The organism is Microcoleus sp. CZ3-B2 (assembly GCF_036705055.1).
Lineage (GTDB): Bacteria > Cyanobacteriota > Cyanobacteriia > Cyanobacteriales > Microcoleaceae > Microcoleus.
The window spans coordinates 1-57671 of the sequence record NZ_JAUBTN010000018.1 but is presented as its reverse complement, the minus strand read 5'-3'; the positions used below and the strand labels follow the sequence as shown (position 1 = coordinate 57671).

Genomic DNA, 57671 nt, shown 5'->3' with positions numbered 1-57671 from the left:
GTTTTGGAGTCATATTTAAAGAGAAAGAGTTGAACGGCTGCAACGAAACAACGGCCAGAACAGCGTTCTCAACCGCTTTCGACGCAAACCACCTAGCATCATACAGTCAACTCTTGCCCGCAACCGTAAAGTTTATTATTTTGTTTGAGAATATTCCCTTGCCCGCACTGAAGAGACATTTTGACAAAAATCGACAACAATCGAGAAATTATCTGCGTTAAGAAAGCGTCGATCTGCGTCGATTTGCGGTTTCGGCAATTACCAAATCTAAAATCGATTGGTTTCTAGCATCTTCGATCGAGTCGATCGCAGCTTTGAGAAAAACTTTGCCTTTAGCAACCTTGCGGCGATCGCTCAAATGATCGTAAGCTTCCCAATTACCGCTAACTTCGCGGTCGTGCCACAGAAACCAGCCGCGATAGATTTCCCCGCTATCTATATCATCGCACAGAACCAGCCAATCATCCCCGGTGAGAGTGCTGTCATCTAACGCTATCAATTCAATCCACGCTAAAGCAGTGCAGGCATCGATCGCCTCAGCATCAACCAAGTTAGATTGTGTAGCGGTAGGTTGCGGCGAACAAAGTGTAGACTTCATAATTTCTCCTTAATTAAATTAATGAATGTTTTTATTTGTGGAACAGAGGGGGAACAGCAAGTGGAAAAACGTTGTTTTGATGAGTTTCGGGTTGGTCGAATTTACCAGCGGCGGATACTTCTGTTAAATTATTAAGTGTATTAATTGTGAAAATTGCAGCGGTTCCTAAAGCGGCCATTGCCAGTCTGTGTAAGATTTTAGTCATTTTGATGCTCCTTTTTGGCCTGACGGATCGATTCTGCTAGTGTAGGGTGTGTCACAGAAGATATTTGACGCGAATCAGACAGTTTGTTTCTGCGGCACCCTTGGGTTTTGATGTATCTACTCTAAAAAATTCAGTGATTCCGGGCGGGGGAGATTGGGGAGTTAAGAAAAGTTTCTGGTTTTCAAATACATTCAAAGGTTGAAGCCGTTATCAGGATGGAGTTTGAAGAATCGATCGCCCAAAAAACCTCCCGCAGTAAAATTCCTTAAATTCCGGCTAGCTGACTATCTGGCTCAAAATCGGCTAAAATAGGAACTTAAGACCTTAAACTTTTTAAATTTGTTCCCTTTTCAGTGCAAGCGAAGTGCTCAAGTCAAAACGATCTCGCGGTCGCATTCTCACAGCGTCAGGCTTAAAGAAACTTAACGAAACGCTCCAAGAATGGTCTGACCGATATAACATTAGAGGTACTCTGACGGAAATCGAGGCTGAATCTGGCGTCGGTATCGATACAGTCAGCAAAATTAAGCAGGGTAGAGAAGGTGCAGATTTAAGTAAAATTCGTCAGTTGTTCGCGGCTTTCGATCTAACTCTGACGAATGACGACCACCGATCGGCTAAACTAGACGATGCCGAAGGTCTCGGCGAGTCGGACAATTTAGCTGCGGCGGGGGAAACCGCCAGCAGTGTTAAAGTATTTGTCAGCTATCGCAGCGCCGAACCCGATCGCGAGTTGGGAAAACAGTTGGAAACGGCATTAAGTGCGATCGGTCATACAGTTTTCACAGCCGAAAATAACATTAGATTGGGAGATAATTGGTTCGATCGCATTAACTTCTTCCTCAAAGAATGCGATTACTTGGTGTTGCTACTGCCACCAACAGTCAGCCAAAGCGAAATACTAACATATCAAGTTCAGCAAGCAAAAGAACTGCAAGATGCCCGCCCTGACAAAAAACCGATAATTCTCCCCATCCGCGTCGGTTTCCCGCTAAACGCGCCTTTAAACCACGACTTGCGGGGCTATCTGTACCGCATCAAACAAAGGGAATGGAAAACCACCGCCGACACACCAATTATTATCGAAGAAGTGCTAAATTTGCTAGCAGAAACTCCCGCACCAGTCCCAGAAGAAGCGGAAGATTTAACGCAAAACCAAGTATTAGAAATTAGCAGCGACGAAATACCCCAACCAGTCGCCGAACCGGAATTACCGGGAGGACAAGTAGATGTCGCCTCTCAATTTTATGTAGAACGCCAGCCCATCGAAGAACGCTGCTATCAAACTATTGTACAGCCCAGCGCGTTAATTAGAATCAAAGCACCCAGACAAATGGGAAAAACTTCCTTGATGGCAAAAATTTTGCATCACGGAAGCCTTCAAGGTTATTGCACAGTGCCGCTAACTTTTCAGTTAGTAGATAAAGCCGTATTCGCCGATTTAGATCAATTCTTAAAATGGTTTTGCGCCTACGTTGGGCGCGAGTTGCACTTAGCCAATCAATTAGACGATTATTGGGACGAGATTTTTGGCAGCAAAGTCAACTGCAAAGATTACTTTGAAAAATATATTTTGCCGCAAATCGACAGTCCTTTAATTTTAGGATTAGACGAGATCGATCGCGTTTTCCAATATCCAGATATTGCCGAAGACTTTTTAGGACTGTTGCGGGCGTGGCACGAAGAATCAAAACGGCGCGACATCTGGAAAAAACTGCGATTAATTGTAGTTCATTCTACCGAAGTTTACATTCCGATGAACATCAATCAATCGCCTTTTAACGTGGGACTGCCCGTAGATTTACCGGAATTTAACCACCTGCAAATCCAAGATTTAGCCGCGCGTCACAATTTAAATTGGTCGGATGCAGAAGTTGAGGAATTGATGGCAATTGTCGGCGGACATCCGTATTTAGTGCGAGTTGCATTATATCACATTTCGCGATCGGATTTGACGCTTGATGAATTAAAAGAAACTGCTACCAGCGATGCGGGAATTTATAGCGACCACCTGCGCCGCCAATTGTGGAATTTAGAAGAATATCCAGAGTTAGCGGAAGGAATGAGAGAGATTGCAGCGGCGGACATTCCCGTTCAATTAAAGTCGATGCAGGCGTTTAAATTGGATAGTTTGGGGTTGGTGAAGTTGCAGGGTAACGAGTGCGTGCCGAGGAATGAACTGTACAGGCAATATTTTCGATCGCACTTAAGCGCGATCGGGTAAAATATAGAGCGATCTATGGTTGAAATCGCTACTCTACAAACTCTCGTTCCACCAGAGAGGAACTAATTAATAATCAGGTGAACACTGCCCGTGAACGATATTTTTTTGATAAATTCCGATAATTGGCTGGATTGGATAACTGTGTTTGGTTATTTAGCTTTTACAGCTTTCATTGCATGGCGCGTAATCACCACAAAGTAGATGTAAGTAGAAAGGCGTAAATATTTGTAGTTGGGATGAGGCAGGAGTCAGGAGACAGAATGCAGGAGGGATTGGGGTTTGAGCCTCATTTATCTTTCTTAACACAGTTGTGTTTTTCCCCACCGACTTACTTATTATGAAATTATCTTCTTCTTCTTCTTTCTTACTTCGCGTCCTAGCGCTGACGCGCGGCGAAAGCCTAAAGCGCCTTCGCGGTTCGTTGAAAAAACGGTAAAATAAGACAATAATCAACTCGCCCATACAGTTATGCCGCCCGTCGAAAGTGTTGCAGCAATTCCGAACGATCTGATTTTGCGCTTGAGCATCGAGCAGTATCATGCGATAATTCAAGCTGGCATTCTCACGGATGATGACTCTGTAGAATTGCTGGAAGGTTGGCTGGTTTTCAAAATGCCCAAAAATCCACCGCATCGAGTCACAACTCGTCTTGTCAGAACAGCTTTAGAGAATATTTTACCCCCTGGTTGGTATGTCGATTCCCAAGAACCGATAACCCTATCCAACAGCGAACCCGAACCTGATATAGTGGTTGTCCGAGGGGATACGCGACAATATCTCGATCGGCATCCGGGGGCTGAAGATATTGCCCTGATTATTGAAGTATCAGATACGACACTTCAGCGCGATCGAACTGTAAAAAAACGGATTTATGCCCGCGCTGGAATTGCAATTTATTGGATTGTGAATCTTGTGGAAGGACTGGTTGAGGTGTACTCTCAACCTCTTGTTGAAGTTGAGCAGCCAGATTACAGTCAAAGGTTTGATTTCGGGCGATCGGCTGTTATACCGATTATTATTGAAGGAATAGAAATTGGGGCGATCGCTGTGAATTCTCTTTTACCTTAAGATAAAATGAGTAATATTGTTTACGGTTGTTTTTGAATGATTGAACCGCAGAGGCCGCAGAGGCCGCAGAGTCAGAGAAGAGAGAGAGATGAATAATTCCGATAGCAACGGATTTGAGATCAATCCTAAACTTGTAGGGTGCGTTAGATGAAGTTTTAGAGAGGTTTTTTAGGGTTGTATTTAGATAGAATCCTCTCATAGATTTCATAATTTTCTCGATCGAAACAGCAAAAAATTACTTGTTGAGAACCACCATTATTTTGTATATATTCCGAGCATACCTTCACTGCAATCTCACCTGCTAGAGCTTTAGGAAAGCTGTAAATGCCGGTGCTAATGCAAGGAAATGCCAAACTCTCAAACTCTCGTTCTGCGGCAATTTGCATACACTTACGGTAACACTCGGCTAAGAGTTCCGGTTCTCCATCATTACCCTTCCGCCATACTGGCCCTACTGCGTGGATGACGAAGCGTGCAGGCAATTTATATCCCTTAGTTAGTTTAGCATCTCCAGTCTTACATCCTCCAAGTAATCGGCATTCATCAAAAAGTTCCGATCCTGCTGCTCTGTGTATTGCTCCATCTACTCCACCACCACCCAGTAAGCTGCTATTTGCAGCATTCACGATCGCATCAACTTCGAGTTTTGTGATGTCGCCCAAAATAACTTTCATATTCTACAATAGTAAAATTTAGACAATTTTAGCACAGGAACTCGTTATCTAGTCTTGCTCTCTCAACTTTCGCAAAATTGGAATTTGTGCCAACTGTTCCGGCCGTATACTATCCCAGTTTAACCCTGTCGGACGCGGATAACTTGTATTAGTCTCAATTACCTCACCAGCAGTAACAATCCAATTCAGCGGCCAATCGTGAGGCTGCATTGGCAAGCGCGAATCTGCGACTACTTGCAAAGGATGCACTGTTGTTACAATTGGCGTATCGATTTGTACTAACCCGAATTCCTTCAACATAGCCAATTCCAAATCGGCAAATCCTGCACCTTTTCCGGTTCTTCCACCGCTGCGCCCCGCCGCTACACAGCCGACTATTACTAAATCAATTGGTTCCATTTCTGCAAAACTTACCAATTTGCCACAATCCAGTGCTTTGCGGGCGATCCTCTTCGTTGGCGCAGCCCCCGCAGGGGCGGGCTTTCCTTCGGATCGCTTCGCTAACGCTAACGCACTTTCGGCAATAGATACATTTTGTCTCTGCAAATCCGCAGCAGTCAACTCAACAAAACAGCGATCGTCTGTCAAGCGCGGTACAGCCACATACAAGCGTTTTCCATCTTGCAAAGCGCGCATTCGCACCGGAATTTGTGCCGCATCTGGATTGCACTTAATCGTTTTTGCTTGTTGCCAAATTGGTAAGGTTGCTAATTTTTCTGCCGCCATGTCAGCATTAACAAAGTTGGGAATATGACCAAAGCAATCGCCAATAGATGCGGCTTGCTGTTTCAGCAAAGACCAAACTTCATTTCTTAATAAATCTTTGTTCTGGTGATATCCAATCCAATCAGTTTTCATGCTGTTTTGTGGTACAATATGTTATACAAAATTAAACTTTAATACCGCCTCATTTCTTCAGTCCGCGCAGGCGGACTTCGTTTGACAAGCAGCGGTTTCAACCGCCGAATAATCTTTATTGTGGTACAATATGTTATACAAAATTAAACTTTAATACCGCCTCATTTCTTCAGTCCGCGCAGGCGGACTTCGTTTGACAAGCAGCGGTTTCAACCGCCGAATAATCGAAGCCGTAATCTTGTTATTTTATGGATTTTACCACAAAGCCCAGTTACTATCAAGTCGGCGGCAGTCTCGGCACTAACGCTCCCAATTACGTCAAGCGCCAAGCAGATGACGACTTCTATAATGGATTGAAAGCTGGGGAATTTTGCTATGTTTTGAATTCGCGACAAATGGGAAAATCTAGCTTGCAAGTGCGGACAATTCAACGGCTGAGAGATGAAGGAATTGCTTGTGCTGCGATCGACATTTCGGAAATTGGCAACCGCAGCGTGACTCCCGAACAGTGGTATGCTGGGTTACTCCGCATTCTGGAAAATAACTTTAATCTGTCGGATGTTGTCAACGTGCGGACTTGGTGGCGCGATCGCAATTTTTTAAGTCCGGTTCAAAGATTGAGCGAATTCATCGAAACTGTACTTTTAGCCAATATTTCCAGCAATATTGTCATTTTTATTGACGAAATCGACAGCATTCTCGCCTTGGATTTTCCCGCCGATGATTTTTTGGCGTTAATTCGATCGTGCTACAACAAGCGCGCCAACAATCCAGAATTCGATCGCCTGACGTGGGCACTGTTGGGCGTAGCATCGCCAGCGGATTTGTGCCGCGACAAAAATCTCAGCAGCAGCACCCCTTTTAATATCGGTAGGGCGATCGAACTAACGGGTTTTGACGAAACAGAAGCGCAACCGCTAGCAGCGGGGTTGGCCGAGCTTACAGACCAATCTGGGGAAGTTTTGAAAGAAGTATTGTATTGGACTGGCGGGCAACCCTTCCTCACTCAAAAGCTGTGCAAACTTCTGTTTGAAAATGCACCTCCCGCTTGTCAAGGGGGAGAGCAAGATCGCATTCAAAATCCTCAAGCTTGGGTTGAGGAAGTGGTGCGCTTGAAAATCGTGGATAATTGGGAATCTCAGGATGTGCCCGAACATTTGTCCACAATTCGCGATCGGCTTTTCAAAGAAAACCAACGCATTATCAGAAGACTCGGATTGTACCAGCAAATTTTGCAGCAAGTTGACATTGTTCCCGATCGCAGTGCCGAACAAATGGAATTGCGCTTAACCGGATTAATCGTCAAGCGCCGGGAAAAATTAACAATTTCCAATCCTATTTATCAAGCTGTATTTAACAAAAACTTAATCGCCAAAAAGTTAGAAAAACTATCGCCTTATTCCGAAGCTATCAAAGTCTGGCTGAATTCAAACTGCGAGGATAATTCCCAACTGTTGCGCGGGGATAATTTGCAGTCAGCATTAGTTTGGGCCGCCGATAAAAGCTTGAGAAACGAAGATTTCCAGTTTTTGACAGCCAGCCAAAAAATGATTTTGAGCGACCAAAATCAACTGCTGCTTGCAGCTACACTAGAAACCAAAAAAGCTGCGCGCGATGCCGAAACAGCTTTGATAGAAGCTGATGCAGCCAAGCACAAAGCGCAACAGTGGATCGGCATCGGTTCCGCGGTACTCGCAGCCTCGTTAATTGGGGCGATCGGCTTTTCAACTCTCGCTTACCAGCGTTTTAAACTCGCACAAGCAAGTATTGAAATCGAACAAAATGGCAGCGATGCTTTGCTATTAGCGGTATCTCAAAAGACAGATAACAGCCAAGCTTTATCAGAAGCGTTACTCAGGGCGATCGCCTCGGGAGAAAAATTAAAAACCCTGGTTAATAATAAACCAAATTTAGAACAATATCCAGCCACAAGGCCGCTGCTAGCATTACAAATAATTCTCGATAAAATCAGCAAAAAACAGCAGATAAAAGCATCATCACTTCCGCACTTGATGAAGTGGCAAGCTCATGCAGGTGCAGTTACCAGCGTCAGTTTTAGCCCTGACAGACAAATTTTAGCAACCGCAGGTATAGACGATAAAGTTCGGATTTGGAACTTTTCCGGGTCTAAAATTGCTGAATGGAAAGCTTTGCAGCAGTCAGTTAATATGATAAGCTTTAGCCCGGATGGCAAGTTTTTAGCAACGGCAGGAAAGGACGGCACAGTTAAATTTTGGAACTTATCAGGTAAAAATATTTCGAGTTTTCAAGCAATTAAAGGCTCAGTTACCAGCATCAGTTTTAGTCCCGATGCAAAGTTTTTATCTGCGGCAGGAATCGACAGTAGTGCGGCAATTTTGCTGTTATCAAAACAGCCTAAAGTAATATCATCCATTGTCAAACTTCCCGGTCATAACGGCTTAGTCAGAAGCGTTAATTTTAGCCCTAAAGGAGATTTTGTCACGACTTTAGACGGTAAATCTACAGTGCGAATTTGGAATTTGTCAGGACAACTGGAAAAAATACTGCCGGTGCAGGCAATCGGTATCAGCTTCAGTCCGGCTCAACAGCAGTATCGCTTTGCTACAGTAACATTTAACGGCAAAGTCGGGCTGTGGAATTTGTCAGAAAAAGAATTAATGAATGAATTTCAAACCTTGCATTTTGATGCTAAATCAATCAGTTTTAGTCCAGACGGAGAAAAGCTGGCTACTGTGGGAATTGACAAGACGGTGCGGCTGTGGAATTTAGCGGGGCGACAGGTTGCTCAATTTGAGTTTGAGGAGAATGTTGTTAGTGTTGGTTGGAGTCGAGACGGCAAGCAAATTGCTGTAGCTGGAAGCAACGGCACTGTCTGGCTGAGACAGGTTGAAGGGTTGGCAGAATTGCTGAAGCAAAGTTGCAATTTTCTTGGTAGTAAACCGGAGTATTTCAGAAGGGTTTCAACTATCTGCAAGCAATCAAATTATTGAGAATACACACACGGCAATGTCGATATATAGCCGAGTCTCAGAAAGATGAGGTACTATGCGGCATAGGGCAAACAGGGCATAGGGCATAGGGCATTGGGCCCAGCGAAGCGGAGGGATTGGCCCGCGCAGGGCGAGCGCGAAGCGGAGGGATTGGGCATTGGGCATATCTCACTTTTTTGATAACCGCTATATCGTAATAAGTAAGGTTCGTAGTGCGGACTAAAGTGCACTCTTAATTTTCGGACTGAAGTCCGCATTACGAACCCATATTCTTAAGGAGGCAGAGCCAAAGCATCTGCATTACCAGGCAGAGCTTGGTAACGAGCAAATGACTAATGACTAATGACTGTTGACTGTTAGCTGTTAGCTGTTAGTTGTTAGTTGTTAGTTTTTATTTGTTAGTTGTTATTGGGAATTGAGAATTGGGCGGAGCGAAGCGGAGGGATTGGAAATTCGTAGCCAATAACCAATAACCAATAACCAATAACAACTAACAACTAACCAATAACCAATAACCAATAACCAATAACTAATGACTAATGACTAATGACTATCAATTTACCTTAACAGGCGAAACACTTACATTCGGATTTTTAACTCTTCTTAAAAGTTCTTGTCGGGCTTGTTCGGAATTTTGCCCTTTTGGCACTTGATATAATAATCTACAGGAACCGTCTTGAGGATTAGCTGCACAAATAATTAGTTGACCGCTAGGAGATGCACCTGCTGTGACAAGATTGTCCCAGTTTCCTTGGGGTTGCGAATTGTTGAGAATTCCCGAGACTCTGGTGCAGCGAGTAATTGCGTCTTCTCCTGATTCATTGAAATAGTTATCGGCAACCCACAGAATAACGGGAATATTTTTGCCTTGTTGCACAGCAATTGTGGCCGGGCGCCCGCCCGCAGCGCCGCAGAAAAATGAGGGGGTTTGGGCAAAGGCTGGACAGTTTCCTAACATCGGAACTGCCAGGGCAATAATTGACGCGCTAAAAGCTGACTTTAAAAGCCGAAATTTCATGGGCGGTAATAAGCTTTTTCATTTATGGTTACTAATACTCTAAAAAATTAGACTGCTTCTTGCCGGGAAGATTAGGCATTTAGGGAAAAAATAAAAATTATTCTGTAAAGTTTGCCCGTTAGCGAAGCCCTCGGAGAGGATCGCCCATACTTGTCTCATCAGGGTCAAAATTTACCGAAAAATGCTCGCCGACAGACATCGAGGGCAGAAAATAAGTGCAGCCACAAAGGGCGCAGGTGCGAAGCTATAGGGTAAAGGTGCGGTTTTTCACCGTTTTTTGTTAAGCCTTGCCCAGATCGCTCTCGCCCCCCTAATCTGCAACCTGTGTTAGCATCAGTAAAAATATTCTCTTTAATAATCAACAATGGGCAATGTTCTAGTGCTCAACGCATCCTACGAACCGCTCAACATCACCAATTGGCGAAGGGCGGTAATTTTGTTGTTGAAAGGAAAAGCAGAACAGGTAGAACATAACGGGAAATTTATTGCGCCAAACTTCCCGCTACCAACTGTGATCCGACTGAGGCATTACGTCCGAGTTCCCTATAAGGAAATTCCGCTTACCCGCCGGAACATCTTGCACCGGGACGCGCACTCTTGTCAATACTGCGGTTATACCGGAGACGGTTTGACGCTGGATCACGTGATTCCTCGATCGCGCGGAGGAGGCGACAGTTGGGAAAACCTCGTCACGGCTTGTATGCGCTGCAACGTGAATAAAGGCAGTCGCACCCCGAAAGAATCGGGAATGCTGCTGCGCTATCCACCGAGGAAACCTCACAGCGGTCTTTATTTTGAAGTGACGAAACAAGTTAAGAGCGGTATGCACAAAGAATGGCAAAAATATGTAATTGGCCTTTAACACCCCTGTCAGCGAAAGCGCGGGGGTTTTTTGCAGAAGTTTTGAGTTGTAGGGATGCGCCGGTCAGCGCGCGCGCGCGATCGTTTAAAGTTAAAAGTTAAATAATAGAGAACTTACGCTTTTAAATCGGGTTTTTCATCAGAAATATTGGCTTTGATAACGAAGCACCTACAAAAAAACCGGGTTTAAGGGCTTTTGGCGCGCAAGTTCTGAGAGAATTACAGTCCGGGACGCACGCGGTGTCAAAAACCTGGTTTTTGCATCAAGTATCTCTCGGCTCGATCGACAATTTTTCTGAGAAACCGGTTTTTTGGGTCTAGGACTATTAAAGAAACCGGGTTTTTGCCTAATCTATAGACTGTAGGGCATAATTTTCTCCAAAAACCCGGTTTTTGGCCGCTCCTCCGTAAGTCCTAAATTAATTAAATGGTTAAACTTTAACAATGAAAGACCGCCCGCCTACTAATTCAGATGAAACATCTAGCAACCGCGAAGGTGAGGTTGACCCCATCGGCGAGGCTGTACCCGCAGCGAGTGAGCCCCAGAAACGGCGCAGCAAAGCTGAAGTTGCTTCCGAAGAAAATCGCGCCAGTCTCCGCGAGGAATTGCACGCTCGTAAAGTCGAGCAATTGCGCCAAATGTTCGATCGCAACAAAGGCAGTCGCCAGTTAATTTTGCTGCAAGATTTTCCAGACCCCGACGCGCTTTCAAGTGCTTGGACTTACAAATTAATCGCCGAAAAATACGATATCCAATGCGAGATTCTCTACGCCGGCACTCTCAGCCACCAAGAAAATATTGCCTTAGTCAAATTAACAGGGTTGCCGTTGCAGCGCTGGACGTTGGAAACGGCAAAAAGTAAGAATTTATCGGCTTATAAGGGGTGCGTTTTTATCGATAACCAAGGCACTACTTGTAACTTAACTGAGTTTATTTTAGGGGCGGGAATTCCGATCGCAGCAGTGATCGACCACCACAGTTTGCAGGGGGAAATGAACGCAGAGTTTACGGATTTGCGCCCGGAAATCCGCGCTACAGCCACGATTTTTACGGAGTATTTGCAGGCGGGAATGTTAGCTTTTGACAGCAGTATCAGCCAGCACGTCAAGTGCGCTACGGCTTTGATGCACGGTTTGCGATCGGATACGAATGCCCTCAGACAAGCTCAGGAGGAAGAGTTTTTAGCTGCTGCTTATTTGAGCCGTTTTTATGACTCGCAGTTGTTGAATGCGGTGTTGCAGTCGTCTCGTTCTAAATGGGTGATGGATGCGATCGAGCGATCGCTCAAACACCGCATCGTCCAGAACAATTTTTCGATCGCCGGCATCGGCTACCTCCGCTATGACGATCGGGATTCTATTCCCCAAGCCGCAGACTTTTTAATGACCGAAGAGAACGTACACACAGCCGTCGTCTATGCAATTGTTCACGACAAAGACGAAGAAATTGAAGTAGTAATTGGCTCGCTGCGAACGAATAAACTGACTCTCGACCCGGACGAATTCATTAAAGAAGCCTTCGGAAAAAATGCTGAAGGACGCTTTTTTGGCGGTGGTAGAAGTCAAGCTGGAGGCTTTGAAATTCCGGTGGGATTTCTTTCTGGCGGAAATGAGGATAGCGATTATGCAAGGATGAAATGGGAAGTATTTGATGCTCAGATAAAGCAAAATTTGCTAGATTTAGTTAGTCCTAAAGAGAATCCGATTTACGATCATTAACTTTGGAGTTTCTAGGCACGGCCTTGATTCCAGCAATAGCCGGGGAATGCGATGCGGGGTTCGACCTCCGGTTGCTACCAGGTTTTGCCATATTTTTTTCTACCGAAGCGCAAACTCTCAACTTAATCGTCAGTCCTCCCCCCATTTCAAATCTCCTCAACCGGGTTTTTTCACTCTTATTGAGGGTTGGAAATCAAATCCAGCACACCTCTGTCAGTTTGAACGAAGTAATATCGGCGTTGCTGATTTACGGTACGATCTCAATTCCGGTTTCACTCCTCATGATGTTAACTGTTAACAGTCAACAGTCAACAGTCAACAGTGAATTTACTATTCCGATGAAGAGAGGATTTGATATGAGGTGATGGACGGTAGCATCGGAATAATCTATTTGGACGATCGCACTCATAATTCCGATACTACCGGATTTGAGATGAAATGCTAAATATGCCAGTCATAGAAACCAGTATCGACAAAGCTTGAGGATTTTCAACTGATTTTTTTCATACCCTGATGAAGCAACGCCATAAATTTTATCCCATTTCCCAAAAATACACACCAAAGAAACCGGGTATTTTAACTATTGTCAAAGGATGCAACGAAGTATTTTCGTGAAAAACCAGGAGTTGGGAAAAATTTAGTTGGCTCTAGCTTACTAAAATTTACGATATGATTCTTCAATTATAACACTTTTACAGGGTTAACTTTTTTCAATTTGCTGATAAATTCGCTAAGTTAATCATAATTAGTTATATTTGGTCCAGAAAATTTTCGATAGCAATTAGAAAAAAACGCCGTAAAAAAGCACAATAAATCTCTAGAAACGATGAGTTGCTGAATGTAAAAAACTAAGATTTGTAGTATTCCCATTGTTAAAACACAAGTTAAGTATTTTTGCGATCAACCCAACAACAGATTATTAGAATTTCAAAAAATATTATATTTATTTGTTGCGGGGTAGAATAGTAACAAATAGCTAAAAAAAAAGGAACACGGAGATGTCTACAAAACAGACTTTCTCTTGGTCGTTAGAGAAAATCCTAGAAAAACTTTCAGAAATTGCAATTCTAATCAACGAGTTCAGGGATTGGGAGAGCATTTTGCAATGTGCGGTAGCAGAAACTAGGGTGCTGCTGCAAACCGATCGCGTAATTATTTATCGCTTCCTACCGCATGGAGATAGTGCAGTATTGGCTGAATCCGTTGGTGGCGAGTGGCCGCCCATGCTGGGACAACTGATTGATGACCCTTGCTTTGAAACAACCTGGCTAAAGGGTTACAGCCAGGGACAAACCAGCAGCATTGCTGATATTAACAGCGGTCATATTCCAGCTTGTCATATCGAATTGCTCGATCGCCTCCAAGTGCAGGCAAATTTAGTTGTACCAATTTTGCTAGATGGCAAACAGCAGCAATCTCCGAAGCTGTGGGGACTGTTGATTGCTCATCAATGCCGAAGTCCGCGTCAGTGGGAACCTCTCGACATTCAGATCCTGCAACACGTTGCAGTGCAGCTCAGCTTGAGGATGCGGCAACTGGAATCTCACCACCCGGTGCTGCCAAATCAACCGCCACAACTCGAAACAGCACCGGCTCAAACTGTCACGAATATAGAAAGAGTCAACCGTCAAAATAGCCTGGAACCAGACAGTGCCTGTTCCCTGAGCGGCGATATTATCCACCTCAGAGCCTTTGACTTGTTGCAAAACCCGATCTGGATATTTGATATTGAGCATTGGCAAATGCGGTGGGCAAACCAAGCATCCTTGTACCTGTGGAATGCTGCGACGCGGCAAGAACTCACGAGCCGCAACTTTAGCGATGTGTCAGAGTCTACTCGGATTCGCTTGCAGAGCTATCTGCAGCAGTTTGAGCAAGGCCAAACCTTGTCCGAGCGGTGGACGTTTAACCCCGCCGGTGAGCCTGTTTCTGTCGGCTGTCGGTGCTCTGGCATCAGGATTGACGGCGGGCGTTTGGCAATGCTGGTGCAGGGTACGATCGAAACCGTCGATCGAATTGAGCCGGAAACTCTGCGATCGATCGAAGCACTCCGCCACACCACGCTGATGGTTTCCCTGTACAGCCTAGAAGGCTTGCTGCTGCTGCAAAACCAGGCGGCCTTGCGCTGTTATGGAAACACAGACAATGCTTTTGTGAGCCGCTTTGTTGACGATCGGGTAGGAGAGCGAGCAATGGCAGTTCTCAAGTCCGGTGAGGTCTTTAGTGCTGAGGCTCAAGTGATTACTCTGGCGGGAATTCGGTGGCACGAGATGGACGTGCGATGTAGCAACGACCCGGTAACAGGCAACCCGATGTTGCTCGTAAACGAAAAGGACATTACCGACCGCCAGCAGACGGAAACAGCCCTGCAACAGAGTGAAGCCCGGTTGTCAGAAGCCCAGCGGGTTGCCCAGATCGGTAACTGGGAATGGGACGTAATTACGAGTAAAATTACCTGGTCTCCCCAACTATTCGAGATTGTGGGACGCAACAGGGCCCTGGGGGAACCTACCTATGAAGAAAACCTACAGCTTTACCATCCCGAAAGCGCCGAACAGCTACACCAGCTAGTTCTACGATCCCTCAGTCACGGAGAACCCTATCGATTGCGGCTCAGAGTCTTGGGTGTCAATGGTTCGATCCGCTATATCGAAGGCAGGGGACAAGTCCAACTAAATGCAGAGGGACAAGTCATTCGGTTGTTTGGCACATCCCAAGACATTACGGATCTGGTATTGGCCGAAACAGAACTCAGAGAAATGAGTACAGCCCTTGCTAATGCCGTGGAAGGCATCTCGCGGCTGGATCAACACGGAACGTATATCAGTGTTAATCAAGCCTATGCCAATATAGTGGGTTATCAGCCTGAAGAAATGGTTGGTATGAATTGGCAGAAAACGGTTGTTCCAGAAGATCTGGAAATGATGCTAGTGGCTTATCAAAAAATGCTAGCCGGAGGCCGAGTGGAAGTTGAGGCTAGGGGTATTAGGAAAGATGGCTCGATCTTTTACAAGCAGGTGGTCATGGTGACAGCCTGCGACGATCGCGATCGACCGATCGGGCATCACTGTTTTATGAAGGATATCACCGATCGCAAACAAGCAGAAGCAGCATTGCAACAAGAGTTCGAGCGTCAGGCTGTGGTGATTGCCACCCAACAGGAAATCGCCATCCGCAATCCCAATCTCGATGCAGTAATGGCGGTGATTGCAGAGAGGACTCAAGATTTGACCCGCGCCGATGGAGCAGTGATTGAAATCGTGGAAGGGGATGAAATGGTGTATCGGGCAGCCAGCGGTATCGCCACCAGCTATCTTGGATTACGGCTCAAAGTAGGGACAAGTTTATCGGGAAAATGTATTGCGACCGGCCAAATCATGATTTGCGAGGATTCAGAAACCGATGCACGGGTGGATCTGGCTGCCTGTCAGCGCATTGGTCTCCGGTCAATGGTGGTTGTTCCCTTGTTCTATCAGGGCGATCGGGTTGGCGTCTTAAAAGTCGTTTCAGCTATACCCTCTGCCTTTACAGAGTCAGATATCCAAACTTTACAACTAATGGCGGGGTTTATGGCCGGGAGCCTGCATCTGGCTTCGGAGTTTGATGCTAAAAACAGTCTCCTGAGTCAATTGCAGGAAAGCGAGGAACGGTATCGTTCTGTGATTACTACCATGACCGAAGGTGTCGTACTTCAGCTAGCAGACGGACAAATTACTGCCTGTAATGCTAGTGCTGAAAGGATTATGGGGCTCACAGCAGACCAAATGATGGGGCGTACATCCGTAGATTTAGACTGGCGAACCGTTGGCGAGGATGGCTCCCCGTTCCCGGGGGAACAGCATCCGGCAACGATCACCCTACGCACGGGAGAAGCGCGATCGAATGTGGTGATGGGCATTCACAAATCGGATCAAACCCTGACTTGGATTTCGATTAATTCTCAACCGCTGTTCCATCTCAATCAATCTCAACCCTATGGAGTAGTGACCACTTTCGCTGATATTACAGAACGCCAGGAGGCCGAGGAGATTCTGAAAAACCGGGCGGAACAAGAAAGATTAATGGCTATGACAGATGGGTTAACCCAAGTAGCAAACCGCCGCTGTTTTGATGAGCGATTGGAGTCGGAATGGCACCGACTGATGGAGGGCAAACAACAGTTGTCATTGATTATGTTGGATGTGGATTATTTTAAGCGATATAACGATTGCTACGGACATCAAGCTGGGGATATTTGTTTGGTGAAAGTGGCGAAAGCTGCGGCGGCTGCGGTTAAACGTTCGACGGATTTGTTTGTGCGCTATGGGGGCGAAGAATTTGCTGCTATTCTGCCAAATACGGATGCTGCAGGGGCGATCGCAGTTGCTGAGTCGATGCGAGATGCGATCGGAGATTTGGCCATCCCTCACGAGCAATCTGAGGTGAGTGCGATCGTGACTGTGAGTATGGGAATTGCTAGCATAGTTCCCTGCTGTGGCGAATCGCCGGATGAATTGATCGCCACAGCCGATCGAGCATTGTATGATGCGAAACGACAAGGGCGCGATCGCTACGCCTGTGGCGCATACCAGATGACAGTGCCAGATGTCAATCCAGTTGTAGAATAGGTAAAATATGTCGATCGCGCCAAACTTCATCCCTAAGTGCGTGTAAGCCGGGGCGTAGCCATCGCACAATTATCACAAGGACAGCCACAGTGCATCTCTACCTAGTCCGTCACGGCATCGCAGCGGAACCCGAAGAATACGATACAGACTCAGAAAGGCCCCTGACTAAACAGGGCGATCGTAAAACCAGAAAAATCGCCCAACGGCTCTACGATCTCGAAATTCAGTTTGATCTGATTCTCGCCAGCCCCCTACTGCGGGCCCAACAAACCGCCCAAATCCTGCTGTCACTCGGTTTGAGTTCCAAAATAGAAGAATCCGCCGCCCTCGCACCTTCAGCAGACATAGGAGACTGGCTGAGGTGGTACAAGCAGTGGCAGGAAACAGGCAACCGCAGCTTAGTCTTGGTGGGCCACCAACCAGATTTGGGTAATTGGGCAGAAACTTTGGTTTGGGGGCGATCGCAAGATGCCCTGATCCTCAAAAAAGCAGGTATCATCGGCTTAATCCTCCCCGAAACAGGCTCCCCAGTCGGCCGCAGCCAAATGTTCTGGCTCACAGGGCCCAAGTTTTTGCTTTGCTAGAAACAGCGAATCGGCCCCACAATCACAGGGCGCGCCAGCCCTCTTTGACCGGCATTCTCCGACTCCGCAACCGGGCGTGAGGAGATAAAATATCTAACGGTGCGATCGCAAACTCTATGGAAAAATCTCGTTTCTGAGCATCCTTGCGCCTCAGTAGCGAGTAAATGATTATTTGTCAAGACGGTGACACTATCTTGCTTTCTGGTAATGTAATTTGATTAGATTCAACTCACACAATACGGTATCGCAATGGTCGTCGGCGAATTCAAACCAGGTTTAGAAGGTGTTCCCGCCACCTTGTCCAGTATTAGTTATGTAGATGGACAAAAAGGGGTGCTAGAATATCGCGGGATTAGCATTGAGGAACTAGCTCTCAAAAGTTCCTTTGTGGAAACTGCATATTTATTAATCTGGGGCGTACTTCCGACACAGGAAGAACTAGAAGCTTTCGAGCATGAAATTCGCTATCACCGCCGGATCAAATATCGCATCCGAGATATGATGAAATGCTTTCCCGAAAGAGGACATCCAATGGACGCGCTGCAAGCTTCAGCAGCGGCCTTGGGGTTATTCTACTCGCGCCGAGCTCTGGCTAACCCAGCATACATTCGAGAAGCTGTAGTGCGGCTGCTAGCCAAAATTCCCACAATGGTGGCGGCGTTCCAGCAAATGCGGCGGGGTAATGACCCGCTGTTGCCGAGGGACGACTTAAACTACTCGGCTAACTTTCTTTATATGCTCAACGAGCGAGAACCAGATCCGCTGTTGGCTAATATTTTTGATGCTTGTCTGACTCTCCATGCGGAGCATACAATCAATGCTTCTACATTTTCGGCAATGGTAACAGCTTCGACACTAACAGACCCTTACGGGGTGATTGCTTCAGCAGTTGGCACTTTGGCCGGGCCGCTGCACGGAGGAGCAAATGAAGAAGTGATTGATATGTTGGAGCAAATTGGTTCGGTAGAAAACGTGCGGCCTTTTGTCGAGAAGTGCGTTGAAAATAAGGAAAAGATCATGGGCTTCGGCCACCGAGTTTACAAGGTGAAAGATCCCAGAGCAACTATTCTTCAAGGGTTAGCCGAAAAGTTGTTTGAAAATTTTGGACATGACGATTATTACGACATTGCTATCGAGTTGGAAGCAGTGGTTGAGGAAAAAATGAGTCATAAAGGAATTTACGCAAATGTAGATTTCTATTCGGGTCTGGTTTATCGGAAAATGGGAATTCCGACCGACTTATTTACGCCTGTTTTTGCGATCGCCCGCGTTGCCGGCTGGCTGGCCCACTGGAAGGAACAGCTAGAAGCAAATCGCATTTACCGGCCTACTCAAATCTATACAGGGACTCACGGCGAACCTTATATTGCGATCGGGGACAGAACCGCATCCTCAAGCATAGCGATCGATCCAGATCGATAAATGGCGATCGGACTTGTTTTGCAAACTGAAGTAGTCGTAGGGTGCGTCGCCCTGCAAAAATCTGTCAATAAAAATCGACTTTTCGAGTAGCGACGCACCTTACCAAAATTTTGGTTTTTTTCCTCATCTCTAGAAAAAAACAGGTGCGTCACCATGAAATTGTCGCTGTTGATGAAGGATTGTCGATGGCGACACACCCTACGGATAAAATTTGAGAAGATGATTGTTGAGGCGATCGCAAAAGTTAAGAATTAAGAAGCGATCGGGGCATAACAAATCATTGGAGCGGACAAATTATGATATTCTGGTTTTGGGCATAAGTTTTTCTGCCACTCAATTCAACCGTTAGCGGTAATTGTAATGAACAATTTCAGCAATCAAGAAAATATCAATGATAGGTTACATCAATGGAAAATAGTGAAAGCAATAAAAAATTAAACGAACCTAACCCAACACCGTTTTCTCAGACGTTCTTTCATGGAACAAAGGTTGCCCTAAAGATTGGAGATTTTATTGAAGCTGGTTTCAACTCAAATTTTGGACAAAGAAAAAAAGCTAAGTATGTCTTCGTGACAGCAACCTTAGATGCCGCTATTTGGGGGGCTGAACTTGCTTTGGGGGAAGGGTGTGAAAGAATATATTTAGTAGAATCAACAGGGCCCATTGAAGATGATCCTGATTTAACTGATAGAAAATTCCCTGGTAATCCAACAATGTCTTATCGTTCATCATATCCGTTTAAGGTTGTTGGTGAAGTTGCAATTTGGCAAGGACATTCACTAGAGCAAGTTAAAGCGATGAAAGATGGATTAGCTAGACTTAAAGAGCAAGGAATTGAGTCGTTGAATGACTAGCAAAACCTATTTTATAAAAATTTACAACTTAGGCAATCTGGTTCTATTCGAGATTGGGCAAGCAAAAATAGTTGACTTTGTTGTTGAGTTCTGAGAGATTATTGGCGATCGCAAAAGTTACGAATTGAGAAGCGATCGCACCTGTGAAATTAAATAAAATTTTGGCGATCGTCAAATACTTTGCCTTGACAAAATTATGCGGTAATATATTTTCATTTATTTAGTTAAACTGCAATTGTGGGATAATTACAACTTAGGTAAATAGGATGAGTCTCAGTAATACAGCAAAGGAAATGCTCTGGATTGGCTCCTGGAATGACCTAGACGAAATACTCAGTGCTAACAATGGTCTTATGTTAGTCGCTCCTGACTGGAGTGAAATGTCTCTCGATGATGCACAAGAAATGATCCAAGACCACGCATACGAGTCTCAGAAAGTACAGTTTGATCGCACTTACTACCGTGGAAAACCCGTACTTCGTCTCACATTCTTTGGTAGAGATTAGGTAAACAAAAATGGTTGGCTTCGTTGCTAAGTCCACAGAAATTATTGGCGATCGCCCTCCAAAACAAATCAAATCATTCGAGGATGTTTGTTGTTGGGTGAAATAGCGATCGCCCCATATAAACTTGAGAAGATGATTGTTGGGGCGATCGCCCGTTGTGCAAGATCACCTAAATTTTCTCGAAGAATTAGCAGCCGAGTACAGCAACACACCGTTAAACGCAGCAGACAAAAACTGTGCAATCGAGGTAATCAGCCGCCTAGAATCTCAACAGTCATTAGAAGGCCGCACAGTTAAAAACCCAGCGATTCTTACTGCTAACATCACACTTGCTCCCGCCTGTCAAGTTCTCATCCCCGACGCACCTTGGCGCAAAGATTACATCGACTGACTAATTGCTAACAACCAATCCGGGGCGGTAAATCCCTAAATTTTGCAAATACATTTGTTCTAGTTTGGGCATCGACGATTCCACGGAACCGCCAAAACGCCGAAAAGAAGGCCAGATGTAAGCGAGTTTTCTCACTGCTGACTCCAATCTACCCGCTTCTATATCTTCTAAGGCACCTTTTTCTCGGATTAACTCTACAGCTACCAGGTCTTGATTTTGGGGACTGAAATCGGTGAGGCTAAATTTTTTGGCGAATCTGTCCCAAGTTGTGCTCAGAAACTGATACCGCCCGGCCGCGTCGGAACACAGCTTTTTGCCGTAGCGCTGGCCGCATCTCATTTCTCTGGGATGGTCGCTGAAACTGACAAATGTGGTGCCTGTGTACTGGGTGCGATAGCCGTCGGGGCTAGCGGTGCCTTCGGCGGTGGCGATGGTGTCGAGAAAGGCTTTGACTCGATCGCGCTCAATGTTATTCTCTCTTCCGTCTGGTGAGTTGATAGCCCCAACTAACGGCGTGCGTTTAGGAGGCTCCGAGATTTCTGGCGAGATAGTTTGTCCCCACAACTTCGGAGTCATCCTACCCAAAAAAAACGACAAACAGATGCACAAACTCCACGAGACTTTAAAACGGAGGCGTTTTGACGGCTTGCTGCGCTGTCGCACCGGCCACTCCTGCAGGGGAATGGTTGCGGGTAAGATTCTTGTTTGCTGGCCGAAGGCGAACAAGGATTTGAGTGCTAGTAAAGTTTGCTTGTAAAAACGGGATGCAGCTTGGCGGGCCCTCATGGCTGCAGCGAAAGTCTGGACATCTGTCAGAGTTACTTCTGCCAGCGGTTTTGCTACAAACATCCGAAAACTATTGGCCGCCTGCCAGCTAAAGCGCTTGCTGCGGCTGGATTGGCGCTCCACCCACAGGCGAATTAGCTGGATGTCGTCCATGGGTTGCAGATGGCTTCCCAGATTTTCTGGTGCGTACAAGATTACCTCCTGATATCGCTTTTAGTTGAAGGTTCCCAGTTAGAATGGTTGAAATCCACAGGGATCAATGGAAACTCGCTTCAACCATACTAAGTGATACTATTAAGCGCTCACGGGGTCAAGTGTAACGGCCGATTTTTGTTCGAGGAGTTCAGCAAACCCGACTTAGTTGGGACGGTATCGCCTCCCAACTGAAATAGGCTTGGACGCGCCTGCGGCCTGCTTGTCCGAGTTGCTGGCGCCATACTTCATTTTTTGGTGGCGCGAGCAAACCGGTTTCTCGCGGCACTACCGTATATTTCAATCCTCCCACGAGGCGACGACGGGCGTGCCGCAGGCCATCGCTTCAACGGCCACTAAATCGTCGGCGGGGAGAATCTCTCGGCTCAAGCTGCCGGGAAAACTGGTAATGTCGCTTAAGCCTAATTGTTCCACGATGCTGCCGATCGCATCGCGCTCTTGTCGCTTTCCCCACGCGCCAGCCACCGCCGACGATCAGTTTTAAATCGGCCTTGCGTAGCGCTGACGCACGTAAACATTTTGTCCCCCCGCTTCTTCTTTGCCAATTTCCACAGCGGGCTCGCCCTGTACAAAGCTGGGGGCGATAGTTTTTTTTGCTAATGAAATCATGATTTTTACCAAAATTTAAAAAAATGCAGCAGGTGAAAAGTATAATTTTGGCGACTGCGGGGGGAATAAAGGTTAACTGCTAATTTTTATTAAAGTCAAAGCGCGCGATCGATAAATCAGCCTTCAGGGATAAATTGCCAGATAAATTTGAAATACGAGTTCCTTCTGCTGGCAGAGACCAGCCGCAGCTAAAACTCTGGATAATCTAAATGGCAATAAACGAGGGTGAAGGAAATTACCCAAATTTGGGCTGGCATCTAACTCGAACCTGCTTTCAGCTTGTGGTTGGAGATGTTCCCCTCAGTCCGAGGCAGGATTTTTAACCCTTGCGATAAATAGGTATAAATTTGGAGAAACCAGAAGTAAATCGTCCCGAATAAATTCTGTATTCGGGACGCATCCTATTTCAAAAGCCAGATTTGTTCATCTGACTTTCTCGAAGAACAGCCACGATTTTTAAAGAAATCAGGTTTTTTTGACCTCAATCCTAAGAATGTGAAAAGGCGATCCTCTCCGAGGGCTGCGCTAACGAAAAAAGCAAAATTATTGCCTTCAAGCTTTGTTATTTCTTCCGCCTTTTGCCTTCTTATTTTAACTAGAATTCTTGTATCAAGATTCGGTCTTTTAACCGCAAATTTACAGCGGATAAACACAGATAAACGCAGATCCATTCGATGGAGTCTGCGATTGAGTTCAAGAGTTCTACTAACCTCTGTTAAATTAGTTAAATCTGCTCAATTATGTACACCGCAACGGCAGCAAAACTTCCTGATTCTGTCAAACCAGGAGTTGTACCTTAACCTCAAATTTCCCGTTGGTCTAATCTTAGGAATTGTTCCGATGTTTGGGTACAAAGGATTCATTCCCCGTTTTCGATGTTGAGAATCTTGTTTCGCGAACTTCGCATTTTGGAACCGTATCGGTTAGCCCAAACTTGGGTAAACTCGGCACCCAAAAACAGAATTTGAGCGGAATAATTAATCCAAAGCAGGATAATCACGAAGGAACCTGCTGCACCGTAGGTAGAGGCAATACCGCTGCTTCCGAGGTATGCTCCAATTAGGGATTTGCCAATCGTAAACAGCAGAGAGGTAATTGCTGCACCAATCCAAACATCATTCCAGGCAAGCTCGACATCGGGCAATAGTTTGTAAATTAAGGCAAAAAGCATCGTGACTACGCCAAAGGAAAGAGCAAAATCTACAATTTGCCAAAGGCCTACTGGTAAATGCAGCAAACCGTTCAACCACGAGCTGATGGCTGCTAAAACAGCGCTAATTACTAAAGATACTAGCAAGAGAAACCCTATACCTAAAATCATCGCAAAAGACAATACGCGGTCTTGCAGAAATCCCCAAATGCCACGTCCGGGAGGCGGTGAGACATTCCAAATAGTATTGAGGGCATCTTTGAGATTAGTAAATACGTTGGAAGCGCCCCACAAAAGTGTAGCGAGACCGACTAAAGTAGCGATCATGCCTGACTTGGGTTCGGAGGCTTTGAGGATGAGTTCTTGGACGGTTTGAGCGCCATCTTTGCCGATTAAACTTTGGAGTTGGCCGACGATTTGACCTCGGGCTGCGTCTTCACCAAAGACTAAGCCGACGATCGCAATTACGATAATTAGCAGCGGGGCGAGGGAGAAGACTGTGTAATAGGCTAGGGCGGCGGCTAGGGTTGGGGCTTTATCTTTTTGCCATTGAGTAAAAGTTTCTTTGAGCAGCGATATGCCTGTTTTTAAGTTCACGGTTTTGGGTTTCCTCATACTTAGTGTTTACCAAGGGATTATAATAGATTAGGGTCTTTTTAGCGTCTCCCACAAGTTAGATCGAGCGATTAGCAAATTCGGAAAATTACTTTTATGTCAGATTCCCACACAACTGTTAACAACACTGATATCAAATCTCCCAAAAAAGCAATTTCTTGGGCAAAACTGAGCGCATTAGTAGCAGCCGTCAATTTCTTGTTGGTGATTTTCCATTTCAGTTACCCGCAGATGCGCCCTGTTTATTTGAGCTATTTTCCGGCTTTAGTTAAAATTTACGATCCGATTAAAGGCATTGATTCGAGTTTGCCAAAGGCGGAATCTTTGCAAGCCTCTGACCAGTTTTGGCGAATTGATGCGTTTTTTATAGGTTATTTTTGGGCGGAATTTTTCATAAAAAGTCTGTTCCACAGCCGTCGCAAGCCGGGGGTAAGTTGGTTGGATTTTGTGCTGAGGCGCTGGTACGAGGTGTTTCTGCTGATTCCGATTTGGCAGGGGTGGCGGATTCTGCCGGTATTGCTGCGGCTGCACAAGTCGGGTTTGGTTAATCTCGATCGCGCCGTTGCTCAAATTACCTACGAACCGGTGGCTTATTTAGCCGATACGATGTCGGAATACATGATGGTGCGGTTTATCAATCAAGCTCAAAGTTCGATCGAACAGGGCGACGCAGCGCGGGTACTGCTAGATCCGCAGCAGCCCTACCTTCACGTCAATCAGGAAAATACGATCGAACGAATTACCAAGCGGATTTTCGATCTGACAATTTACAAGGTTTTGCCGCAGGTGCAACCGGGTTTGGAAGAATTGCTGCACCACAATTTGGAAGCGACAATCAAACAGTCGGATTTTTATCAACTCCTGCAAACTTTCTCTCCGATTAATATTTTGCCTGAAGAAATGACCGAACAGCTAGCCAATTATCTGGCTCAAACTGCTGTTGATGTGGTAGCAACTACTTACGAAGACGATAAGGGGCGAAAAATTATCGATAATTTCAGCCAAGAATTTAATCAAAGTTTGCGGCGGGAGTTGCAAGACGAGAAAACTCTCGGAGAATTGCAGTCGTTGCTGTCGGATTTGTTGGAAGAAGTTAAGTTGAATTACATTCAAGGCGGGTTGAATTCCGATCCGGAGCAAACTTTTACGGAAATTCACTCGTTGCGGGGGGTAAGGGAGGGTTGATCCAGCAATTAGTTTCGGGTTTGTGAATTGGATTTTTTTAACGAACCGCGAAGGCGCTAAGGGCGCGAAGGGGGAAAAGAGAAGAGTAAGAGTTCACAAGTTCTACGGGTAAGGTGCACAGTGCGCCTCCTACAAATACGGGTAGTGCGGATATCCGATGTCAATTTATCTGAATGGCTAAGCTAAAATAAAGGCGTTAGTCAAAAACATCTATCGTATTATTTATCTATTTTGAACAACTTTACTTCCCTGGAAATAGAAGTCGCCCAAACATTGCTGAGGTTAGCAATGTTGCTGGGATTAACACTTTTAATCGCGTTTTTCGTGGCGTCAGAACTAGCATTAGTATCAGCCGATCGCCATCAAATCCGCCAACTCGCCCAGTTGCGCGATCGCCCAAACGCCAAAACTGCCGAACTCGTCCACCAAGCGCAGAACAACATACCGCATTACCTGTCGGTGACTCAAACAGGCACAACGGCAGGGAGCTTGCTGTTGGGTTGGTTGGGTGAGGGTGCGACTGTACACTGGATTGAGCCGTGGATCGACAAATTGCCGATCGGTCATTTAGCCGCCTGGGTGAGCGCTCATTCGATCGCAATTCCCGCAGCATTTATATTAGTAACTTACGTCGAAATAGTATTAGGAGAACTAATCCCCAAAGTATTAGCAACCCACGCCCCGGAACGCACCGCTTTGCTGCTGATGCCAGCCATAGAAATCTGCTCAAAAATACTGTGGCCGCTGCTAGCAATTCTCAACGGTACTGTGTGGCTGCTGACAGGTTGGATTACCAGCCAAAAGTCGGAGCCCCTGCTGCCAACTTCCGAAGCCACTATCATTCAAAAAGATGCTCATTCAGCACTGATTTCCGGCATCTGGGAAGTGACAGCAGTTAACGAAAAACTCGGCTTAAACCTGCCCGCGAACCAAGCGTACCAAACAATCGCCGGATTCGTGATTCACAATTTAGGTAAAATGCCAACTCAGGGCGATCGGTTATTGTGGGGCGAGTTAGAAATAGAAGCAGAAAATGTAGTAGATGGCAGTTTAGAAACAGTGCTACTGCGCCAAGTAACACGCCCCTTATTTGAGACTCAACATCCACAACTCGTATTGAATTGAACTACTACGAGTAGGAACAATGATTTCTCAACTCTCGATCTTTCCTTCCATTTTCTTCCTTAGCGTACTTTGCGTCTTCGCGGTTCGTTTCAATCCTGAGATTTGAGACTAACAAATAATCCCAAATCTCAAAAACTGCACCTTTCTCACCCAACAGCAAGCTCGATCGCACCCCCAACCAACTGCTCGTAATCCTCCAACAACCAAGAAGGCAAACAACTATTCGCATCCTGAACTTGCAACTGCCCAGGGCGACAAAACAGCATCGCCGCCAACAAATTATTCACAGCTTCAGGCGCTCCAAAACCTTTACTCAACTCAGCAACCAACGAATTGAAAAATGCGCGATCGCTCTCATTCAAAGGATCATTCACAAACCCGCAGCCCAGCAGAGCCTTGTAACCCTTCCCGAAATCGCTCCGGTACAAAAGTTCTAATTGTTCGCCAGAAACCCTCAGCCACAAATCAGCAATTTGCCTGCGAATTGACCGCAAATCTGCTATTACCAATTCCGCCGTCGGGTCAATTTCATAAAGATTGACCGCAGCAGTTAATTGATTGAGCAACTGCGGCAAATAATCTTGTTTCACAATTGTTTGTTCCGATGCCAACAATGCGCTTTCAAACACATTTTCGTAATCCTCAATCAGCCACTTGGGCAAGCGGGTGCGAGGGTCGGGAACCCGCATTTTTCCCGGCACAAAATACAGCATCGCACCAAGCAAAGCATTGATAGCTTGAGGATTCACTAACCCTTTACTAATTTCAGTTAATTGCTGCAAAAACTTCTGTTCTGCTTCCGTCATTGACTCGGATTGCAACCCGCAGCTAAGTATTGCTTGATATCCCTTACGAACTTCGCCTCGGTAAACTGTTTCCAGTTGTTCTGAAGGAACAATCAGCCAAAAATCAGCCAGTTGTTTGCGGATTTGGCGTAGTTCTAAAACTACCGATACGTCAGAAGGATCTATGCGATAAAGATTGACGCATCCTAACAGTTGATTGGCAAATTGCGGAGATTGAATGTATTGCAATAACAAGTCAGAACTTGACTCGGACTTGACGGCAGCTTCTGTCTCAAAAACTTGTTCGTAATCTCCAATTAACCAGTGCGGTAAACGGTTACGAGCGTCGGGAATCCGCATAGTTTCTGGTGGAAAATATAGCATTCCCGCCAGCAAGGCATTGACAGCTTTAGGATGGACTAATCCTTTGCTAAGCTGAGTTAGTTGCTGCAAAAATATTTGTTCGCTTTCTATCATTGGTTGACGTTGAAAGCCGCTTTTGAGAAGGATTTGATAGCTATTACCGGGGGCGCTTTGGTAAGCTGTTTCGAGATTTTCGGCGGGAAGGTTCAGCCAATAATCAGCGATTTGTTTGCGAATTTGACGCAGTTCGGATATTAGTGAAATGTTTGATGAGTTTCTCTGGTAAAGCTGGACGGCATTCGAGAGTTTTTCACCCAAGTCGGCTGGTTTGGGAATGCTATCCTGCAAGCTGCGGGCTGCTTCTAGGTGGCTGCTTTGCCAGTTGCTAAAGAGTTCTTGGAATAATTTCGCGATCGCCCCTGAATATGCCACACTATCGAAACAAGCGGGATTAGCCTGCATTCTTTCCTTAATTTCCTGCCTTTTTTGCAGCCGCAACTGCGGGTTAGTGCCGAGATTAACAGCTAGCTGAATGTAAGATGCTTCGTCACGCGCAATTAAATCGGGCATTTGCAATTCCCGCAACATCGCCGCACCTTGGCGGAAGCGCAAAGCATTTCCCTCCACAACCACCGCCGGCAATCCTACTTGCAAAGGATCGATTAACGATGTAGCCCCAGCGTAGGGAAAAGAATCGAGATAAACATCTGCTAGCTGCAAAAACTCTTTGACATCCGCGCGGCTTGGCAGTTGTTTCACGAACCGCAAGCGGTTGTTATTCACGCCGTATTTAGCGCAGATAGCGTTCATATTGTTAACAAAAGGTGTCACTGGATAAGTCCGAGTCCAAGCAGGCCCGAAGGGATATAAAATCAAGATTGAATTCGGTACAGCAGCTAGAATTTTTACCCAAGTTTCTCTCAATTCCGGCAGAATCTTGTAGAAGTTAGCGCCGGAGACAAAAACAGTTGTGTTGTCGGAAATTCCCAGACTTTGGCGCGTAGGTTTGACTGTAGCAACTTCCGATTCTGTGGCGTATTTGAAACAAAAACCGCTGCCTTCGAGTACAGCCAACTGTTCGCGATATTGTGCTTGATAACTAGCATCCGGCGCGGTGAATTTGCCTGCGATGTAGTAATCCATGTGCCGGATGCCGGTGGTTGTTGGGGAACAGAAAGAGGTTGTTTGTACCCTAGCTAAACGGTGCATTGCTAGGGAACCAACGGGTTTGTTGATAGCTGTTAAATTCGTACCAAAAAACAGGATATCTAAGTCGTCGGCGCGGATGGTTTGGACTTGCGATGCAAAGTCTTTCGGGAGTGCAACCAGCTTGTCGGCGCGACTTTGACAGTATTGTTCTAATTGGTGGCCGCTGGTGTTGAGGGCGTACAGGTAAATCTCGAACTGGTTGCGGTTTAAATGCTCGAAAACCGGGATGGTGGCGAAGGTTTCGGTTTGCGGCGCGAAATGGTCGCTGATGATGCCGAGGCGGATTTTTGTCCGCGCGGGCGATCGCGCCGGGAAGATACAATCAATAGAACAACCGCGATTTTTCAGCGCAAACTCGATAATCTCTGCCCGTTTGGTATAAATATCGCGCAGGTTTTCCGTCGTAAAGTACAGCGGAATAAAGTTAGCAATTTGCGCGAACAACAAAGCAATATTCTGCCACAGAGGCGACTCGGAATTCTTGAACAAATTCCTATGTACGTAATCAATCCATCCTCGAATAAATTGATAGTAACTCTCTGCTTCTCCTTTTGTTTGAAAAAGGTTAGGACAGGTGAACATGAATTTGAGATATTCGTTGGCGAACCAGTTAGGAATTGTCGCGCGATCGTAGTCGATCGGCAATTGGTCGGCGCGACGGTACAGCATCGCTGCTAGCAGGTAATTGATAGCTTTCGGGTCGTTAAATCCTTTCGCCACATTGGCGGCTAATTCCCTCGCAAAAGTCTCTTCTGCATCGGTTAGCGGTTCATCTCTAATCTCGCTGGCAAGCAGGGCTTGGTGCTGTTTTCCTGTATCCCCCGCAAAGGCACTTGCCACTTGTTCGGCTGATAAATTCAGCCAAATATCAGCAATTTGTTTGCGGGTAGTTCGAGTGTTTACCGCAGCAGATGTGTTGCTTGACTCTTGCGATTGCCGAGCGGTAGAGCTGGAAAATCCGGTGGAAGGTTGATGAGATTCACCAAGTAATAATAGTGAAACTAATGCCTCTTTTAATTGGGCCGATTGACTGCATTTGAGTCCTTCTCGAATTTGAGCGATCGCCGCCTCAGATTCTCCGTCTGTTAGGAGTTTTTTAGCTGTCTCCAAAGCATAGAAAGCATAATGTTCTCGGGCTTGATTCGATAACTTATCGGCGATCGCCCTTGGCAAATATGATTGAGAAATGTCGATCGATCTTCGCACATCAGCAATTAGCCCGCCCGACTTCAGCAAGCGAGTATTGTCTGACGAAGTATGCTGGCGATACCAAGCCAGCGGTTCCGGTTCGTACCAAATCGGATAATGCACTGCAACTCGCTTCCACATCTCCCAATCAGAAGCAGCACCAGCTTGAGGGCAAAAACCTCCCAAACTTTCGTAAACACTACGTTTAACTGCGATGGGAGAAGCTTGCAAGCGACACATCACAATAATCTGTTCCAACCAATCAGTCAGTACCCCAGGAGTTTCTCTTTCTAACCAAGATACCCAACGCTGATTTCCCGCTTCGTCTGTATAAATGTGGCGGCAAAAAGCTGCACCCACACTCGGTTCTTTTTCTATACCTTCTCGCAAGCGGCTGTAAAATCCCGGCAATACAACATCGTCGTCGTGCAAAATGTGCACCCACTCACCGCGCGATCGCTGAATGCAGAGATTAAAGATAGCAGTTTGACCGATATCTTGCTCTGGATGTCGGTAAAAATTAACTCGTCCACCGCCTACAGCATTAACAATAGCCTCCATTTCATCTTGGATAGATTGGTTCGAGCAATCGTTAACAACTTCTATTTGCATTTCCTCAGCATTAGGAGCCTGTTGCAGCACACTTTTTAACGCTTGCTCCAAATATTTTACCCGGTTGTAAGTAGGAATCATTACAGACCAAAAAGGTCGGTGAATATTAGAAGCAACAGGAGAAATTTGCGCCACTTCTAAAGCCGCAGCCGGAACAACAGGAACAGCAGTAACATTTACCTGCTGTTTTTTTCCTCCAGCTAACAGTTGCATCCAGTCTGCCGCTTGATTAGCATCACTCATCCGATTTTTAACTTCAGAGTTCAATAAATTAAAATACGAACTGTGTAAAATTTTCTGGTGCAATCTTTGGACATCTTGCACTATTTCTCCCTTCAGCAAGTTTTCTCTTGTCAGTTGATTGAGGTGAACGCGCCAGTTGGATAAACTTTTGTTGACAAAACCAATTTTGTAGTGGCTCATAATTCTGAACCACATTTCAACATCAACTAATTGCTGCAATTCTACATCAAAAAATCCGACGCGATCGAAAACATCCCTTCTAATCAAAACTGTACTCGGTTCTCCAATTTTATTAATCGGATTGTTCAACAGATTAGGATCTGCCAGCAGTGTTTTGCCATCTTGTACTCGCTGCAAGTTTGACCAGTTTTGAGATATTTCTAAAGCACCTCTACCGATTGCTTGACAAGCCGCATCGGAGTTAGCGTCTCCTGCTAGCAAAACTCCCCGCCGCGAAAACACCAAACCTATTTGCTCGTCTTGTTCTGCTAAATTTACCAGTTCGGCAATACAATCCGGTTCTAGCAAATCATCTTGACATAACAGCTTAATATATTTCCCTTTTGCCTGAGAAATACAGTGATTCCAATTTTTAACTAATCCAAATTTCTCGTGCACAGAAAATTTGAACTCGCCGGGAAACTTGTCAGTGAGTGACTTAGCAATGGTCATTGTGCGATCGGTCGAACCGTCATCTGAAATAATAATTTCTAGATGGGGATAAGTCTGAGCCATAGCGCTAAAAAGTGCCTCGCTCAGATATTTCTCGCCGTTATAAGTAGGAATACAAATGCTAACTAAAGGCTGCATTCTTTCGATCGGGTTTAACTGTTCGTGCAGCTTTTTCACTAAATACTGGCTGAAGCAAGGATCGCGATCTATTAAATTTTTCCATCTTGATACCATTAATTTAGACGCTGCTGCTTCAATCTTTAACTGTTCTTCATCACTCAGTTCAAACGCCCAACTTTTTAATTCTTGATGCCAGACTTTGGTGTGACTTATATATATATTTCGATACCCCTGATCCATCATTTTTAAACATAAGTCAATATCGCTGAATACAATGGGTAAATTGTCATCAAAACCGCCGCTGCTGGTAAATACTTCCCGGCGACACATCAAGCACGATCCCGTAACAGCGGAGACATTATTAGTAAATCCTATGTGTACTATGTCCTCATACTCTAATACCTTCTTAACTCCCTTGTAGGCATGACTGGCAATCCCGTTCACACCTAAGATAAATCCTGTATTTTGGATAGAATTATCAGGATATAGCAACAGCCCTCCCACAGCGCCAATTGACTGTCTTTGAGCTTGCTCGACCATACCATTGAGCCAGTCTTTCTCCCTGATTTCGGTATCGTTATTTAAAAAGAGTAAGTAATCTCCTTGTGCTTTTTGTGCGCCAAAATTATTCAGGCGAGAATAATTGAATGGAATGTCTAATCGGTAGCATTGAAACTTATTTGGTTGTAAAGTTAGCCACTTGTTGATAATATTATTTGTTTCAACTTCTCCACTGCCATTGTCTATTACCACCACTTCGTAATTAGGATACGAAGTTAGGGAAAAAATTGATTGTAAACATTTATTTAAAATACTCCCAAAATCCCTGGTAGGAATGATAATACTAACCAGTTTGTAACTCTCGATCGCGTACCGAACAGTATAGTGACCGGGGTAATTTTGATGTGCTATAACTTGTCCGGCTTCCCCTCTTCTGTGAATTGTATCTGTGATGGCTCTCGCTGCTGCTTCGTAGGCATAAGGTTTAGCATCCCTAGAAGCAGAGGCAGATTCGGGGTGAAATCTCCAGTGGTAAAGGATTTTAGGTATGTGGAATATTTTGTTAGTTTTTTCTGTAAGCCTCAAAACCAGATCGTAATCTTGACTGCCATCATAATCTGCTCTAAATCCACCGATTTCGTTAATTAGCGATCGCCGATAAGTACCCAGATGGCAAGTATACATCCGAGACAAAAATGAATCGGGACACCAATCTGGCTTGTAACAGGGAAGACAAAAATTGTTGCGCTCGTCTACCTTATCTTCATCGGAATAAATCATGTCTGCATCGGGATGCTGGTTCAGCAGGATTACCACTTCCTGCAAAGCATCTGCAGTAAGCAAATCGTCGTGATCTAGCAGCGATATAAATTCACCAGTTGCTAATTGTAGTGCCGAATTTGACGCACGAGATATGTGACCGTTTTGACTTCTAATAATTCCCTTAATTCTTGCATCTTTTGCCGCATATTCTTCTAAAATTCGCTTGACGTGAGGCTGGGTAGAAGCATCATCAGCAATGCACAATTCCCAGTGAGTGTAAGTTTGATTTAAAACAGATTGAATAGCTTCTCTCAAAAACTGCTCGGGTGTATTGTAAACTGGCATCAGAATACTGATAAGCGGCTGATAGCTCAACTGATTTGTAGAATTCATTGCGGGGAAACCTCTGTGTTAAATAATTGATTTTGAGCTGGCTAGTGTTGAAAAATGCTGCTGTTAGCAGCCAATTAGCTAAGGTACGAGGGGAGCATCTCAGTTTTGATTTTAGAGCGTGCGAGCTTAATATCTCGCACAGTAAATTTTTTCAATGAAATGCTCCCACTCGGTAAGCCAGCCAAAACCCGTTTCCTACCTTGCTGTCGGGATCTTCGGTACCTAGCAGTTGCCAATTCACAGCCGGAATGCCGTCATTAGCTGTTTTGAGATTCTCAAAGAATTTTCTTAGAGTTGTTGAGGTAAATTTCCAGTAGTGTCCGCCTTTACCACCATATAAATTCTCCGCTGGAGCAGTCTCAATCGTCCATTTTTCTCGGTGTGCTTTAATTAATTGCGCGTAGGTAGATAGGGGGCGATTGTCTCCGGCGAGAGCATCCGGCTGCGGGACAATCATCACCACATATCCCCCTGGCTTGAGAACTCTTTGCCATTCTAATAAAGCAGATATGGGATCGGGAATGTGTTCAAACACGTGGCTGGACAAAACAAAATCCTGGCTGTTGTCTTTGACGGGAATATTGTCTGCTTCGCCGTACATATCGATTTTTGTCGGTTGCTCTCCCATGTTAACTTGGTTGTCTTGAAACAAATCCTCGTCAAATTTTGGAGCAACATTAATTGCATTCACTCCGTAGGGATTGTGCGAGGCTGCTCCCAGTTCGACTCCTGAGAGTCCTGTCAATAACTGGAGGGTTGGTTGGTGCAGTGGAAATTTCATGGCAATCTTTGACTTGCAGTACAATTTTAAATATTTAGCGTCGAATCAAGAATCCAGCAGTTGCAAAAGTAAAGCCAAATTTCTGTTCGCGCAAATCATCTCTTTGATAATCATCAGGGTAAATGGCAAAATATTCTTCCATTGCTTCGTATGGCCCTTCTCCCCATCCGGGCAAAACGGGGTGTCCGTTGATATTACTATCTTCAACTACGACGTAATCGCCTGTTTGCAGTAGCGGTCGCAGCAGTTGCATCTCGCCCAAAACGTGCTGCTTTTCATGGTTGCTATCCAGGATAGCAAATATCTGCCCCGGAAATTCTCTGCGTAATTCGACTATTCTTTGAGAAACTTGAGGGGCGGTTGAGGATGACAGCATTAACTCGATGCGGGGATGATTTCTTACTTGGGGAGTGAGAGATGTATGGTCAATATCTACCGAAAACACTTGAGATTTGTTATTAATTTTTTCAAGGAGCGAGGCAAAGAATAAAGTACCTCCACCATAGAAACTGCCAAATTCTAGGATTAAACTAGGTTTTAAATCCCAGATAATTTCTTGGTAACTCCACATATCGCAGGGAGATTTTAGTGCTTTGACTCCTGCCCATGTGGTGGTATTCCAAATTTGGTTGTTGTAGTACCACAAATGATAGCGCAGACCTGCATCTGTTGTGGAAGCAAGCTGATTTTTTGAAAGTTGATATTTAATTTTCCCCAACAAACATAAAGCATCTGAATTGTCTGGCTGACTGTCAAGAATTTTGGTACAAATTAACTCTGCCTGAAAGTGGTCGCCACAATTATATAAATTAGTTGCCGCTATAATATTATCTGCGAGGTTGTGCATATCAGTTAAAAAGCCAGTTATTTCAATTTTCCTATGCGGCGTTTTTTCTGTGCCGAAGATGGCGATCGCCTCAAGTAAGCTTGGTAGAGTACATCAGCCAACCGCATCCGCACTCAGAAAATCTGAACTGTTGCCGCGCTGAGTCGGGTAGTTGCCGGGGCTTCACTACCGCTATACATTTGTTCTGCCTCAAAAACAGCAAGAGATTGCACCCATATTACCTCTAACTCAAGCATCGATCGCGATGCGCGCTTGATTGAGACGACGATCGTCCATCTCCCTCTTGGCCTAAACTCGTTACCCACTCAATCGGCACATTGACAAAAATCACTCGATCGTGTAGGCAAAAATTTACCTTTGGCGAGGAAAGCATTTCATCACCTGACGCAGTGAAGCCACGTTCGGTTTCCACCACCATGCAAGCAAGATCGCCCTAACGGGGATTCTTGCAGGCCGCAAACAAGTTACAATTACGTTAAGATTGATGAACATAAATAAAAAATCCCAAACTGTAGGGACTAAATAATTAGGAGGATCGACCTCGGTGAATAAACGGTGGAGAAACGCTGGACTGTACGCACTGCTGGCTATTGTAGTCATTGCCCTAGCCACGGCATTTTTTGACAAACAGCCCCCAAGCCGGGAAGTTTGGAAGTACAGCCAATTCATTCAGGAAGTCGAAGGCAAGAGAGTAGACAAAATAAATATCAGTTCCGATCGCAGCAAAGCCCTCGTAACGGCTCAAGACGGCAACAAGGTACTCGTCAACCTGCCGAACGACCCCGAACTGATCAACATCCTGACCAAAAACAACGTAGACATTTCAGTTCTGCCCCAAAGCGACGAAGGTTTCTGGGTAAAAGCCCTCAGCAGCCTGTTCTTCCCGATCCTGCTGTTAGTGGGACTGTTTTTCTTGGTGCGGCGCGCCCAAAACGGGCCCGGCAACCAAGCCATGAACTTCGGCAAATCGAAAGCTAGAGTTCAAATGGAACCTCAAACTCAGGTGACATTCGGCGACGTGGCCGGCATCGAACAAGCCAAGCTAGAACTCGCAGAAGTCGTGGACTTCCTGAAAAATGCCGATCGCTTCACCGCAGTCGGAGCAAAAATCCCCAAAGGCGTGCTGCTGGTAGGCCCTCCCGGAACAGGCAAAACCCTTCTCGCCAAAGCAGTTGCTGGCGAAGCAGGCGTTCCCTTCTTCTCGATTTCCGGTTCAGAATTTGTGGAAATGTTCGTAGGTGTGGGTGCTTCCCGCGTCCGCGACTTGTTTGAACAAGCTAAAACCAACGCTCCTTGCATCGTATTTATCGATGAAATTGACGCGGTAGGCCGCCAGCGGGGAGCTGGTTTGGGCGGCGGTAACGACGAACGGGAACAAACCCTGAACCAGTTGCTGACCGAAATGGACGGTTTTGAGGGCAATACAGGCATCATTTTGATTGCTGCCACGAACCGCCCCGACGTGCTGGATGCTGCGCTGCTGCGTCCGGGCCGTTTCGATCGCCAAGTTGTGGTCGATCGCCCCGATTTCTCCGGCCGCCTGGAAATTCTCAACGTTCACGCCCGCGGCAAAACCTTGTCGAAAGACGTGGACTTGGAAAAAATCGCCCGCCGGACTCCTGGTTTCACAGGTGCGGATTTGGCTAACCTGCTCAACGAAGCAGCTATTTTGGCCGCCCGCCGCAACTTGACCGAAGTTTCGATGGATGAAGTCAATGATGCGATCGATCGCGTGCTCGCCGGCCCAGAAAAGAAAGACCGCGTGATGAGCGAAAAGCGCAAAACTTTGGTAGCTTACCACGAAGCCGGTCACGCTTTGGTCGGTGCTTTGATGCCCGACTACGATCCCGTGCAGAAAATTAGCATTATCCCCCGCGGCCGCGCTGGCGGTTTGACTTGGTTCACACCGAGCGAAGATCGGATGGATTCAGGCTTGTATTCTCGCTCTTACTTGCAAAATCAAATGGCGGTAGCTTTGGGTGGCCGCATTGCTGAAGAGATTGTCTTCGGCGAGGAAGAAGTCACGACTGGCGCTTCTAATGACTTGCAGCAAGTGGCAAGAGTAGCACGACAAATGGTAACTCGCTTCGGAATGAGCGATCGGTTAGGCCCTGTAGCTCTGGGTCGCCAACAAGGGAATATGTTCATGGGTCGCGATATCATGGCTGAACGGGATTTTTCTGAAGAAACCGCAGCCACCATCGACGATGAAGTGCGTTTGTTGGTAGAGCAAGCTTACCTGCGCGCTAAAGACGTGCTGGTTGGCAACCGCCACGTCCTCAACTCCTTGGCAGATATGCTAATAGAAAAGGAAACTGTGGATGCTGATGAATTGCAAAATTTGCTAGCTAACAGCGATGTCAAGATGGCAACAATTGCCTAATTGATTTTGGATTTTGGATTTTAGATTTTAGATTTTAGATTGAATCTAAAGTTTGAAATCAATAATTGGGGTGATTCTGGAATTGTCTGGAATCGCCCCGATTTTTTATAGTAGGGTGCGTCGCTGCGACAATTCTCGCTATTTGCAGTTATCCCAGAGGGACGCACCCTACCCCTATCTACTAAACCTTGATTGTCCTGCCTGATTTTGGCTGACGAGCTTTGGCAACAACGGCACTGCTCATACTTTTTACCATTAGCAATAACATGACCGACAAACCCAGGCCTACTACATCATTAAGCAAGAACAACCATAAAGGCTCTATTTCTGGACTCTGCCTCTGCATTCTTGAAAATTCACGGTTCAACATATTTGAGGCAATAGTTAAAGCATAGAACCCTCCGATCAGGGGATTTATATACTCGGCAAACTTTGCTAATTCTCCCCCTTCCTGATTAAATCTGTTGGCAAATGTTGAGAGTGCATTCCAAATTCCCCATATACTGTATATCGGTATGAGAAATCTTGCCATCGCTCCTCCTGGGGTGATAGGATAATCATTGAAAAGAACCTTGAGATCGACGTGCAAGCGATATAGCCAGACTAGAAAAAGCACGAACAAAATCGAGGCGACAAGAATTGTAACAATCCACAAAATCTGCTGCAAACCTTGAAGCGGCGCCTCAATCGTTGGTGCAATTGCTTTCACCGAAGTTAAAAGCAGGGAAACGATGTTTAACGAGACGTTAGCCCAAGCGAACTGCATTAATAATCGACTAACTCCGTGGGACTTGAGAGGAGTAGCTGCATCAGAATTCTTCATGAGGTCTCCCAGAAAATTTGCCGCAGGAGGCTGCACCCACAGCAGACACGACTATATTAGTTTACATTTTTTTGTAGAGAGCAGCAACGTGGAGATGGTGTTAAACTTAGATCGATTCAAGCCACATTCCGCACCCTACGGTGTCACACAGTATAATTACTCAGAAAAATCTAATTTTAAAGTAATAAATTATGCCTTTCCTAAAATTTACATCCGTCAATCTACGGTATAAAATTATAATTTATAGCTTAATTTATCCATAAAACTAAGTAAAAACCGATTGTGACAGTTGAGGGTGCGAAATGTGGGATTCAAGCCAGCAGTTGGCTGTAGCGATCGCACCTATTCATCTTTGGTAAACTTCTAGCCGAGGTACGCTGGGTCATTAGACCTCTTGCAAAAATCGGAAAATACCCTGAAATCATCTGCGTCAATCAGTGTTTATCTGTTTGATATCTGCGGTTTCTCTATCGAGCCAGTGACTTCTGCAAGAGGTCTATTGGTAATTGGCAAGCGATTTTGTTACTTAGATTGTCGGTTAAAAACTTAACGTGGCGCTTCTTGTAATTTGGTATATCTCGAAGTTAGTAATCAGTCTTAAAATCCTATGCGAGTCAGAACTATCTAAGTTACAAATTAGGGTGCGTCCTCAATCTAAAATCTAAAATCGCATGAATCATCAATCTTGGTTGACACTACTCAAAAAACACCGGGCGATTGCAGTCATCCGTTCCTCCGAAAAGGAACTCGCTTGGCAGATGGCATCGGCGGTAGCGGCAGGCGGATTTTTGTTTATTGAAATTACTTGGAACACTCACAAAGCTGCTGAATTAATTGCCGAACTCCGCTCGGAATTTCCTACTTTTAGTATTGGTACTGGCACTTTATTAAACTTAGAACAGTTGCAGCAAGCCATAGATTGCGGCGCTCAATTTTTGTTTACTCCGCACACAGATGTAGCTATGATTAAAACAGCAGTTGATGCCGGAGTGCCGATCGTCCCCGGTGCTTTTTCTCCCACGGAAATTGTGACAGCGTGGCAAGCAGGCGCTACCTGCGTTAAAGTGTTTCCGATATCCGGTTTGGGAGGTGCAGCTTACCTGAAAAGCCTGCAAGGCCCTCTGGGACACATTCCTTTAATTCCGACTGGCGGGGTGACAGTGGAAAATGCGAAGGTATTTATTGACGCTGGGGCGATCGCCGTTGGTTTGGCGGGAGACTTATTTCCCAAACACTTAGTGGAAAATGGAGATTGGCGGGCGATCGGCCAAATTGCCCGAACTCTTACCAAAAAGTTAACAACTTGTTAAGCCCTCTTTCCCAATCTAAAATCTATAATCTACAATCTAAAGTAGTACAAGCTAATCTAAAATCTAAAATTTCAAGTCTAAAATCGTTTTGGGTGTGAGGAATGAACAGCATTATCAACTCAACTTACTTTCGCCGCGCCGGCATTTTCTGTGCCGGCTGCGCCCTCACAGTTACTGCATTTTGTGGCGGGCAAAATCCTGCAATTGCCGGCTCGCAGCACAACAAAATTGCCAATAGAATTATGCAGTTGCAGCAGTCCAGTCAGCGCTGGATTGAAATTGATTTATCAAGACAAAGATTAACAGCTTGGGAAGGAAACAAACCTGTTTATGCGGTGACTATTTCCAGCGGCAAATCATCGACTCCCACCCGCACGGGAACCTTTGCCGTTCAAACCAAATACCGCGTTGCCAGAATGACTGGGCCGGACTACGATGTGCCCGACGTTCCCTATACCATGTATTACGACGGAGGAATGGCAATTCACGGCGCTTACTGGCACAATTTGTTTGGGAATCCCGTCACTCACGGCTGCACGAATGTAGCTGTAAATCACGCTAAATGGTTGTTCAATTGGGCCTCGGTGGGGACACCGGTGGTGGTGCACAAATCTTAGGTTTAGGGCATGGGGCATGGGGCATCGGGCATCGGGCATCGGGCATCGGGCATCGGGCATCGGGCATGGGGCATGGGGCATAGTCGAACATGATTAGAACTTATGCACCGGTAGTCAGAAACCGGGTTTTTTTGCGAAATACTGCGTTACAGCCCGCAGATTCGGTCAAAAACCCGGTTTCTTCGATCGGAGTTCATCAGTTTTGGTTTTTTTTAGCTTGCTTACTTAACTGCGGCTTTCAACTACAATCCCAATTGTATAAAACTTTACTAAAATCTAATTGTCTGAGTGCTGATTCATCAATAAAAAAGTTACCTATACCACTGTCTCCCCACATGATATCTACTGTATCATTTTCATCAGTATCCATTTGGAATAGAAGAATATCTGGCTTTTTTTCCCCATCGAAGTTACTACCATATCTTCTTATGTCGCCTTGTGTAAAATCAGGATAACCACCTATTTTATGACCAAAAGGAGACGATATTTCTAGGTACTCATCCCTAATTTCATCATTTAGAAATAAATCATCAATTTCTTCTCCTAACAGTTCGGTAAATTTGTAGTCACTGGTACTAATCGGCGCATATTTTTTAGTAAATTGCAAGCCGCAACAGCCATCAATAGGAAAAGCTTCCGGTTTAGGCAAAAAATCATAATTGGTAATCATGTTTTCAACTGTGAAGTCTGGCTGAGGAAAATAGATTATTTTGAATCTGCCTTCGAGTGCGGGATTATCTACATTGGCGGGATTGCCCAAATTTAAACCATATGCGCCATCGTCGGCTATATAAAACTGCAAAATTCCCCGATCGGGAAAACTATCTAAAGGCGGTACTTCAGAAAAGTTTATTTGTGCTAGCAAGAATAAATATTTACCGTCAGGAGTTTTTGGATACTCAAAGCCTTTAGGTAAATAGGGCAATCCCCCGAATTTACTCTGCCACAAATTAAGCCTATCGTCATTCTGGATTTTAATTTCAATGTAAGGTTTAATAGTAGCTTCGATTCGGTCGCGATACTTTTCTAGTTCGGGAGAGAGTGGAAATTCTAGTTTATAATTCATCTGCTTTTAATAATTTTAGTCCTGGACACACTCCATCAAAGAAACCGGGTTTTTCACTTAATCTGCGGGCTGCAACGAAGGATTTTCGTAAAAAACCCGGTTTCTGAGCTCCTATGCGTTCAGGAATGCTTAACTTAGCTGCACCACAGGTTTATCCTCCAACAAAGTTTGATTTGTCAGCAAATCTTCCACGGTAATGCGTAAAAAGCGCTGTTCGTCAACGCGAAAGAAGATTTTGATGCGATCGCCCCCCGGATACCCAGGCGGTGTCAATTGCGCGATACTGCGAGCTCCGTCTTTGTCATTTAGGGGCTGTACCGAGGTTTGGCCCGCGATTTGGCGAGTAATTAGCCGATCGCCATCAAAATAAATCTCCGTGCCGCCAGTTTCCGCTCCCAATTCACCGATAATTAATTCTATACTCGGCTGATTTTCTAGAGAAGCTCCCAAGACTAATTCTACCGGTTCGCTCATCGGATAAGACTGGCCGGATTTGATTAAACTGTGCCAACTGTGGCAATTTTCGCGGCGGTTCCAGTAGCGAATTCCGTAACTGTGATAGAGAAAATCTTTGATTTCTATGCCTTGACTCAGTTGCAGAGCACCTTGGGCGATCGCCTCAAAGGGTTTGTCGCACCGAATCTTTGCCGGCTCGAAATATTGCTCAACCCAACGCTTTACGGCGGGAATTTGAACCGTACCGCCAACGAGCAAAACTGCATCGATGTCGTCAATTTCTAAACCTTGGCGGCGCGCTTGCTGCAATACTTGATTCATGCACTCGTCGAGGTTGTCAAAAAACTGATGTTCGGCGAGGATAGATTCAAAGCGCGATCGGTCTAATTCTAATTCGTAACTCTCAAAATTTTCATCATCAAAATAAACTTCAACCGCCTGATTTACCAAGGATAACTGAATCTTTAACCGTTCTGCCAATCTCGTTGTAATCGGAGATTTGGCCAGTCCTTTTGTTTTGACAAAATAGTCAACCAGCCAATTATCAATATCAGAACCGCCCAAATTTTGTCCGGCTTTAGCCAAAACCCGAGCAACTTTTGCCTTTTGTGCCGAAGATTCAGCTAATAATTTTTCGCCCCATTTGAGCAGAAAACCCAGGGGCTTTTTGCCAGCCGAAATGTCGAGGCGCACTAAAGAAAGGTCGAGAGTTCCGCCGCCGAAATCAATGACTAAGAGAATTTCGCGATCGGCCAAACCGTAGCCCAAAGCAGCCGCCGTCGGTTCGTCCAACATCCGCACCTGTTCTACTTGCAGAGATTCAGACACTTTACCCAACCAATGGCGGTAAGCTTCAAAACTATCTACAGGCACTGTAAAAATTAAAGAATCTACCGGCAAGGGCAGTTCGCGAATTGAGCTAACAATTTTGCTCAAATACCACTCACCTACTCGTTCAAAATCCACAATTTGCCCGTCTAGTTCCGGCACAAAACCCTGAACCGAAGTGCCAATTCCTCGCTTGAAATTGCGAAAAGACCGAGAATCTCCACTCAAATCGAGACCTCTGTCGCGGACTTGTTGACCGAGTATTATTTTATTTTGAGCAGCGTCCTCAACGTAGAGCAAACTGGGAATTAGGGGCGGGTTTTGAGCCGAAATTGCCGACAATCCCGGTAATTTCAAAGTTTCTGGCTGCTGGATGGCCTGATTCCAGCGAGCGACGACGGTGTTGCTAGTTCCAAAGTCAATGGCGATCGTCATTGGGCCAAAATACACAGCTATTAGGGATTAGATTATATTATGGTATTTTGAGCCGCAAATGCAAAGAGGCGATCGAATTGTTCTTACATGAACATTTTGTTGCAACTGAAAAGGCACGCCACTTTGATAAGCGGCACAAAACTCCCCTGTCTGCAGCAGCCAAGCTTTTACCTTCGATCTCAATACAATTTTTCAAATGTCGCGTAAAAAATGCTGGATAATGGCGATCGCAAAACAGCACTCTTAGCTCTCACATTGCTTGTTCCTGCCGCCAGTATTGGTGCAGTAACAGCATTGTATATTGGCGGAAGCTGGGGACAAACACTGTCAGTTTTGTGTCAAGTTTGGTTGCTGGTTTTCCCGATCGCCTGGTCTGTTTTAGTCGATCGGGAAAAACTGCATTTATCCCTCCCCAACCGCCGAGAATTGCTGGCTGGAGCTATTTGGGGAATATTCATGTTTGCGGTGATTGTGGGTATCTACAGCCTTTTCGGTCAGCACTGGATCGATCCTGTAACTGCAAAAGAAAAAGCGCAGCAATTGGGTATTAGCAGCCCTAATATTTACTTGATGATTGAAGCATATTTTGTGCTAGTCAATTCACTAATTGAAGAATTTACTTGGCGGTGGTTTGTCTGCAACAAATGCCAGATTCTGATACCTGGAAAAAAAGCAATTTTTCTCAGTGCACTATTTTTCACCCTCCACCACATTTTTGTAATCGCAGCCTACAGCAATTGGCACGGTGTGATTTTAGGCTCGTTAGCTGTCTTCGTCGCCGGAATAATTTGGTCGCAGTGTTATCTGACTTACCGTTCGCTTTGGTCTAGTTATCTCAGCCACGCGATCGCCGATTTAGCACTAGCAATTATTGCTTGGCAAATTCTTTTTAATTAGCTAATTTTTTAGCGATAATCGCTGGTAATTATACAGGAAAATTTGACACTTTTTCCAACTCGCTCTCCCGAATATCTCCTCCCATCATCTGACATAATTTCTTTGCGAGTAAGCGATTTAAAGTTCCCAACCCGTACTGCCCTACCGCAGACTTGTCCCCAGGAGTATCTGTGTTTTGCAAAAAGCATTTTGGGAGCATCTGTGTTTTGCAAAAAGCATTTTTTTTATTATAGAACCCATTTGATATCTTTTGTAAAATCCTTACAGGGCAACTATTCTAGCCTAAATCTAGGATTCTACTGATTCGGCCCAAACCTAGTTGTGGTAATAAGTCTGGAATAGATGTCAAATGGGTTCTATAGTTATGAAAATTACTTTTGTCCTTCCTACCCTCGGTCTTACGGGTGGGATGAGGGGAATATCCTGTGGCGTATTTGCCGCTGCCACCTGGTACTGAGTATAATAAAGAACCTAGACAAGACCAACTCAAAGAATTTTACAGCAAATGCGATGCTTGGCTGTTTTCCAGCAGCTCCGAAGGCTTCGGTTTGCCAATTTTAGAAGCGATGGCTTGCGGTAGGTACTCCAGTCATCGCTACGACCGTTGGTGCAGCTCCAGAATTGCTGGCTGGCGGGGGCGGAATTCTGGTCAAGCCAGAAGACCCAGAGGATATGGCAAAGGATATGGCAAAGGCGATCGAGCAAATTTGTCAGTTATCTGATGCCGAATGGCGGGTAATGTCCGAGACTGCTTTGGAAACGGTGATCAATTATACTTGGAAGGATGCGATCGACCTGTTCTAGGCTGCACTGGACACTGCTCTGGAAGGTCAGCCACAATTAACGAAGAATGCGTAAAATTGAGGTGGATTTAAAAGCTCGGGGTTGGGCGATCGTTTAATCGAGAACTTCGATCGGGCAAATTGAGTTCTCTTTCTGCAATTTTACTGCAAAAAAAACTATGGTTGCATTAATCCCAATTGCTCTGTTCGGCTGGCTTCCGATCGTTTTTTATCTGTTTGTGAGGTTTCCGCCTCACCGGGCGGTAATTATCAGTTTTATTGTAGCGTGGCTATTTTTGCCACAAGCTTCTTATCCCATCCCCCTGTTGCCGCCTTATGACAAAGTTTCGGCATCTTGCTACGCGATTTTGCTGGCTACTCTGGTCTACGATACTTCGCGCATCACCACTTTTAAACCCGGTTGGTTAGACGTGCCAATGTTAATTTGGTGTTTGTGTCCCATTCTTTCACAAGTTACTAATGGCGGCAGCCCGATTTCTCCGACTTTCGTCCAAATCGTTACTTGGGGTCTACCTTATTTTGTAGGACGCTTGTATTTCGGTAGTTTAGACGGGCTGCGACAACTGGCGATCGGCATGTTTGCCGGTGGGTTGGCCTACATTCCTTTTACTTTAATTGAAGGGGTTAAAGGCCCAATTCTGCACCAAATGGTTTACGGCGTCAATGCCTTTGAGGACTGGGGTCAAGCAAGGCGTATGGGGGGGTGGAGACCAGTAGTATTTATGCAGCACGGTTTGATGGTGGGCGTGTGGATGATGACAGCCGCCTTAATCGGAGTTTGGCTTTGGCAAACTGGGGCGCTGAAAAAGTTTCAGGGCCGCAACATCAAGACTCTAGTAATTGTATTAACTATTGCTTTTTTCCTGTGCCGTTCTACTGGCGCTTACAGTTTATTTGTGTTCGCGTTAATCGTATTATTTTCAGCGAAATTCTTTCGCACCTCTTTGCCCCTGTTATTCATAATTGGATATATAGCATTTTATCTGTACATAGCAGCATCGGGTCAATTTTCGAGTCACGACGTGATTGACTTCATCACTCAAATATTTGGCGAAGAACGAGCATCCTCTCTGAAGTTTAGATTTGACATGGAAGAAATATTGGGGGCAAAAGCACGGCAAGCATTTCTTTTTGGTTGGGGAGATTCGGGTGGAAACCGCGTGTACAACGAGTACGGTAAAGATATCTCGGTGACCGACAGTTTATGGATTATTGCATTTGGGGTCCACGGTGTAGTCGGTTTAGCTAGTTTATTTTCTTCATTGTTGCTTCCTGTTGTCGTCTTTTGCCTGTCCAAGTATCCCGCCAGAACCTGGGTTCATCCCAAAGTAGCGCCCGCTGCGGTCTTGGCAGTGTCCTTAACTATGTACGTGTTTGACTGTGTTTTGAACGCTATGACTAACCCGATTTTTGCGGTCATTGCTGGAGGACTATCGAGTTTGCTTTTAAAAGCTCCAGAAAGTCTTAAAACCAAGAAAACCATGTCCCCGCCCAGAAGAAAGTCGTTGGTTCACCAAAAATCAGGATGATTTTGAGGAAGGCGAGCCGATCGCACTCACAGCTTAAATATATCTGGCATTCGCTGCATACACAAACTAAAAAACCTACCTTTTTTGCCTCAAACCTAGTTCGGGAGTTGCGCTCTATTTTTCAATTGCTCAACATTAATTTACAATCTTTTAACTATTCGCACGAAATAGTCTTGTTTAGAAAATTGTGCTGCGAATTGTAAACAAAAAAATGGCTTGATACACTTTTTGCTAAAATTAGGTGATTCTTTACACAATCTTTAAAATTTATTACTAGACAGGTAGGGTATACGGGCATATACTGAGTAAAGTATATTCACCCCCCCGCGACAAAAAAGTGAAAATACGAGGTTGCAGTGTGGGTTAGAGTTTGAGTTGCAGTTTCATATATAAAGGGTGAAAGGGAATAAGAAATGAAAACAGTTAATTTATTGAATGTGTCCATAGATAACCTGTCAATAACAGAATTGTTTGAAAAACTCGACAGCGAAGGTGGTGTCGTATTTACACCCAACGTAGACCACTTGATTAAGTTGCAGTATGACCGCGACTTCTATGAAGCTTACAATCAATCTAGTTATCGAGTATGCGACAGTCAAATATTGATGTATGCCTCAAAATTCTTGGGTACTCCAATTCAAGAAAAAATTTCAGGTTCGGACTTGTTTCCTGCATTTTATATGTATCACAAGGATAACGAGCAAATAAAAATATTTTTGCTCGGAGCGGCGGTCGGTATTGCGAAAAAAGCCCAGGAAAAAATTAATCAAAAAATTGGTAGACAAATAGTAGTTGAAGCACTTTCTCCTTCTTTTGGATTTGAAAAGAATGAGGAAGAATGCGAAAAAATAATTGACGCGATCAATAAATCAGGAGCTACAGTTCTGGCCATAGGAGTGGGTTCTCCAAAGCAAGAGAAGTGGTTGATTAAATACCAGAGTAAATTTACACATATCAAAATTTTCTTAGCCGTAGGTGCAACCATTGATTTTGAAGCTGGTTGCAAAGCAAGATCGCCCAAATGGATGAGCGAAGTTGGCATTGAATGGGCGTACCGACTGTTAAGCGAACCGAGAAGGTTGTGGAAAAGATATTTGATAGACGGTCTGCCTTTTTTTCGATTAATAGTCGAACAAAAATTAGGGTTTTATAAAATGCCTTTCTTTCATTGACAGCAAAAACACGAAGCTAGAATGGTAAGGATGCTCCTAAAAACTGGCTCGACAAATCATACAATTTTAGATTGAAGAATTGATGAAGAATTGGGAATGATTTACTAAAGATTAGTTTGGAGTTGGCCTGTAGTTGCATTTTTGGGAAAATTGGTATCAATAACGTCAATAAAGCTGAGTATGAGCTTTAGCGTTTGACTTCGGGTTTGTAAGAAAGATGCAAGCTGTGGATAGCCCGATCGCCCTTTCTGCCAAAAATCTGCATTTTTTGCTGGACAATGCCAGTAAAATCGGAAGGAAACCTTTTTTGGAAATCCCTAATTAGGGATGCAACGGATGAATCTGCCTTCTTTCTTGTGGTTGTGGAAAATAGCGGCTTGGTCAATGGGTATTTCCCTCTTAGCTTACCTGTTGCTGGCCGTTACTGGAACATGGATGTTTGCCGCCCGCAGTAGCAAACAGCAGCGCCCAAAATGGCTGCGTCCCTTTCATTTGGCGACTGGTACGGGAATGGCGACTTTGGTAATTTTACTGCTGGGAATTGGCGTAGTCGGTACGCTGGGATACTACGGAAATTTGGGTCACTCAGGTCATTTACCGGTCGGGTTAGCTGTGGTGGCTTTGGTGTTGGTTTCTGTTGGGAGTGGTTTGCAAATTGGCCCTAAACATCCTTGGGCGCGCCCCATCCACATTGGCACTAATATATTTTTAGGTGCTGGATTTGTGACTGTGTTGCTCACGGGATGGACGATCGTACAAAAATACTTACCGAAAGTTTAATGTTAGTAGTAAGGACGACCGTCCTCTGATAACAGATGCGGACGGTCGTCCTCATTACTAACCTGCTGCTTTAGCTGTGAAATCTAAGATATGTTGAGCGGTAATTTGCGGTTTTTCTAGGTGAGGAACGTGTCCGCAATCCGGTATCCAAATTAATTGAGAATTGGCGATCGCACTTTCAAACTTTGCCGCATCCGCCGTCCCCAAAATTCGGTCTTGTTTTCCCCACAAAATCAGCGTTTGCTGCTGAATTTGCGAGAGTTTCCCCCCAAAACCTCCGTAACCGCCGCTTTTGGTAAAAGCAATTAAAGCTTGATTCCAGTTAGGCGTTTCTAAGTGCAAAGCAGCGCAAGTTTGAGCATCCACCGTAGCAAAAGTTCGATCGAAATAAGCATTGACGCTAATTTTTTGGCGGATTTTAGGGTTTCGCAAAAATGAAGTTGCCAAATATCCTAAAGGAGGAATGAGAAATTTTCCCTTGTTAGAAGTGACGGCAAAACCTGCACTGTCGATCAGCACTAATTTTTTGACAGCTTCGGGATAATTGAGGGTAAAATCAATGGCGGCGGCACCTCCCATCGATGCGCCCACTAAGATTACAGGCTGCGAAATTAGCGATTTCCAAAAAGAGTAAAGATGAGTGCCAATTGCCATGGCGCTAAATGCCAAATCCGCCCCTCTTTCTGTAAAGCCAAAACCCAATAAATCGATCGCCCAAGTTTCATTTTTTTCAGCAAGCAGCGGCAGCAGGCGGCGAAATTCAAATACGGAACTGTCGAAGCCGTGAATTAGCAAAATCGGCGTGTTGCCACTCCCCTGACGCACGTAAGTGGTGGCTATTGGCTGCGGGCTCAGAGGGGTTGTAATTGCTGACTGTTGAATGCTTTGGGCTAAGGCGATTGAGGTAGATTCTGTGAGTTGTGCGATCGACTTTGGCAGAAAACTTGCTGGCATAATTCTTGATAAATTGTTAATTCCTAGCGGCGGTGTTCCCGCGATCGCTCGAACACTTAAGTATAGCCTTTCTCAAAAAGGTAACAAGTCAGTCGATTTTAGATTTTAGATTGGGGGATTGGGGAGATTGGGGGATTTAGCAGTCAATACCTCATTTTTCGCTCGAATTGGTATATGCTCGATCGGCTTCTAGGACTTGGGTCGATCGCCCTGTAGTCTCACTCCGTCCGGCTAAGGCTGAGTTTGTTAAGCAAATGCTAAAATATTTGACAATAGTTGCCAATAATTTCTTTTTCGTTTACTATGCTTAAGGACAACAGGTATTGGTTGCTAGTGATTGCAGCGCACATGAGTATCTAACGCGCATCTAACGCAAGAGACATAAAACTAGGGGCCCGCGAAAAATCTGCCTAATTATTAGGCCTGGAGAATAGTATTTTCCGAACTATGCAACGGGAAATAGTTCGCTAGAACGGGGAATTTCGCCCTGTCTGCGATCGCGAGCCGAGCGTATTGAGAATATATTTCAAGTTGCTGGACAAGCCAGTCCAAGCAAGAAGTTACTAAAGTCGATCGACTGCCAAAACAGATGAAACAACAATACAGCCAACAAAACCAAGAGTCAAACCCGCGACATTTCAAGGGTTTTACCTTTTATGGAGAAACAGCAGAAGCCTCAGAAACCGAAAACAGCACAGAAGCTCAGATAGAAGTTCAACCAGACTCAGCCAAGAGTAAATCATTCCCCCTAGCAATGGCAAGCGTCGGCGAAAAGCTGCGAATAGTCACACTCAGGGGTTCAGAAGGCTATGTGCGTCGCCTCATCGGCATGGGATTTGTCTCCGGTACCGAACTTCAAATTATCAGTCACTCCGGCGGTTCGGTAATTGTGGCAATTGGCGAAAACCGCATCGGTTTGGGCGCAGGTATGGCACAAAAAATTATGTGTACGAATTAGGAAAAGTGCCATAAATCTACAGCAATCCTATTTGATTTGCGAACATTTTTTTAACTGCCGGGGGCATCAGAAAAAATAGAGATATTCACAAATGCTGAGAGGGTTGCTGCCTTCAAAAAGTTGATTGAATTTGTACAAATTTAGGCTAAATCAAAACAACAAATGAACGACAAAATACAATTGGGAGATTTAGCTGTTGGTAGCACAGGCAAAGTGGTTGGCTATGAAAAAACAGCCCGCGGCTACAAAGGCAAATTGTTAGCAATGGGATTGACACCGGGAACCGAATTTACTGTCACTCGCCACGCACCTCTAGGAGATCCCGTAGAAATCCTAGTGCGGGGTTTCAAGCTCAGTTTGCGGAAAGATGAAGCCAAAACCCTATTTGTAGAGGAGATGAAATAATGGCCAAGCAAATTATTGGATTGGTGGGCAATCCCAACTGTGGAAAAACTACCTTATTTAACGCTTTGACAGGTGCTAACCAGCGAGTGGGAAACTGGCCGGGAGTAACCGTCGAACGCAAAGAGGGAAAATATACTCATGATGGTTTACCAATTACGATTGTTGACTTGCCGGGAGTTTATTCTATAGATGCCGAAGATGGAGATACGGGCCTTGATGAATTGGTAGCGCGAGATTATTTGCTATCTGGCGAAGCAGATGTGATTGTTAATATTATTGACGCTTCCAACTTAGAGCGCAATTTGTATCTCACCACCCAAGTCTTAGAGATGCGCGTGCCGATGATTGTAGCGCTAAATATGATGGATGTTGCCAAAGAACGGGACATCCGAATTGATGTTAACAAACTTGCAGAACGATTGGGCTGTATGGTGGTGCCGATGAGTGCTTCGTCAAATGACGGAGTATCTCTGTTGCGGGATGCTGTGAATAAAGCGCTACAAAAGCCGATCGCACCATCTGCCTATGTCGCTTATCCGGCTGTGATCGAAGATGCGATCGCCCAACTCATCCCGCATATCGAACAACACAGCCCCAATCGTCAAGTTGATGCCCGCTGGACAGCCCTGAAACTATTAGAATATCAGGATGATGTCGCCCCAGAACTCGCAAACAAAGACTTAGAACAAATAGTCGTCCCCCACCGCCGCAGAGTCCACGAAACCCTCGATGACGACTTAGATATTATCATCGCCGACAGCCGCTACACCTACATCCGCACCCTCACCCAAGGCATAGTAGAATCTTCCAGAGAAGTCAAAACCAACATTTCCGATAAAATCGACCAAATTGTGCTCAATCGCTGGTTAGGCATCCCCGTATTCTTGATGGTGATGTACTTAATGTTCACCATTTCGATTAACGTTGGTGCAGTGTTTATTGACTTTTTTGACATTTTGTTGGGGACGATTTTTGTAGATGGTTTAGCTCAGCTTTTAGAAAGCCTCAATTCCCCTGGATGGTTAATCGGAGTGCTGGCAAAAGGTGCTGGTGGCGGCATTCAAACTACATCGACTTTTATTCCCCAAATTGGGATGATGTTCCTGTGTTTGTCAGTGTTGGAAGACTCTGGCTACATGGCGCGGGCAGCCTTCGTCATGGACAGATTAATGCGATTTGTCGGACTTCCCGGCAAATCCTTTGTACCGATGATGGTAGGTTTTGGATGCAATATTCCCGGAATTATGGCGACGCGGACATTGGAAAATAAGCGCGATCGCATGATGACGATTATGATGAATCCATTCATGTCTTGTAGCGCCAGATTAGCAGTTTACGCCTTATTTTGTGGCGCATTCTTCCAAGTCGGCGGGCAGAACATGGTATTAGGGCTTTATTTATTAGGAATTTTAGCTGCAGTCTTCACCGGATTAATCTTAAAAAACACCATCCTGCAAGGAGAAGCTGCACCCTTTGTTATGGAACTGCCACCCTACCACATTCCCAAACTCAAAGGCGTACTGCTGCGGACTTGGGACAGACTGAAGGCTTTTATCAAAAAGGCCGGAATTGCGATCGTCCTCATGGTAATTGTACTCGGATTCATGAGCTCCGTCGGCACCGATGGTTCCTTCGGCAAAGAAGATAGCAAAGATTCAATTTTGAGCGCAGTTGCCCGCTCAGCAACACCAATATTTACTCCGATGGGAATTACCAAAGAAAACTGGCCGGCCACCGTCGGATTACTAACAGGAGTATTTGCCAAAGAAGTAATGGTTGGCACCTTGGACTCCCTCTATACAGAACTAGCAGACGAACAAAAAGCAGCCAGTGCAGAACCGGAAAAAGAAGAAGAATTCAACTTCTGGGGAAATATCGGCAAAGCATTTTTCAGCATACCAGAGAATCTCACAAAACTTCCCGGTCAACTTTTAGATCCCCTCGGCTTAAGTTCAGCCAATATTACAGACCAAAAACAGGCAGAAGAAGATCAAGGTATTTCTAGTAGCACCTACGGACAAATGTCGCAAAGATTTGGTTCCAATCACGCAGCCTTTGCTTACTTATTGTTTGTATTGCTGTACTTTCCTTGTGTTTCGGCAACGGCTGCATTGTACCGCGAAACTAATTTAGGTTGGACAATATTCGCCTGTGCTTGGACTACTGGTTTAGCTTATTGGGCGGCGGTTCTCTATTATCAGGTTGTGACCTACGCAGAGCATCCAGAATCTTCAATTATTTGGGTAGTGAGATTGGCAATAGCTATGATCCTGACAATTTTGGGATTGAAAATGGCTGGTGCAATCAAGCCCAAACGGCGCGAAGCAATCAGTCAATAGTTATTCGGTACCATCATTTTACGAGTGCAGTGCGAGTGTCCCCGAAGAGCGAATTTCCCCCTCGCGAACGGGGACGATCGCACTTTCAACCCTACGCTAACAAAGAAAGGAGAAAAACTATGATTTTAAGCGACATCCAACAGTTTATTGCGGAAAACAAAAGAGCTTCTATCGCTGATTTAAAGCTCCATTTCCGCATGGACGGCGATGCTTTGCGCGGAATGTTGAACCGCCTAATTCGCAAAGGCCGCATCAGTAAAATGGCAGAGGCGAAAAAGTGCGGTGGATGTCACAGTTGCAGCGAGGATGCTACGGAGATTTATGTGTGGGTAAGTCTCGATCAATCAGCACCTGTAGAGGAACCAGTTTCTGCAAATTGCCATTAATTTAATTAATTAGAGATTTTAGAAAGAACTATGATAATGGGAGCATCTCAGTTTTACAAAAAGCATTTTTTTTATTATAGTGCGATCGCTTCAAGAACTGGCGTATTGTACAACTCGCGATCGGGGAGGCTCGCACTATATTCGATCGACTTTTGAAGTCTCGCACTGCAAAAGCTGCTTGATTTTCAACTTCCTTACGCACTCCTGTTTCGAGGCTGTTGGCAAATCCGATTTTTACTGTGTGCATCACCAATAGCAATAAGCTGACGGAAAAACCTCAGAACGGTACAATAATTCTCAGGCTCAAAGGTTCTTGGAAGTAGGGTTGCAGCTTTCTTGGGCTGTTTTTGCGTCCGCCCGCAGGTTTGTTTTTATTCATATGGTTACTGCAAGTAATACTCATTAAGTTGTGATGGTACATTCCCCGGTAATTGTCATGCTTGGAAGTGCGATCGCACCTGTAGTGCTTTCAAGCAATCGGTACCTCGTTAAATTGGGGAAATTAGGCAAGTAGATTGCTTTTCAGGCCAAAATCTGTTAATAACTTTGATTGATGGTAGCGATACACCCTTAATATCTAAAATCTAAAACCGGTTGGCGACTGTGTAGAGATAGCCAAAAATTCAATATTTCTTCCCCGACTTGTTCTGGATAGAAGTGATGGAAAAAATGCCGCCCGTCTGGACATTCCCAAAAGCGATCGCCTTTTTTAAGAAATTTTGACCAGCGGCGCATCACAATAGGAGATACCACAAAATCAGTTTTGCTGCTGCATATCAACAAAGGTACTTCTACACCCTCATCGCGGGAATTATTCATCCTAAATAAGGAGTGAGGACAAGGAGAACAGGCTAAGTCATCCTCAAAATATGGTATAAATTTTTGACTGATACTTTGATTTTGACATCCCAGCATATCGTCTACCATTTGAGTCAAAACTTGTTTGCTACTCCACGGAAAAGCTGCAAGATGCGTATAGTAATGTGCTTGCCAATTAACAGAAGATGGCAAACCGACAGCTAAAAGTCCCAAAGAACTAACTTTGTGAGGATAGCGGCGCGCATACATTAAACCGACTAATCCGCTGGTACTGTGGCCGATGAGATGAATTGGGCGATCGCGCATTGTTAAAAAATCGTGCAAAAGCTCAACAGCCATATCCAAAGAGCAACCTTCATCTTCTGTTTGTTGGTATTCCCATACTTGCACAGGTACAGAATCATTTAAATAAGAAAGTAGCGAGCGATCGAAGCATAGCAAACTCGGACTTACACTTAACCAAAGCACATCATCTGAACAAAATTTCATCTATTTTCAGTTGGAGATAGAGTTATTTATTGCTTAAGCATAACGTTTAAATCTAGGGTGCACCCGCGCACCTTACTTCGACTGCTAGGGCGTATTTTATTGCGTCCTCTATCTCCCAGATCCAAAAAAAAAAGGGGCGAAAATTCCCTCAAAGTGGTTCTCCTTAAGGGGGATTTAGGGGGGGCAGGATCTAAAGAATTAGTTTAAAAATACACCCTAACAGTCTACAAGCTAAATTCTTTCTTGAGTTGAGATACCCAAGATTTAATTCGCGCTTCCGTCAGATCCGATTGATTATCTTCATCAATAGCAAGACCCAAAAACTTGCCATTGACTACAGCTTTAGATTCATTAAAATCATAACCGTCTGTGGGCCATTGACCGACTGTTTCGCCACCTTGTTCGGAGATTTTTTCAGCCAAAATCCCCATTGCATCCATAAAATTATCCGGGTAGCCTTCTTGGTCGCCAGTTCCCAAATAAGCTACTTGTTTGCCGCTAAAATCAATATCATCCAGTTCTGGGAAAAAACCTTCCCAGTCGCTTTGCAGTTCGCCGATATTCCAAGTCGGACAAGCGATAATCAGACATTCGTACTCGGCAAAATCATCATTGTCAATGCTACCGATTTCGTGAAGAGTCACGATATCGCCGCCAAATTCATCTCGGATCATTTCAGCGATCGACTCAGTTTTACCAGTAGTAGTTCCGTAGAACAGACCAATTGCTTTTGACATTTTTACTCCGAATGTGAAATTTGATAGTGCTTGATATTTCTGGTTTTCGATTCACAAATTGGCATTTCTTGCCTGCAATTGAGACAAAACCAGTAGGTGCGATTGTGGCGAACCTGAGAAATAAGAGAGTCAAGGCAGCAAGGGCAATGTTTTTTCATTTGGTTAAAGTTGAAAATTCATTAACCAAGCTGATTCGCTCAGATCTGGGTCTGGTTCGCAGTCAATTAGTAACAAGTTCAGCATTGTTTGTACTTTGAGAGTGCGCGGGATCTCGGCGGGTACAAACACAAATACTCCGGGCTTTAAAGTGACTGTTCGATCGCCCACCGTGAGAGTTCCCACTCCTTCTAAAACCGCTAGGGTGATATCTTTGGAGCGATCGAGGTCGGGTATTTCAGAATTTTTACCCAAACTCATCAGTTTCTGGCTATCGGCTGGTTGTCCGTCGCTGATTCGCGACGCTGACGCGGAAACTATTGCTGCTGTCACGGTGATTGACCTCCAGGTACTGTTAAATTCCGGCAGTTATTGCAATTAATATTCAATAAGCTACCATGCAATTTAGATAAATTGTCAATAATTTAATATTAAGATTTGTTACAAGAGTTGACCGATCTAGATATACAGGCAGTAATTTTAGCCCGAACTTCAGGCGCGGCGGTAGTTTTGGGCGATCGGAGTGCAAGGGGCGATCGCACCCGCCGCCCAATACTTGCTAATTATTTGCAGTTAAATATAAAAAATCATCAGTTATTAGCAGCAGCTAACTAATAACTGATGACTGATGACTGATGACTAATAACTAATGACTAATAACTAATGACTGATGACTAATGACTGATGACTAATTATTCTTCGCCCCTACGCCAACATACATAATCGACGTATCCTCATTAATTTGGATTTTAAACAACCCAGACTTTTTGTAATCAACATAGTTAGCGAGATTAGAAAGTAGCACTTGAGAAACCTGTTGAAAACTCGCCAGGGAAGGAAATAGTTGTTTTCCCCCCGTCAGATTTTCCCAAAAACCGTGCATTTCGGTTAAAACAGAACCCATTTCTCCAAACATATCAAAACCTTTAATTTCAATATGCCCAAAACCAGTATTTCGCATTACCACAGACAGTTCCTCCGGGGTAATAAACTTTTCCCAATCGTGAACCCCCCGCCTAATTTCTTGCAAAATATTTTCCATCAGCCCAATCATCACAACTTGCGAAGAAAAAGTTCGGTTGATGGTATCAAAAAAGAAAAGTCCTCCGGGTTTGAGAATTCGGTGAACCTCTGACACAACCTTTTTGTAATCAGCAACGTGTTCTAAAACATCTACGCAGATGACGACATCGAAGGTATTGTCCGCGTAGGGCATATTTTCGGCAAAACCTTGCCTGTAGTCAATCTCAAAACCGCTGGTAACTGCATGATTTTGAGCTGCTACGATGCACTTGTCCGATCGATCTATTCCAGAAACCACAGCGCCCCTCTCGGCCATAAACTCGCAGGAAAAACCGCCGCCACACCCGACATCCAAGGTTTTGAGCCCTTGCCAATTAGTCGCGTGTCTGTCAAAAAACTCAAATCTGGGTTTATTTAGATGGTAGAGAGCATAGATTTTAGCATTTTCGTCCCACCAATTATCAGCATTTTCGTCGTAAAATTCTAGATCGTTTTTTACTTCTATTTTCGTTGGCACGATTTTTTTAGTCCTAATTAGTGGAAGATATAGATGCAGACAGCGGTTGAAACCAGGTTGACAAAAACTTTCGTTTGCGTCTGCAGACTGAACAAGACAACGTAATTTTAACCGCCCGGTATTCAACCCACTATGCTAGGGTTTGGTTCCTATAGACCTGGTTTTAACTGCCCGGTCTTCTGTTTTGTTGCGAATCGTCACAATGTTTTAGTATAATACTTTTGGCATGAATTTCAACCAGATGAATCGCGTTTCTATTATCATTCCCGCCCTCAACGAAGCGACTTGTCTGGAACGCACTTTGCGCCAACTCAGCATTCTCAATCCTCCGGCTTGGGAGGTGTTAGTGGTAGATGGCGGCAGTCAAGACGATACAGTGGCGATCGCACTTTCCGCCATCACCAGAGTTATTTCTAGCAGTATAGCCGGACGTTCCGCGCAAATGAACCTAGGTGCAGAAACCGCCACCGGTGAAATTCTGTGCTTTCTCCACGCCGATACTTTAGTTCCTGACGACATTGTAGCAGTCATCCAGAAAACATTGTCCGATGCTGAAATTGTCGGAGGCGGGTTTATCTCGGTGATGGCTGGTTCGCAGCAAACAAGATGGGGTTTTTCGCTGCACAATTATCTAAAAACTTACTACGCGCCGCTGTTATTTCGACCTCATTTATTTTTTAAAGGATTGCGCTTGTTGTTTGGCGATCAGGTTATTTTTTGTCGCCGTACTGTTTTTTGGGAAGGCGCGGGTTTCGATGCGGCGCTGCCAATTATGGAGGAAGCGGATTTGTGTTTGAAGTTGGCGCGCCGCGGGAGACTTAAGTTAGTAAATCGGGTGGTGGAAAGTAGCGATCGGCGGGTGGCGCATTGGGGCGAACTTAAAGCAACTGCCATCTATCTGGCGATCGGTTTTTTGTGGGGTTTTGGGGTTTCAGCGAGGTATCTCAAACTGTTTTATGAAGACATTCGCTGACAGGTAATTGTGCAGGGCCCATTGGTAACAAGTTAAGCTTGTATGCCAGTTGTCAAGGGGAGTTCAGAAGATTTCTCAAAGAAAAATTGATTCTGA

General features: G+C 45.0%; 52 protein-coding genes and 1 pseudogene (1 of these 53 running past the window's edge). 27 read left to right on the top strand and 26 right to left on the bottom strand.

The genetic code is table 11. The features are described 5' to 3' along the window. From QUA97_RS10935 to QUA97_RS10925, 3 genes are all read right to left on the bottom strand, one after another. Positions 1 to 13, bottom strand: partial view of a serine hydrolase gene (locus QUA97_RS10935; protein WP_194066415.1) — the start only. Its footprint begins 1310 nt before the window's first position; 13 of the gene's 1323 nt are visible here — the first part of the coding sequence; the start codon lies at positions 11 to 13; its stop codon lies off the left edge, out of view. Positions 14 to 217: 204 nt separating this feature from the next. After that, on the bottom strand, positions 218 to 598 hold the full coding sequence (locus tag QUA97_RS10930) for a hypothetical protein (RefSeq protein ID WP_194066414.1): 381 nt from the start codon (positions 596 to 598) through the stop codon (positions 218 to 220). Between the two features lie 31 nt (positions 599 to 629). Continuing rightward, positions 630 to 803, bottom strand: a complete 174-nt coding sequence (locus tag QUA97_RS10925) for a hypothetical protein (RefSeq protein WP_194066413.1) — start codon at positions 801 to 803, stop codon at positions 630 to 632. 364 nt (positions 804 to 1167) lie between these two features. On the opposite strand from QUA97_RS10925, the gene QUA97_RS10920 reads away from it, so the two are divergent. Then, on the top strand, positions 1168 to 3027 hold the full coding sequence (locus tag QUA97_RS10920) for an AAA-like domain-containing protein (protein WP_194066412.1): 1860 nt from the start codon (positions 1168 to 1170) through the stop codon (positions 3025 to 3027). Positions 3028 to 3495: 468 nt separating this feature from the next. Then, complete coding sequence (locus tag QUA97_RS10915) at positions 3496 to 4095, top strand: Uma2 family endonuclease (RefSeq protein WP_333194604.1); 600 nt, start codon at positions 3496 to 3498, stop codon at positions 4093 to 4095. Positions 4096 to 4250: 155 nt separating this feature from the next. Here the strand turns inward: QUA97_RS10915 and QUA97_RS10910 are convergent, their stop codons facing one another. Both QUA97_RS10910 and QUA97_RS10905 read right to left on the bottom strand, forming a co-directional pair. After that, on the bottom strand, positions 4251 to 4769 hold the full coding sequence (locus QUA97_RS10910) for an O-acetyl-ADP-ribose deacetylase (RefSeq protein WP_194066410.1): 519 nt from the start codon (positions 4767 to 4769) through the stop codon (positions 4251 to 4253). 48 nt (positions 4770 to 4817) lie between these two features. Continuing rightward, positions 4818 to 5627, bottom strand: coding sequence for a 5-formyltetrahydrofolate cyclo-ligase (locus QUA97_RS10905; protein ID WP_333194603.1), 810 nt, complete (start codon positions 5625 to 5627; stop codon positions 4818 to 4820). A 248-nt stretch (positions 5628 to 5875) separates the two neighbouring features. Here QUA97_RS10905 and QUA97_RS10900 point away from each other — a divergent pair, with 248 nt between their 5' ends. After that, the gene (locus tag QUA97_RS10900) at positions 5876 to 8599 is read left to right on the top strand and encodes an AAA-like domain-containing protein (protein ID WP_194066408.1); all 2724 of its coding nucleotides are present in this window, start codon (positions 5876 to 5878) and stop codon (positions 8597 to 8599) included. A gap of 553 nt (positions 8600 to 9152) precedes the next feature. Here the strand turns inward: QUA97_RS10900 and QUA97_RS10895 are convergent. After that, the gene (locus QUA97_RS10895; RefSeq protein ID WP_194008208.1) at positions 9153 to 9617 is read right to left on the bottom strand and encodes a COP23 domain-containing protein; all 465 of its coding nucleotides are present in this window, start codon (positions 9615 to 9617) and stop codon (positions 9153 to 9155) included. Between the two features lie 364 nt (positions 9618 to 9981). Between QUA97_RS10895 and QUA97_RS10890 the strand changes: the two genes are divergently transcribed. The 6 genes from QUA97_RS10890 to arr all read left to right on the top strand — a co-directional run bounded on the left by QUA97_RS10890 (position 9982) and on the right by arr (position 19664). Further along, positions 9982 to 10479, top strand: coding sequence for an HNH endonuclease (locus QUA97_RS10890; protein ID WP_194008207.1), 498 nt, complete (start codon positions 9982 to 9984; stop codon positions 10477 to 10479). A 443-nt stretch (positions 10480 to 10922) separates the two neighbouring features. Beyond that, on the top strand, positions 10923 to 12197 hold the full coding sequence (locus tag QUA97_RS10885) for a DHH family phosphoesterase (protein ID WP_194066407.1): 1275 nt from the start codon (positions 10923 to 10925) through the stop codon (positions 12195 to 12197). A 998-nt stretch (positions 12198 to 13195) separates the two neighbouring features. Beyond that, positions 13196 to 16804 (top strand): diguanylate cyclase domain-containing protein, encoded by a 3609-nt coding sequence (locus tag QUA97_RS10880; protein ID WP_333194602.1) that lies wholly within the window; start codon positions 13196 to 13198, stop codon positions 16802 to 16804. An 89-nt stretch (positions 16805 to 16893) separates the two neighbouring features. Then, positions 16894 to 17388 carry a phosphohistidine phosphatase SixA gene (sixA, locus tag QUA97_RS10875; protein ID WP_194067911.1) on the top strand — a complete coding sequence of 165 codons (495 nt, stop codon included), beginning with the start codon at positions 16894 to 16896 and terminating at the stop codon, positions 17386 to 17388. Between the two features lie 249 nt (positions 17389 to 17637). Further along, on the top strand, positions 17638 to 18810 hold the full coding sequence (locus tag QUA97_RS10870) for a citrate synthase (RefSeq protein ID WP_194067912.1): 1173 nt from the start codon (positions 17638 to 17640) through the stop codon (positions 18808 to 18810). A 407-nt stretch (positions 18811 to 19217) separates the two neighbouring features. After that, positions 19218 to 19664, top strand: a complete 447-nt coding sequence (gene arr / locus QUA97_RS10865; RefSeq protein WP_333116548.1) for an NAD(+)--rifampin ADP-ribosyltransferase — start codon at positions 19218 to 19220, stop codon at positions 19662 to 19664. Between the two features lie 43 nt (positions 19665 to 19707). On the opposite strand, the gene QUA97_RS10860 is transcribed toward arr, so the two are convergent. Further along, a complete protein-coding gene (locus tag QUA97_RS10860) occupies positions 19708 to 19839 on the bottom strand; it encodes a hypothetical protein (protein ID WP_333194601.1) in 132 nt (43 codons plus the stop codon). Positions 19840 to 20327: 488 nt separating this feature from the next. Here QUA97_RS10860 and QUA97_RS10855 point away from each other — a divergent pair, with 488 nt between their 5' ends. Next, a complete protein-coding gene (locus QUA97_RS10855) occupies positions 20328 to 20561 on the top strand; it encodes a hypothetical protein (protein WP_333090762.1) in 234 nt (77 codons plus the stop codon). On the opposite strand, the gene QUA97_RS10850 is transcribed toward QUA97_RS10855, so the two are convergent. The 6 genes from QUA97_RS10850 to QUA97_RS10825 form a co-directional block, all read right to left on the bottom strand. Then, the gene (locus QUA97_RS10850; protein WP_333194600.1) at positions 20562 to 21539 is read right to left on the bottom strand and encodes a glycoside hydrolase family 24 protein; all 978 of its coding nucleotides are present in this window, start codon (positions 21537 to 21539) and stop codon (positions 20562 to 20564) included. A gap of 151 nt (positions 21540 to 21690) precedes the next feature. Next, positions 21691 to 21843, bottom strand: a complete 153-nt coding sequence (locus tag QUA97_RS10845; protein ID WP_333194599.1) for a hypothetical protein — start codon at positions 21841 to 21843, stop codon at positions 21691 to 21693. After that, positions 21840 to 22025: a hypothetical protein gene (locus QUA97_RS10840; protein WP_333116536.1), complete on the bottom strand. Its 186-nt coding sequence runs from the start codon at positions 22023 to 22025 to the stop codon at positions 21840 to 21842. Before QUA97_RS10840 ends, QUA97_RS10845 begins: the two co-directional genes overlap by 4 nt. A 15-nt stretch (positions 22026 to 22040) precedes the next feature. Further along, the gene (locus QUA97_RS10835) at positions 22041 to 22169 is read right to left on the bottom strand and encodes a hypothetical protein (RefSeq protein WP_333194598.1); all 129 of its coding nucleotides are present in this window, start codon (positions 22167 to 22169) and stop codon (positions 22041 to 22043) included. 401 nt (positions 22170 to 22570) lie between these two features. Beyond that, on the bottom strand, positions 22571 to 22840 hold the full coding sequence (locus tag QUA97_RS10830) for a hypothetical protein (protein WP_333194597.1): 270 nt from the start codon (positions 22838 to 22840) through the stop codon (positions 22571 to 22573). A 188-nt stretch (positions 22841 to 23028) separates the two neighbouring features. Continuing rightward, a complete protein-coding gene (locus QUA97_RS10825) occupies positions 23029 to 23916 on the bottom strand; it encodes a YihY/virulence factor BrkB family protein (protein WP_333116531.1) in 888 nt (295 codons plus the stop codon). A 114-nt stretch (positions 23917 to 24030) separates the two neighbouring features. Between QUA97_RS10825 and QUA97_RS10820 the strand changes: the two genes are divergently transcribed. Further along, entirely contained in the window at positions 24031 to 25119 is a 1089-nt protein-coding gene (locus QUA97_RS10820; protein ID WP_194067915.1) for a hypothetical protein, read from the top strand. A 231-nt stretch (positions 25120 to 25350) separates the two neighbouring features. Continuing rightward, entirely contained in the window at positions 25351 to 26244 is an 894-nt protein-coding gene (locus QUA97_RS10815) for a CNNM domain-containing protein (RefSeq protein ID WP_333194596.1), read from the top strand. 146 nt (positions 26245 to 26390) lie between these two features. Here QUA97_RS10815 and QUA97_RS10810 read toward each other — a convergent pair whose 3' ends face one another. The 3 genes from QUA97_RS10810 to QUA97_RS10800 all read right to left on the bottom strand — a co-directional run bounded on the left by QUA97_RS10810 (position 26391) and on the right by QUA97_RS10800 (position 34720). Then, entirely contained in the window at positions 26391 to 33092 is a 6702-nt protein-coding gene (locus QUA97_RS10810; protein ID WP_333194595.1) for a glycosyltransferase, read from the bottom strand. A 151-nt stretch (positions 33093 to 33243) separates the two neighbouring features. Next, positions 33244 to 33873, bottom strand: a complete 630-nt coding sequence (locus QUA97_RS10805; RefSeq protein ID WP_333194594.1) for a class I SAM-dependent methyltransferase — start codon at positions 33871 to 33873, stop codon at positions 33244 to 33246. Between the two features lie 34 nt (positions 33874 to 33907). Next, entirely contained in the window at positions 33908 to 34720 is an 813-nt protein-coding gene (locus QUA97_RS10800; protein WP_333194593.1) for a cephalosporin hydroxylase family protein, read from the bottom strand. 544 nt (positions 34721 to 35264) lie between these two features. On the opposite strand from QUA97_RS10800, the gene ftsH3 reads away from it, so the two are divergent. Next, the gene (gene ftsH3, locus QUA97_RS10795; RefSeq protein ID WP_194067920.1) at positions 35265 to 37103 is read left to right on the top strand and encodes an ATP-dependent zinc metalloprotease FtsH3; all 1839 of its coding nucleotides are present in this window, start codon (positions 35265 to 35267) and stop codon (positions 37101 to 37103) included. Positions 37104 to 37284: 181 nt separating this feature from the next. Here the strand turns inward: ftsH3 and QUA97_RS10790 are convergent, their stop codons facing one another. Continuing rightward, positions 37285 to 37926: a hypothetical protein gene (locus QUA97_RS10790; RefSeq protein ID WP_194067921.1), complete on the bottom strand. Its 642-nt coding sequence runs from the start codon at positions 37924 to 37926 to the stop codon at positions 37285 to 37287. A gap of 671 nt (positions 37927 to 38597) precedes the next feature. On the opposite strand from QUA97_RS10790, the gene QUA97_RS10785 reads away from it, so the two are divergent. Both QUA97_RS10785 and QUA97_RS10780 read left to right on the top strand, forming a co-directional pair. Further along, positions 38598 to 39236, top strand: a complete 639-nt coding sequence (locus tag QUA97_RS10785) for a bifunctional 4-hydroxy-2-oxoglutarate aldolase/2-dehydro-3-deoxy-phosphogluconate aldolase (protein WP_333194591.1) — start codon at positions 38598 to 38600, stop codon at positions 39234 to 39236. Between the two features lie 101 nt (positions 39237 to 39337). After that, positions 39338 to 39853 (top strand): L,D-transpeptidase, encoded by a 516-nt coding sequence (locus tag QUA97_RS10780; protein WP_333194590.1) that lies wholly within the window; start codon positions 39338 to 39340, stop codon positions 39851 to 39853. 238 nt (positions 39854 to 40091) lie between these two features. Here QUA97_RS10780 and QUA97_RS10775 read toward each other — a convergent pair whose 3' ends face one another. Continuing rightward, positions 40092 to 40919 carry a YwqG family protein gene (locus QUA97_RS10775; protein ID WP_333194589.1) on the bottom strand — a complete coding sequence of 276 codons (828 nt, stop codon included), beginning with the start codon at positions 40917 to 40919 and terminating at the stop codon, positions 40092 to 40094. Positions 40920 to 41048: 129 nt separating this feature from the next. Further along, positions 41049 to 42638: an Hsp70 family protein gene (locus QUA97_RS10770; RefSeq protein ID WP_333194624.1), complete on the bottom strand. Its 1590-nt coding sequence runs from the start codon at positions 42636 to 42638 to the stop codon at positions 41049 to 41051. A 210-nt stretch (positions 42639 to 42848) separates the two neighbouring features. Here QUA97_RS10770 and QUA97_RS10765 point away from each other — a divergent pair, with 210 nt between their 5' ends. The 6 genes and pseudogenes from QUA97_RS10765 to QUA97_RS10740 all read left to right on the top strand — a co-directional run bounded on the left by QUA97_RS10765 (position 42849) and on the right by QUA97_RS10740 (position 47819). Then, positions 42849 to 43535, top strand: a complete 687-nt coding sequence (locus QUA97_RS10765) for a CPBP family intramembrane glutamic endopeptidase (RefSeq protein ID WP_194067925.1) — start codon at positions 42849 to 42851, stop codon at positions 43533 to 43535. 425 nt (positions 43536 to 43960) lie between these two features. After that, positions 43961 to 44068 (top strand): annotated as a pseudogene (locus QUA97_RS10760) (hypothetical protein); the annotation flags it as partial. Positions 44069 to 44156: 88 nt separating this feature from the next. Further along, positions 44157 to 44339, top strand: a complete 183-nt coding sequence (locus tag QUA97_RS10755; RefSeq protein WP_228050038.1) for a hypothetical protein — start codon at positions 44157 to 44159, stop codon at positions 44337 to 44339. Positions 44340 to 44496: 157 nt separating this feature from the next. Then, entirely contained in the window at positions 44497 to 45867 is a 1371-nt protein-coding gene (locus QUA97_RS10750; protein ID WP_194067926.1) for an O-antigen ligase domain-containing protein, read from the top strand. 413 nt (positions 45868 to 46280) lie between these two features. After that, the gene (locus tag QUA97_RS10745) at positions 46281 to 47039 is read left to right on the top strand and encodes a WecB/TagA/CpsF family glycosyltransferase (protein ID WP_333194588.1); all 759 of its coding nucleotides are present in this window, start codon (positions 46281 to 46283) and stop codon (positions 47037 to 47039) included. A 336-nt stretch (positions 47040 to 47375) separates the two neighbouring features. Continuing rightward, complete coding sequence (locus QUA97_RS10740) at positions 47376 to 47819, top strand: DUF4079 domain-containing protein (protein ID WP_333194587.1); 444 nt, start codon at positions 47376 to 47378, stop codon at positions 47817 to 47819. Between the two features lie 57 nt (positions 47820 to 47876). Here the strand turns inward: QUA97_RS10740 and QUA97_RS10735 are convergent, their stop codons facing one another. Both QUA97_RS10735 and QUA97_RS10730 read right to left on the bottom strand, forming a co-directional pair. Next, complete coding sequence (locus QUA97_RS10735) at positions 47877 to 48773, bottom strand: alpha/beta fold hydrolase (protein ID WP_333194586.1); 897 nt, start codon at positions 48771 to 48773, stop codon at positions 47877 to 47879. 151 nt (positions 48774 to 48924) lie between these two features. Continuing rightward, entirely contained in the window at positions 48925 to 49056 is a 132-nt protein-coding gene (locus QUA97_RS10730; protein WP_255515878.1) for a hypothetical protein, read from the bottom strand. 306 nt (positions 49057 to 49362) lie between these two features. Here QUA97_RS10730 and QUA97_RS10725 point away from each other — a divergent pair, with 306 nt between their 5' ends. From QUA97_RS10725 to QUA97_RS10710, 4 genes are all read left to right on the top strand, one after another. Further along, positions 49363 to 49731, top strand: a complete 369-nt coding sequence (locus QUA97_RS10725; RefSeq protein WP_194067930.1) for a FeoA family protein — start codon at positions 49363 to 49365, stop codon at positions 49729 to 49731. Between the two features lie 162 nt (positions 49732 to 49893). After that, entirely contained in the window at positions 49894 to 50136 is a 243-nt protein-coding gene (locus QUA97_RS10720; RefSeq protein WP_194067931.1) for a FeoA family protein, read from the top strand. Continuing rightward, positions 50136 to 52475 (top strand): Fe(2+) transporter permease subunit FeoB, encoded by a 2340-nt coding sequence (gene feoB / locus QUA97_RS10715; RefSeq protein ID WP_333194584.1) that lies wholly within the window; start codon positions 50136 to 50138, stop codon positions 52473 to 52475. Before QUA97_RS10720 ends, feoB begins: the two co-directional genes overlap by 1 nt. A gap of 119 nt (positions 52476 to 52594) precedes the next feature. Next, complete coding sequence (locus QUA97_RS10710; protein WP_333194583.1) at positions 52595 to 52861, top strand: FeoC-like transcriptional regulator; 267 nt, start codon at positions 52595 to 52597, stop codon at positions 52859 to 52861. 28 nt (positions 52862 to 52889) lie between these two features. On the opposite strand, the gene QUA97_RS10705 is transcribed toward QUA97_RS10710, so the two are convergent. The 4 genes from QUA97_RS10705 to QUA97_RS10690 all read right to left on the bottom strand — a co-directional run bounded on the left by QUA97_RS10705 (position 52890) and on the right by QUA97_RS10690 (position 55395). After that, positions 52890 to 53108, bottom strand: a complete 219-nt coding sequence (locus tag QUA97_RS10705; RefSeq protein WP_194067934.1) for a hypothetical protein — start codon at positions 53106 to 53108, stop codon at positions 52890 to 52892. Positions 53109 to 53431: 323 nt separating this feature from the next. Next, the gene (locus tag QUA97_RS10700; RefSeq protein WP_333194582.1) at positions 53432 to 54169 is read right to left on the bottom strand and encodes an alpha/beta fold hydrolase; all 738 of its coding nucleotides are present in this window, start codon (positions 54167 to 54169) and stop codon (positions 53432 to 53434) included. Between the two features lie 224 nt (positions 54170 to 54393). Further along, positions 54394 to 54906 (bottom strand): flavodoxin FldA, encoded by a 513-nt coding sequence (fldA, locus tag QUA97_RS10695; protein ID WP_333194581.1) that lies wholly within the window; start codon positions 54904 to 54906, stop codon positions 54394 to 54396. Between the two features lie 162 nt (positions 54907 to 55068). Beyond that, positions 55069 to 55395 carry a cupin domain-containing protein gene (locus QUA97_RS10690; RefSeq protein WP_194008199.1) on the bottom strand — a complete coding sequence of 109 codons (327 nt, stop codon included), beginning with the start codon at positions 55393 to 55395 and terminating at the stop codon, positions 55069 to 55071. A gap of 117 nt (positions 55396 to 55512) precedes the next feature. Between QUA97_RS10690 and QUA97_RS10685 the strand changes: the two genes are divergently transcribed. Further along, positions 55513 to 55677, top strand: a complete 165-nt coding sequence (locus tag QUA97_RS10685) for a hypothetical protein (RefSeq protein WP_333194580.1) — start codon at positions 55513 to 55515, stop codon at positions 55675 to 55677. A 73-nt stretch (positions 55678 to 55750) separates the two neighbouring features. On the opposite strand, the gene ubiG is transcribed toward QUA97_RS10685, so the two are convergent. Next, entirely contained in the window at positions 55751 to 56602 is an 852-nt protein-coding gene (ubiG, locus tag QUA97_RS10680) for a bifunctional 2-polyprenyl-6-hydroxyphenol methylase/3-demethylubiquinol 3-O-methyltransferase UbiG (RefSeq protein WP_333194579.1), read from the bottom strand. 241 nt (positions 56603 to 56843) lie between these two features. On the opposite strand from ubiG, the gene QUA97_RS10675 reads away from it, so the two are divergent. Next, positions 56844 to 57575 carry a TIGR04283 family arsenosugar biosynthesis glycosyltransferase gene (locus QUA97_RS10675; protein WP_333194578.1) on the top strand — a complete coding sequence of 244 codons (732 nt, stop codon included), beginning with the start codon at positions 56844 to 56846 and terminating at the stop codon, positions 57573 to 57575. The last annotated feature ends 96 nt before the right edge of the window (positions 57576 to 57671 follow it).

Excerpts from the sequence above, each read along its gene's own strand:
- QUA97_RS10930 (WP_194066414.1), bottom strand. The coding sequence starts at position 598 with ATGAAGTCTACACTTTGTTCGCCGCAACCTACCGCTACACAATCTAAC.
- QUA97_RS10925 (WP_194066413.1), bottom strand. The coding sequence starts at position 803 with ATGACTAAAATCTTACACAGACTGGCAATGGCCGCTTTAGGAACCGCT.
- QUA97_RS10915 (WP_333194604.1), top strand. The coding sequence starts at position 3,496 with ATGCCGCCCGTCGAAAGTGTTGCAGCAATTCCGAACGATCTGATTTTG.
- QUA97_RS10910 (WP_194066410.1), bottom strand. The coding sequence starts at position 4,769 with ATGAAAGTTATTTTGGGCGACATCACAAAACTCGAAGTTGATGCGATC.
- QUA97_RS10905 (WP_333194603.1), bottom strand. The coding sequence starts at position 5,627 with ATGAAAACTGATTGGATTGGATATCACCAGAACAAAGATTTATTAAGA.
- QUA97_RS10900 (WP_194066408.1), top strand. The coding sequence starts at position 5,876 with ATGGATTTTACCACAAAGCCCAGTTACTATCAAGTCGGCGGCAGTCTC.
- QUA97_RS10895 (WP_194008208.1), bottom strand. The coding sequence starts at position 9,617 with ATGAAATTTCGGCTTTTAAAGTCAGCTTTTAGCGCGTCAATTATTGCC.
- QUA97_RS10890 (WP_194008207.1), top strand. The coding sequence starts at position 9,982 with ATGGGCAATGTTCTAGTGCTCAACGCATCCTACGAACCGCTCAACATC.
- QUA97_RS10885 (WP_194066407.1), top strand. The coding sequence starts at position 10,923 with ATGAAAGACCGCCCGCCTACTAATTCAGATGAAACATCTAGCAACCGC.
- QUA97_RS10880 (WP_333194602.1), top strand. The coding sequence starts at position 13,196 with ATGTCTACAAAACAGACTTTCTCTTGGTCGTTAGAGAAAATCCTAGAA.
- QUA97_RS10870 (WP_194067912.1), top strand. The coding sequence starts at position 17,638 with ATGGTCGTCGGCGAATTCAAACCAGGTTTAGAAGGTGTTCCCGCCACC.
- arr (WP_333116548.1), top strand. The coding sequence starts at position 19,218 with ATGGAAAATAGTGAAAGCAATAAAAAATTAAACGAACCTAACCCAACA.
- QUA97_RS10835 (WP_333194598.1), bottom strand. The coding sequence starts at position 22,169 with ATGATTTCATTAGCAAAAAAAACTATCGCCCCCAGCTTTGTACAGGGC.
- QUA97_RS10830 (WP_333194597.1), bottom strand. The coding sequence starts at position 22,840 with ATGGATCTGCGTTTATCTGTGTTTATCCGCTGTAAATTTGCGGTTAAA.
- QUA97_RS10820 (WP_194067915.1), top strand. The coding sequence starts at position 24,031 with ATGTCAGATTCCCACACAACTGTTAACAACACTGATATCAAATCTCCC.
- QUA97_RS10810 (WP_333194595.1), bottom strand. The coding sequence starts at position 33,092 with ATGAATTCTACAAATCAGTTGAGCTATCAGCCGCTTATCAGTATTCTG.
- QUA97_RS10805 (WP_333194594.1), bottom strand. The coding sequence starts at position 33,873 with ATGAAATTTCCACTGCACCAACCAACCCTCCAGTTATTGACAGGACTC.
- QUA97_RS10800 (WP_333194593.1), bottom strand. The coding sequence starts at position 34,720 with ATGCACAACCTCGCAGATAATATTATAGCGGCAACTAATTTATATAAT.
- QUA97_RS10790 (WP_194067921.1), bottom strand. The coding sequence starts at position 37,926 with ATGAAGAATTCTGATGCAGCTACTCCTCTCAAGTCCCACGGAGTTAGT.
- QUA97_RS10785 (WP_333194591.1), top strand. The coding sequence starts at position 38,598 with ATGAATCATCAATCTTGGTTGACACTACTCAAAAAACACCGGGCGATT.
- QUA97_RS10780 (WP_333194590.1), top strand. The coding sequence starts at position 39,338 with ATGAACAGCATTATCAACTCAACTTACTTTCGCCGCGCCGGCATTTTC.
- QUA97_RS10775 (WP_333194589.1), bottom strand. The coding sequence starts at position 40,919 with ATGAATTATAAACTAGAATTTCCACTCTCTCCCGAACTAGAAAAGTAT.
- QUA97_RS10770 (WP_333194624.1), bottom strand. The coding sequence starts at position 42,638 with ATGACGATCGCCATTGACTTTGGAACTAGCAACACCGTCGTCGCTCGC.
- QUA97_RS10765 (WP_194067925.1), top strand. The coding sequence starts at position 42,849 with ATGCTGGATAATGGCGATCGCAAAACAGCACTCTTAGCTCTCACATTG.
- QUA97_RS10750 (WP_194067926.1), top strand. The coding sequence starts at position 44,497 with ATGGTTGCATTAATCCCAATTGCTCTGTTCGGCTGGCTTCCGATCGTT.
- QUA97_RS10745 (WP_333194588.1), top strand. The coding sequence starts at position 46,281 with ATGAAAACAGTTAATTTATTGAATGTGTCCATAGATAACCTGTCAATA.
- QUA97_RS10740 (WP_333194587.1), top strand. The coding sequence starts at position 47,376 with ATGAATCTGCCTTCTTTCTTGTGGTTGTGGAAAATAGCGGCTTGGTCA.
- QUA97_RS10735 (WP_333194586.1), bottom strand. The coding sequence starts at position 48,773 with ATGCCAGCAAGTTTTCTGCCAAAGTCGATCGCACAACTCACAGAATCT.
- QUA97_RS10725 (WP_194067930.1), top strand. The coding sequence starts at position 49,363 with ATGAAACAACAATACAGCCAACAAAACCAAGAGTCAAACCCGCGACAT.
- QUA97_RS10720 (WP_194067931.1), top strand. The coding sequence starts at position 49,894 with ATGAACGACAAAATACAATTGGGAGATTTAGCTGTTGGTAGCACAGGC.
- feoB (WP_333194584.1), top strand. The coding sequence starts at position 50,136 with ATGGCCAAGCAAATTATTGGATTGGTGGGCAATCCCAACTGTGGAAAA.
- QUA97_RS10710 (WP_333194583.1), top strand. The coding sequence starts at position 52,595 with ATGATTTTAAGCGACATCCAACAGTTTATTGCGGAAAACAAAAGAGCT.
- QUA97_RS10705 (WP_194067934.1), bottom strand. The coding sequence starts at position 53,108 with ATGCACACAGTAAAAATCGGATTTGCCAACAGCCTCGAAACAGGAGTG.
- QUA97_RS10700 (WP_333194582.1), bottom strand. The coding sequence starts at position 54,169 with ATGAAATTTTGTTCAGATGATGTGCTTTGGTTAAGTGTAAGTCCGAGT.
- fldA (WP_333194581.1), bottom strand. The coding sequence starts at position 54,906 with ATGTCAAAAGCAATTGGTCTGTTCTACGGAACTACTACTGGTAAAACT.
- QUA97_RS10675 (WP_333194578.1), top strand. The coding sequence starts at position 56,844 with ATGAATCGCGTTTCTATTATCATTCCCGCCCTCAACGAAGCGACTTGT.